At 57.3% G+C, this 43601-nt stretch carries 35 protein-coding genes (1 of these 35 cut by a window edge); 6 read left to right on the plus strand and 29 right to left on the minus strand.

All coding sequences use genetic code 11. The annotated features are described in order from the left end of the window. The 23 genes from HX869_RS09160 to mtnA all read right to left on the minus strand — a co-directional run. Positions 1 to 190, minus strand: partial view of a glycosyltransferase family 4 protein gene (locus tag HX869_RS09160; protein ID WP_177008088.1) — the beginning only. The gene continues 1028 nt to the left of window position 1, outside the view; only the first 190 of its 1218 coding nucleotides appear in the window; its start codon is at positions 188 to 190; its stop codon lies beyond the left edge, outside the window. A gap of 2 nt (positions 191 to 192) precedes the next feature. After that, a complete protein-coding gene (locus HX869_RS09165) occupies positions 193 to 1737 on the minus strand; it encodes a heparinase II/III-family protein (protein ID WP_371136004.1) in 1545 nt (514 codons plus the stop codon). Positions 1738 to 2018: 281 nt separating this feature from the next. Further along, positions 2019 to 4163, minus strand: a complete 2145-nt coding sequence (locus HX869_RS09170; RefSeq protein WP_032899671.1) for a bi-domain-containing oxidoreductase — start codon at positions 4161 to 4163, stop codon at positions 2019 to 2021. 99 nt (positions 4164 to 4262) lie between these two features. Beyond that, positions 4263 to 6191 carry an asparagine synthase (glutamine-hydrolyzing) gene (gene asnB / locus HX869_RS09175; protein WP_177008091.1) on the minus strand — a complete coding sequence of 643 codons (1929 nt, stop codon included), beginning with the start codon at positions 6189 to 6191 and terminating at the stop codon, positions 4263 to 4265. 10 nt (positions 6192 to 6201) lie between these two features. Further along, on the minus strand, positions 6202 to 7533 hold the full coding sequence (locus HX869_RS09180; RefSeq protein ID WP_177028743.1) for an O-antigen polymerase: 1332 nt from the start codon (positions 7531 to 7533) through the stop codon (positions 6202 to 6204). After that, the gene (locus tag HX869_RS09185) at positions 7530 to 8777 is read right to left on the minus strand and encodes a hypothetical protein (RefSeq protein ID WP_177019488.1); all 1248 of its coding nucleotides are present in this window, start codon (positions 8775 to 8777) and stop codon (positions 7530 to 7532) included. Before HX869_RS09185 ends, HX869_RS09180 begins: the two co-directional genes overlap by 4 nt. Before the next feature lie 47 nt (positions 8778 to 8824). Further along, complete coding sequence (locus HX869_RS31525) at positions 8825 to 9805, minus strand: glycosyltransferase (protein ID WP_250884715.1); 981 nt, start codon at positions 9803 to 9805, stop codon at positions 8825 to 8827. Between the two features lie 81 nt (positions 9806 to 9886). Continuing rightward, positions 9887 to 10801, minus strand: a complete 915-nt coding sequence (locus tag HX869_RS09195) for a GDP-mannose 4,6-dehydratase (protein ID WP_008437699.1) — start codon at positions 10799 to 10801, stop codon at positions 9887 to 9889. Then, entirely contained in the window at positions 10785 to 11822 is a 1038-nt protein-coding gene (gene gmd / locus HX869_RS09200; protein ID WP_008437698.1) for a GDP-mannose 4,6-dehydratase, read from the minus strand. Before gmd ends, HX869_RS09195 begins: the two co-directional genes overlap by 17 nt. A 26-nt stretch (positions 11823 to 11848) precedes the next feature. Continuing rightward, the gene (locus HX869_RS09205) at positions 11849 to 13297 is read right to left on the minus strand and encodes a mannose-1-phosphate guanylyltransferase/mannose-6-phosphate isomerase (protein ID WP_178903008.1); all 1449 of its coding nucleotides are present in this window, start codon (positions 13295 to 13297) and stop codon (positions 11849 to 11851) included. Beyond that, positions 13294 to 14559: a UDP-N-acetyl-D-mannosamine dehydrogenase gene (gene wecC, locus HX869_RS09210; RefSeq protein ID WP_008437696.1), complete on the minus strand. Its 1266-nt coding sequence runs from the start codon at positions 14557 to 14559 to the stop codon at positions 13294 to 13296. Before wecC ends, HX869_RS09205 begins: the two co-directional genes overlap by 4 nt. A gap of 9 nt (positions 14560 to 14568) precedes the next feature. Next, positions 14569 to 15699 (minus strand): non-hydrolyzing UDP-N-acetylglucosamine 2-epimerase, encoded by a 1131-nt coding sequence (gene wecB, locus HX869_RS09215; protein ID WP_008437695.1) that lies wholly within the window; start codon positions 15697 to 15699, stop codon positions 14569 to 14571. 786 nt (positions 15700 to 16485) lie between these two features. Continuing rightward, positions 16486 to 17856, minus strand: a complete 1371-nt coding sequence (locus HX869_RS09220) for a Wzz/FepE/Etk N-terminal domain-containing protein (protein ID WP_177008095.1) — start codon at positions 17854 to 17856, stop codon at positions 16486 to 16488. Positions 17857 to 18243: 387 nt separating this feature from the next. Beyond that, positions 18244 to 18489, minus strand: coding sequence for a lipopolysaccharide assembly protein LapA domain-containing protein (locus HX869_RS09225; protein WP_008437692.1), 246 nt, complete (start codon positions 18487 to 18489; stop codon positions 18244 to 18246). Positions 18490 to 18513: 24 nt separating this feature from the next. After that, entirely contained in the window at positions 18514 to 18810 is a 297-nt protein-coding gene (ihfB, locus tag HX869_RS09230) for an integration host factor subunit beta (protein ID WP_008437689.1), read from the minus strand. A gap of 339 nt (positions 18811 to 19149) precedes the next feature. Then, entirely contained in the window at positions 19150 to 20844 is a 1695-nt protein-coding gene (rpsA, locus tag HX869_RS09235) for a 30S ribosomal protein S1 (protein ID WP_003218806.1), read from the minus strand. Positions 20845 to 20963: 119 nt separating this feature from the next. Then, the gene (gene cmk, locus HX869_RS09240) at positions 20964 to 21653 is read right to left on the minus strand and encodes a (d)CMP kinase (RefSeq protein WP_003172653.1); all 690 of its coding nucleotides are present in this window, start codon (positions 21651 to 21653) and stop codon (positions 20964 to 20966) included. Further along, positions 21650 to 23860 (minus strand): bifunctional prephenate dehydrogenase/3-phosphoshikimate 1-carboxyvinyltransferase, encoded by a 2211-nt coding sequence (locus HX869_RS09245; protein ID WP_008437686.1) that lies wholly within the window; start codon positions 23858 to 23860, stop codon positions 21650 to 21652. The genes cmk and HX869_RS09245 overlap by 4 nt, the downstream gene beginning before the upstream one ends. Before the next feature lie 28 nt (positions 23861 to 23888). Further along, entirely contained in the window at positions 23889 to 25001 is a 1113-nt protein-coding gene (hisC, locus tag HX869_RS09250; protein ID WP_003218810.1) for a histidinol-phosphate transaminase, read from the minus strand. A gap of 9 nt (positions 25002 to 25010) precedes the next feature. Continuing rightward, a complete protein-coding gene (pheA, locus tag HX869_RS09255) occupies positions 25011 to 26105 on the minus strand; it encodes a prephenate dehydratase (RefSeq protein WP_003218812.1) in 1095 nt (364 codons plus the stop codon). Next, entirely contained in the window at positions 26105 to 27190 is a 1086-nt protein-coding gene (gene serC / locus HX869_RS09260) for a 3-phosphoserine/phosphohydroxythreonine transaminase (RefSeq protein WP_003218814.1), read from the minus strand. The genes pheA and serC overlap by 1 nt, the downstream gene beginning before the upstream one ends. Positions 27191 to 27408: 218 nt before the next feature. Then, positions 27409 to 30072 (minus strand): DNA gyrase subunit A, encoded by a 2664-nt coding sequence (gene gyrA / locus HX869_RS09265; protein WP_003218817.1) that lies wholly within the window; start codon positions 30070 to 30072, stop codon positions 27409 to 27411. Positions 30073 to 30374: 302 nt separating this feature from the next. Further along, the gene (gene mtnA / locus HX869_RS09270; RefSeq protein WP_177054116.1) at positions 30375 to 31451 is read right to left on the minus strand and encodes an S-methyl-5-thioribose-1-phosphate isomerase; all 1077 of its coding nucleotides are present in this window, start codon (positions 31449 to 31451) and stop codon (positions 30375 to 30377) included. Positions 31452 to 31559: 108 nt separating this feature from the next. Here mtnA and HX869_RS09275 point away from each other — a divergent pair, with 108 nt between their 5' ends. The 4 genes from HX869_RS09275 to HX869_RS09290 all read left to right on the plus strand — a co-directional run bounded on the left by HX869_RS09275 (position 31560) and on the right by HX869_RS09290 (position 35259). Further along, entirely contained in the window at positions 31560 to 32891 is a 1332-nt protein-coding gene (locus HX869_RS09275; protein ID WP_003218823.1) for a TRZ/ATZ family hydrolase, read from the plus strand. Positions 32892 to 32954: 63 nt separating this feature from the next. Next, positions 32955 to 33653: a bifunctional 2-polyprenyl-6-hydroxyphenol methylase/3-demethylubiquinol 3-O-methyltransferase UbiG gene (gene ubiG, locus HX869_RS09280; protein ID WP_003218825.1), complete on the plus strand. Its 699-nt coding sequence runs from the start codon at positions 32955 to 32957 to the stop codon at positions 33651 to 33653. A 4-nt stretch (positions 33654 to 33657) separates the two neighbouring features. Continuing rightward, complete coding sequence (gene mupP / locus HX869_RS09285) at positions 33658 to 34329, plus strand: N-acetylmuramic acid 6-phosphate phosphatase MupP (RefSeq protein WP_003218827.1); 672 nt, start codon at positions 33658 to 33660, stop codon at positions 34327 to 34329. A 189-nt stretch (positions 34330 to 34518) separates the two neighbouring features. After that, the gene (locus tag HX869_RS09290; RefSeq protein ID WP_003218829.1) at positions 34519 to 35259 is read left to right on the plus strand and encodes a YciK family oxidoreductase; all 741 of its coding nucleotides are present in this window, start codon (positions 34519 to 34521) and stop codon (positions 35257 to 35259) included. A gap of 140 nt (positions 35260 to 35399) precedes the next feature. Here the strand turns inward: HX869_RS09290 and HX869_RS09295 are convergent, their stop codons facing one another. Genes HX869_RS09295 through HX869_RS09320 form a run of 6 tightly spaced genes read right to left on the minus strand, consistent with a single transcriptional unit; the run spans position 35400 to position 41579 of the window. After that, the gene (locus HX869_RS09295) at positions 35400 to 36914 is read right to left on the minus strand and encodes an ABC transporter substrate-binding protein (protein ID WP_003218831.1); all 1515 of its coding nucleotides are present in this window, start codon (positions 36912 to 36914) and stop codon (positions 35400 to 35402) included. A 51-nt stretch (positions 36915 to 36965) separates the two neighbouring features. Then, positions 36966 to 37937: an ABC transporter ATP-binding protein gene (locus HX869_RS09300; protein WP_087693677.1), complete on the minus strand. Its 972-nt coding sequence runs from the start codon at positions 37935 to 37937 to the stop codon at positions 36966 to 36968. Further along, the gene (locus HX869_RS09305) at positions 37934 to 38890 is read right to left on the minus strand and encodes an ABC transporter ATP-binding protein (RefSeq protein WP_102368420.1); all 957 of its coding nucleotides are present in this window, start codon (positions 38888 to 38890) and stop codon (positions 37934 to 37936) included. Before HX869_RS09305 ends, HX869_RS09300 begins: the two co-directional genes overlap by 4 nt. Next, complete coding sequence (locus HX869_RS09310; protein WP_178903009.1) at positions 38887 to 39744, minus strand: ABC transporter permease; 858 nt, start codon at positions 39742 to 39744, stop codon at positions 38887 to 38889. Before HX869_RS09310 ends, HX869_RS09305 begins: the two co-directional genes overlap by 4 nt. Continuing rightward, entirely contained in the window at positions 39741 to 40688 is a 948-nt protein-coding gene (locus HX869_RS09315; protein WP_178903010.1) for an ABC transporter permease, read from the minus strand. Before HX869_RS09315 ends, HX869_RS09310 begins: the two co-directional genes overlap by 4 nt. Before the next feature lie 3 nt (positions 40689 to 40691). Beyond that, the gene (locus HX869_RS09320) at positions 40692 to 41579 is read right to left on the minus strand and encodes a proline iminopeptidase-family hydrolase (protein ID WP_008437674.1); all 888 of its coding nucleotides are present in this window, start codon (positions 41577 to 41579) and stop codon (positions 40692 to 40694) included. 182 nt (positions 41580 to 41761) lie between these two features. Here HX869_RS09320 and HX869_RS09325 point away from each other — a divergent pair, with 182 nt between their 5' ends. Together HX869_RS09325 and HX869_RS09330 are read left to right on the plus strand one after the other, a co-directional pair. Then, a complete protein-coding gene (locus HX869_RS09325; protein ID WP_008437673.1) occupies positions 41762 to 42526 on the plus strand; it encodes a LuxR family transcriptional regulator in 765 nt (254 codons plus the stop codon). A 94-nt stretch (positions 42527 to 42620) separates the two neighbouring features. Further along, the gene (locus tag HX869_RS09330) at positions 42621 to 43553 is read left to right on the plus strand and encodes a proline iminopeptidase-family hydrolase (RefSeq protein ID WP_003218843.1); all 933 of its coding nucleotides are present in this window, start codon (positions 42621 to 42623) and stop codon (positions 43551 to 43553) included. Positions 43554 to 43601: the final 48 nt, after the last annotated feature.

Raw genomic sequence — 43601 nt, forward strand, 5'->3', positions numbered from 1 at the left:
CGTCGACGGTACCTTTGCGTTTTCCACCAACGAAAGGGCTTTCCAGCCCCGTTTGGCCACCACCGTAGCTGCCGCAGACCATCGTCACCTGATGCCCCCTCGCAACCAGGCGGCGGGCCATCTCATAGGACCGGATACCGGTCGCTCCTTTCGGAGTAGAAAAATGCTGATGAAAATAAAGGACTTTCATGTCTACCAGTGATACTCCGTAGTCAAAACGCCCGCCGAAGTCACCTCAACCTCAAGCACCGGCACTTCAGTTTTTTGTAAGTAGTAACGAGACTCCCAACCCTGGACGAGCGCTCGTCGCACGATAGGCATGCTGCCTGCAACCGACAATCGATGGGAGCCGTTGGTCAGGACGTCGCCCTCAAGCCGCCAGTCCCCCGGCTGCAAACGCCAGCGTAGAACTGCACGATCCTTGAATCCGCTAAATTCATCCCTGACCAGCATGCCGGTGTCGCTCAGGCTCACATGCCGCTTATGACGGACGCCGTTACCGTCGATATACGTGGCGCCGCAGGCGCTTGTTCCAGCCTGCTCAACCAGGCTTTCGACCTGGCGCGTACGCAACCACTCCCCGAACAGAAACCGGCTGAGCCTCGGCATCTGGTCTCGCCCATCAAATTGAAGGGTGTTGTGGCTGGCGGTACCCGGAAAATAACTCAGCCACTGGGCAGAGGTGTTGTAGCTGAAGGTACCTGCATCCCGGAGCAGGTTAATGCCTGCACGCCATAGATCCACATGCAGGGCATCGGCCTGGCTGGGGCGAAACCGGAAGCGCGGGTAGCGCAATACAGCGAAGGTTTGTTCACGCCGCAACAATGCATAACCACCCTGATCAAACAGCTGGCTACCTGGACGCTCCGCTACCGCCGATGGGCCGGGCAGCAGCAGCCATTGCAGTGGCAAATCCCATTCACCTGCCGCCTCATAGGCTCTCTTTCCGGCAAACAACGCCATGGACAACTGGACCGAAGGCCTGAAGTCGCGATAGTCCGTATCCGTCAGTGGCAGCAGCCGGGCACCATCATTTGCGCCAATGTTCGGAGCATCTCCAGTGTGCTCGTCGACCAACGAAAATAACCAATGCGCGGCTGTGCGAGCCCTGAGTTGGAACGTGGCGGAGAACGCCGGGAGCCCCAGCTTGTTTCTCCAGATTTCAACCATGGAAAATGTGTCGAGCATCACCCGATGATAATTGACGGAGTACTGGCTGAAACTGCCATCTTGCTCGATCAGCCGAGCGGCCCGGTTTTCGAGCCATTTGCGCCCCAATCGCTGCCAGCGTTCGCCCTCGGGGCAACCGCTTGAGGTCAACCAACTGCCGCCGACAAAAAGTGCAGCCGCCTCGGAAGTCCCGTGGTTATTGTCCTGAGCCATCGCATAGCTCAGCGTCGGCTCGATACGCTTGAGGTGCAGTCGGACCAGATCCACAAGCCCCGGCAACGGGTTGGCAAACTGTTCGACAATGACCGAACTCATCGCCAGGTGCAGGACACGAATGGACGCCTCCTGACCGCACTTCCAGTTCGGACCGCAATAGGGAGGATTGTTGACACACCAATCCGTCAACCAACCGTTTAACTGCGCCGTCCCTGAAGACCCGCCAACACAGGACTTCTGGGCAAAGACCAACGTCCAGTCAAATCGCGAAGCTTCCCAGATATTCTTGATATCACCGACAGCGGCATCAAAATCAGGAATCCGCCACCATTCCCGGCCAGGATCAGGCACTCGAACTCCATTCAGCGGATTCAAATGCCAGTCAGGGGGTGCGTCCGATACCGGGCACTCCCAGAACCCGAAATACCGGACCTGGGAATCCCATTGGGACGCACATGGCAACGAGCCGGCCTGCCTCGCACTTTCCGCAAAAAACGGGCCTTGAGGAATTTCAGCCCGAAGGCGTCGGACCGGGTTCAAGCCAGTCTTGACCCCGAGCCGATACGTCAATGCACGCGCCAGATTGCCAAAACCGAGAGCTATCGCAGTTTTGGCTTTAACAAGAAGAAGGCTCATTGCTCGCGCAGAATCCGGGCAACTTCAATGCTCACGCGCGCCACTTCGAAAATCTCATCGGAAGTGATCGGCGTGACCGCCCCGTTTTGCACCGCTGCCAGGAAAGCTGCAGCGCACTCGCTTTGCCCCTTGTTCTGTTTCCAGAGATTCAGCTTGCTGAAGCCCGGCCAGCCGAACCCCTTCAACTTGCGGAAGTTATCCAGTTGCAGGACGCGTCCGGCAGCGAAAACTTCAACTCGCTCTTTTGGAAAGCTTGAAGCGCCATTGGCCAGATAGAGGATGGTGCCGAAAGAGCCATCCTCAAACCCCAGGGTGATCGCCGCTTTATCTTCCGTAATGGCAACAGCAGGCGTATCGCCCATTCTGCGGGCCTGGATCGAAACAATTTTGCTGCCCGCGAGAAAACGCATCAGGTCGATGAAATGACACGCTTCGCCAATAATGCGCCCACCGCCGACTGACGGGTCCTGGGTCCAGTGATTTGCGGGAATCGCTCCGGCATTCATCGTCATGATGAAAGACTTGGGCTCTTTTACAGCCGAGAGCAACGCCTTCATCTTTTGCACCTGCGGCGAAAAGCGTCGATTGAACCCCACCATCAAATGTGGCTTGAGCCCTTGTTCGACAGCCTTTCGATAGGCCTCTTCAACCGTTGCCAGATCCTGGGCTTCAATGGCCAATGGCTTTTCGACGAACACATGTTTACCCGCCTCCAGCGCTTGCGCGACAAAACGGGCATGGCTGTCGTGCCGGGTGACAATTGCAACAGTGTTGATCGTGCTCTCGCCAAGCATCGCACTGATATCAGTCGAGGCTTGTGCAAATCCGGCCTTGCTGCCGTGTATTACACCGTTGATGCCACCGGCAGTCACAATCGTATGGAACTGAGCCCCTGCGGCCTTGAATGCCGGTATCAGCATTCTTGATGCATAGTTTCCTGCACCGATGAAGCCCACCACGGGTTTGACCGGGTCGAAACTGGCTACCGCACCAGGTGCCAGCACCACTTCCTTGATGTTTCGCTCGGTCTCTTCCGAGGTGTACTGAAGAATGATGCCCAGCGCCGAATTATCCGTCGTAAGCGTCTGATAGGCATCCGCGGCGTCTTCGAATGCAACCCGATGGGAGATCAACGAGTTGACCTCCAATTGGCCGCTGGCGAGCATGTCCAGGACGGCTTCGAAGTTGCGCTGCTCAGTCCAGCGAACGAAACCTATCGGGAAGTCGTTGCCTTGATCTTCGTAACTCGGATCGTAGCGCCCGGGCCCGTAAGAACATGAAACCTGGAATGTCAGTTCCTTCTCATAGAAGTCGGCTCGACTCAACTCAAGCCCGGTTACCCCTACCAGAACAATGCGCCCACGCTTACGGCACATGTGTGCCGCCTGGGTGACCGGGTCGGACGACTTGGTCGACGCCGTAATGATGACGCCATCCACCCCTCTTCCGCGGCTGAATGTCATTCCCGCCGAAACAACATCTTCGCCCTTGCCGGGGTTGCAGGTTTCGGCGCCATAACTGCGAGCCAATGCCAGCTTTTGCTCATCGAAGTCAACGGCAAGTACCCGGCAGCCTTGAGCCCGCAGGAGCTGGACCGTCATCAGTCCGATCAGGCCTACGCCGGTGACTACAAAGGTTTCACCCAATGTCGGCTGAGCCAGACGAATGCCCTGCAAGCCGATGCTGGCAAGCACCGTAAACGAAGCGGCTTCGTCGCTGACCGAGTCCGGAATCAAGGCACACAGATTCTTGGGAACAACAACGATATCGGCATGAGGACCATTGGAAACCACACGGTCGCCCGGCTTGAACCCGGACACATCATTGCCCACGGCACCCACAACACCCACGTTGCAGTATCCAAGCGGCAACGGCTGCGCAAGCTTCGAGCGAACGGCTTCCACCGTTGTCGCCAAGCCATCGGTCTGGACCTTTTGCAGAACCATGCGGACCTTGTCAGGTTGCTGGCGAGCTTTTTCCAACCAGTTGGCACGGCCAAACCCTACCAGCATGCGTTCCGTGCCAGCAGAAATCAGCGTATTGGTTGTATGGATCTTTAGCGTGCCACTACGAACGGCGGGAGCGGGTGCATTAACCAATGACGTCTCACCGCTAGCCATGTTCTGAACAACCTGCTTCATGCATTCACACCAATAAAGTTAAAAATTCACTCATCACTGAGAAACTTGTATAGAGCTATGTATCCTACCATCGGATAAGGCCGTGGCGTCGCCGCCCACTCAACCGTCGAGGGCGAAATCGCCGTCCAGATACTGTTTGCACCAGAGTTCCATGCAAACGATGCCGAACAACGTATAAGCAGCGTCTATCCGGCCTGAACGATCTGCTTCGATCAGATGCGCCACCGCCTTGGGATCGAATATCCCCCTTTTCAGCAGGGATGCAGGAGAAAGCACCTCATCGACCAAAGGCTTCAGGCGTCCTTGCAACCAGTTGCGAAGCGGTACGCCGAAGCCCGTCTTGGGCCGGTAGATGACGTCGTGAGGCAGATAGGGTTCCATGGCCTTCTTGAAAATCCATTTCCCTTCCCGGCCTTTTTGCTTGATATCCGATGGCAGTGAGCCAGCCAGGCGGACCAGGTCAAGATCCAGCAGCGGCACACGCACTTCAACGCCCGTCGCCATACCCATCTTGTCGGTGTAGTTGAGATTGTGATCGGTGAGAAAATGCTTGCACTCCAGGGTGAGCATTTTATCAAGGGGCGTGGCATCCGAAGGCAGCCGCGAAAGTGTTTCTCGCATCGGCGCAAACAGATCATCGGCCGCCAGCTGGCGTCGCAAGTCTGGCGCCAACAGGCCATACGCCTGTTCAGGTTCAAGCCAGAGGAAATAACTGATCAAGCGATCATCAGCAGGCAAGTCCGCATAGCGAAAAGCCTTCCCGAGACGACGAGACAGCGGAGAGGATGCAGGAAGCAGGTTTGAACTGCTGGCCAAAACCGAACGCAGCGGTCGAGGCATTCCGCCCCACCAACGCTCTTGCGCCAACGCGAAATGACGACGATAGCCCGTGAAAATGTCATCTCCCCCAGCACCCGACAGCAGAACCTTGATGCCGTTCTGGCTTGCCAGTTCCGAGATGAACAACGCATTCAGCGCCGCCGGATCCGGCGTAGGTTCATCGAGCAGATAAACCATTTCAGGCAGACGATCCATCATCTCATCGCCGACGCCTACGACATGCAGGTCGACATCCAGATGCTTGGCAACGCGCTGTGCGTACGGAAGGTCATCGGCGAACCCCTCGTTCGCAGTGGAGCCGTTGTCTACACGGATACTGAAGCACTGCAACCGCCCCTTATCGCGCATTTCCTGCGCTGCAAACGCGACGATGGCACTGGAGTCCAAGCCGCCTGACAAGAATGAACCCAAGGGTACGTCGGACACCAACTGACGCTGGACGGCAGTCCTGACGGCATCGGCGACATCAACAGCGACATCAGCAACCGTTTTTGTCAGGGGTTTCTCGGAAATCGGCAGTTCGTAGTAAAACCAACTCTTCTCGATATGCCCATTACGGACGCATAACGCTTGGCCAGGTAAAACCTTTTTGATATCCCGCACGATCGTCCGATCACCCGGCGACCAGAGAAAACCAAGGTGCGCGAGTACGGCTTGCGGGTCGATTTCAGTTTTACTGAAGCCGCCTCGGATCAAGCCCTTCATTTCACTTGAAAATGCAAAACAACCATCACTGGAATGGATATAGAGGGGTTTGACGCCCATCTGATCTCGAGCCACCCAAAGCGTTTCGGTGTCGCGTTCCCAGAATACGACCGCGAAAATCCCGTTCAAACGGTTTAAACACTCAATCCCATAACGACAGAACAGTGCGAGCAATACTTCGGAGTCGGACTGGCTGGAAAAATGATCCCCCGCCGCTTCGAGATGAGCCCTTAACTCCCGAAAGTTATAGATTTCACCGTTAAACACCATGACCACTCGCCCATCGGCAGAGACCATGGGTTGGTGACCGGCGGAAGTGGTATCGAGAATGGAAAGGCGCACCTGGCCCAACCATACACCAACGTCGGTATCGGCCCAGACGCCTTGATCATCAGGCCCACGACGTCGAATAAACGAAAGCGCTGAAGAGAAGTCAATAGATTCCCGCGTTCCGTTGTGAATGTAGCCCAAAATTCCGCACATATCAGTTTCTCTAGATTGGGTTATTGACTGGCTCTTCGCGCTTTGAGCTCAAGAATAAAAAAGGAAGCCATATAGACGCTATGAGAAGAGCGACCGACGCCAATTCCCCTCGAAAAAGGTGAAGCAGGGAGGCGATCGCCAATGCATAAAGACCTAACGCTCGGTCGCTTTGAGGGTTATAGACAACTGCGCCATAAAGCCGCCCACCTATAACGCCAAGAAGAAAACCGCCGAATAGTACGCCCAGCGTGCCAAAGTTCATATAAAGCTCACCAAAAATACCTGGCGGCAATGTCGTACCTTCCATGAGCCATTTATCTGGCCAAAAGGCACCTGTAAACACCCCGGCTGCGGTAAGTGGCTTATTCGGGAAAAGACCCGAAGGTATTAAAATCAATACAACCATCAGCAGCGTCGTGCCATTCTGCCATTCCAGCCTCTCGGGCATAGCATCTATGAGCACAGTCATGGTCTGCAACTGCATTAGATTACCCGTAAACTGAGTCGCCAAAAAATGAATGAACGACAGGAAAACACCTTGATCTTCGTTAATGAAAAAGAATCTACCTGTCGCGAGAAACTCCTGCTTAAACAGGTGATAGGTCATCAGCGAAACAAACATCACCACCCCAAGCACCGCTCCTTTTACAAGACTGACACGCTTAACGCGGTAATGCCGAACTATAATCAGCGACAATACGATAATAAAAATTGTCGATTTCTGCCCCTGGAGAGCGCAAATAAACAAACCGCCCAAAAAATATAACCAGAAGCAAAACCGCTCGGAAAGTGACTTCTTCCCGGCACGGGTCAACCGGATATACCAGGCCAGCGAGACAGAGAGCAGCAAGTTCTCCAAGAGGAACAAGCCGTTCAAACCTGCAAACGCCCTTATCCTGTCACTGGCACCTTGAAGCAACCCCGAGACCCCGCCTAGGATTACAAGAATAGTTGTAAACGCCAGCAGCGCCACTAACGAAAAACCTAAGGCCCGTTGCGAAAAAATCCTTGGACTTACTATGTAGCGTATCCCGACGGGAAAATTAAAATGCGTTTTCCGTCCTAACCAACACCCCATCAAAACAAAAATCAAAGCCCCGGCATACAGCAAAATGGCATAGTCAATAGAACTCTGCTTATCGAAAAAGGCAAACTCCCAAAACTGACTAAACCCATCAAACCCCATGATAAAGGGATATAATGGGACAATAACGCCTGCAAACCAGATCACCAAAAAGAAAAAGCCAACGCCAAAACAATCAAACGCTTTTTTTTCAAGCGGGACTCGCAAGTGCTCAGGCCCTAAATATTTTTCTTCCAAGGTATCAACCTCTTGGGTCATAAATCAGCGAGGCGGACTCTCACCGCAATCAGAAGCAGCACGGCGGACAAAACAGCACCAACCACATACCCCAAAACGCCAGCCCAAGCATCCAAAACAGGGATACCGACGTATAGAATTAAAAGAACAAGCAAGCCCTCTACAATATTGGTTTTAAGGCTTAAACTAAAAACACGCAATGCGACCAGTATTGTACCGCAAGCAAGAGCCATAGCCTTCAGGGGCAAAGTCAACGCCAACACAATGATATACATGGCCGTCTGCTTATAAACACCGCCCACACACACCAACCATATACAAGAGCAAAGGATCAACAGCAAAGCAACCGTGGATGAGATCTTTAACATGCTTTTTGAGAATGCATGATACCTTTCGCGCAACTCGCTTTTATCATGGATGACCTCGACCAACTCAGGAAGGGCCCTTTGTGCAATGATTGCCAATGGCAGCAAGCCAAGAATAAGGCTCAATATAGCAATACCAAAAAAACCGATCTCGTCGGTTTTCACATGATAAGCAGTCAACATCAGGACAGGCAGACTATCCACCAACAGACGAACAAACAGGCTGGCATTGACAATGACACCGGACTTGGCCGTTGTCATTAATTCGCGCCCGTTCACCTGGCGAAAATCAAGCGCCAGAAAGATATGCGCTCGCAGTTTCCACCAAACGGCAGCGAGACAAAAGAACTCACCAAGATAACGAGCGGCCATCCAGCCCTGGATACCATACAACTTCGTCAATACAACATGCAGAATAACGCCCGCCCCGGTAACCAGCATCAGAACGAAGTAGATCTCGCGTATCGCCTTCGCCCCCTGAGCAAAGCCAGTCGTTACACGAAGCAAATTAGTCAACAGCACCAAGCCACAGGTTGTAAAAACATAAGAACTAATCGCAGAGGTCAGCACAAACTCATGGGCGACGTATATACCAGCAATCACGACACCTGAAGCGATCCCGACCAACAAAAACACTTGCCGAAGCACTTCACTTTGACGAGAAGTACCATGACTCGCCGCCGTATCGCGAATCGCGATGCTTTGCATGCCCAAACTTCCTGCCAGTACGACAAGAGCAATAATTGTTTCCAGCGAGCGCACCACGCCGACGACCGACGGATCAACCCAAGGCGTGATCAAAAACTGACTTATTATTACCCCACCTTGAATACAGGCAGTAATAACGATCAGCTGTAACAGCTTCGAACTTTCAAACATGCTGATCAGACGATTCAACACACGCTACCACCATGAATCTTTATAAACACTATCAACGAAGCTCTCCTTTATTTCACCAGCGACAAGGAATCCAGGACATTTTTAAGCGCCACACGACGAGCTGCGATGGAATAATTGGAAGAAATCCACTGATGCCTGGCTTTGGCATCTTCAGCGCAAGTCGGCGTGGCGACAACCGTCTCCATGGCTGCAGCAATTTCTTCCTGGCTATCTGGTTGAACCCAGTAAGCGAAGTTACCCGCGACCTCAGGCACCGCGCCCCGAGGCGACGTGATCACTCGCGCGCCACACGCCAGCGCTTCGCCGATCGCATGCCCGAAACCTTCATAGAGCGTTGGTTGAACATAGGCCAGGCAATTGCGGTAGTGGTGCAGCTTTTCTTCATCGGAAATCATCCCGACAAACTCCACCTTGTCTGCCACACCCAGGCGCTGCGCCAGGTCTTTTAGTTCCTGCAGGTAGTCACCATGTTTGCCAGCAACAACCAGGCGAAGATGACTTGCGTTAGCCGAAACCTTTGCAAACGCCTCAATCGTCGGAATCAGCCCTTTACGAATGGCGTTCGTACGACTGGTCCAGGTCACCGTAAAAAAGTAATTCGATCCAACCGCCGGTAGCTCGCCAGGAGAATAGTAATCTGTATCAATCGCCAGCGTTGCGTACACGGGGTTTCTCACCGGCAGGTTGGTTGTGACTTCCTCACACTCCGATCTTGAGATGAACAGGTTTCGATCGGCTAATAACAGCGAGGTACGCAGCACTGCCTTCTGCCATAGCGGACGGTCCAGATAACACAGACCCGGGATCTCTTTCCGGCAGGTGGAGTAGTCAAAGGCCCCAGTTACAATTACCGGCCGACGACGGAGTTTTCCGGCGAGCAACGGAAGCGGCGAATGCCCCCACCACCAACAAAAATAGAGATCCGCTTTCCAATCTAATGTGCCCGGCGTCCCGGATAGAACGACTTCGTGTCCGAGCTCCTTGAGAATTCGAATATCAACCCGATAAAACTCAACTTTATCAAACATCTCGCGCCAATTAGCGTGAGCGGACATATTAGCAAAAAAACATATACGCACAGTGCACCAACCCGTTACTTGCCAACCGTATTAAACACGTGCCTTCTGCTGATACATTGACAGCAATGTATCGTGCAAACTAGGCACATTAATTTCACCTACCACATCAAAGAGCTTGGCCGGACTACCATAAAGCTCTTTAACTTCATCTTCCCTGACAAAGGCAGGATCAACTGTTATCGTTGGCCGATAACCTGCAATCTGTTCCATTTCATCAATCACGCTCAGTAAGGAAATGCTGCGCCCCGAGCAGATATTTATAAACTCACCACGTTGATTGGACGTCAACAGCCTTGAATAGGCCTCCACCACAAAACCGACATCAGACAAGTCGCGGGATACATCCAGATTGCCCAATCTGAGCTCCTTTTCTCCACGGGCAAATGCGCCCACGATCTTGGAGAAAACGAATGACTCCGACTGGCCGGGTCCAGTGTAATTGAATGGCCGTACCACCAATATAGGCATACGAGAAAACCACTTGCGGACAAGGGCCTCCATCGTCAGCTTGCTCAGTGCGTAATGATTAACGGGCTGCGGTTCACTGCTTTCTGAAATGGGCGATGAAATAGCGTTCCCGTAAATGTTTGCACTGCTCGCAATGATGATTTTTTCAACGACCACCTCAGCCTCCTTAATCGCATTAAGAAGGCTTTCTGTACCCAATACATTGACTCGGTAATATGACAAGGCATCGCTGCTGGTGACATGCGCCAGCGCGGCCAAGTGAATAACATGGGTGGGCTGAACCTGCTTTATCCAACCACTGAGTCGCGCCGTGTCATTCAGGTCCGCATCCAAGTGGTCGAACTCACAGGCCAGGCGCTCCCCACCAAGGCCGGCAACCCGCCAGCCGGCCTTGGTGAGGCTTTGCGCCAAATGCTTTCCAGTAAAACCCGAGAGCCCTGTAATCAGTACTGTGCGATCTTTACTTTGAAGTGCCATTGCGAACCCTTCTCAAGTCAGCTTCAACCATCAGCTGGCACAGTTGCTCCAGCGTCGTTTCTGGTTTCCAGCCTAACCGCTCTTTTGCAAACGAAGCGTCGCCAATCAACAACTCGACTTCCGCGGGTCGATAGAAGCGTGGGTTAACTTTTACCCGGGTGATGCCGGTACGACGGTCAACGCCGAATTCGTTCTCGCCACTTCCAGACCAATCGATATCAACCCCTACGGCCTTAAAGCTCATGGCAACAAAATCACGAACGGTTTCAGTACGGTTGGTAGCAAGCACAAATGTTTCCGGTGTGTCGATCTGCAACATCCGGTGCATGCCATCTACATACTCTTTAGCGAAACCCCAGTCTCGCTTGGCATCCATGTTTCCGAGTTCCAGCACTTGCTGCTCGCCCATTTCGATACTGGCGACAGCATCGGTAATTTTACGAGTAACAAACTCTTTTCCTCGCAGCGGAGACTCATGATTGAACAGAATGCCGCTGGTGGCAAAAATATCATATGATTCGCGATAGTTGATGGTTGTCCAATGCGCAAACAACTTCGCAACACCGTAAGGGCTGCGTGGGTAGAAAGGCGTGCTTTCAGATTGAGGAACAGCCTGTACCAGCCCAAACATTTCAGATGTCGAAGCTTGATAGAAACGAATCTTCGGATTTACTATTCGGATCGCTTCGAGCAAATTAAGCGCACCGACTCCGGTAATCTGCGCGGTTGTAATTGGCTGATCGAAGGAAACGCCTACGAAGCTTTGAGCCGCCAGGTTATAAACCTCGTCCGGAGCGCAATTCTGAATTAAACGAATAGTTCCGGAGAGATCAGTCAAATCAAATTCGACAAGATGAAGATCATCATGCCCAAAAACACCAAGTTCCTCTAATCGCCAGAAACTTACAGAACTTGTGCGGCGATAGGCGCCATAGACCTTATAACCCTTGGACAGCAGCAGTTCGACAAGGTAAGCCCCATCCTGACCTGTAACACCAGTAACCAGCGCATGCTTCTGCATCTGTACAACTCCTAAAAATTTAAGCCTTAAACACGTCCATAGGTATCGTCAAATCGAACAATATCATCCTCACCCAAGTACGTTCCCGACTGCACCTCTATGATCTCAAGAGGAATGGTGCCAGGATTGGAAAGGCGATGAACATGGCCAATAGGGATATAAGTACTCTGGTTTTCGTTCAGCTGAAAAACACGATCTTCACAGGTGACTTCAGCGGTACCAGACACGACAATCCAATGCTCCGCCCGATGGTAATGCTTCTGCAAACTCAAGGTTGCTTTCGGCTTCACCAATATCCGCTTCACCTGAAAGCGTGAGCCCGAATCTATGCTGTCGTACCAGCCCCAAGGGCGATGAACACGACGATGAAGCTTTGATTCTGGCCTGGCCTTGATATTCAACGCTTCGACAATAGCCTTCACACCCTGGCTACGATCTTTATCCGCAACCAATACGGCATCAGGCGTTTCGACGATAACAATATTTTCAAGCCCCACGGCCGTTACCAAACGGTGAGAGGCGTAAACCAATGTATTGGAGCTGGAGTCTATTATTACGTCGCCATGGGTAGCGTTTTGTTTTTCGTCCTTTTCACTCGAACGCCAAACAGCATCCCATGCTCCCAGGTCAGACCAACCGGCATCCATCGTGAGCATTTTCAACGTCAGGCCAGCTGAAGGCGTTTTCGCGCAATGCTCGATCACGGCATAGTCAATCGACTCAGGCGGTATCAGGGAAAACGCGTCAAGTTGTGGTCGAATAAACCCATTATCTTCAACTCGGCCCTTCCACGCGGCCTCAGTGGCATCGAAGATGTCACTTCTGAACGCGCCCAGTGCTTTCAACCAGACTGACGCGCGCAGCACAAAAATACCGCTATTCCAGAAATAGCTTCCATCTTCCAGGTATTTTTCTGCGGTTGTCCGCTCAGGCTTTTCAACAAACGCATCCACCCTCTTGACGGTAGAGGGGTCTGCCGAGTGGATATAACCATAACCCGTCTCAGGGCGATCAGGCGTAATCCCCAAGATCACAATGCTGCCGTCTTTCGCAACATCGACCGCTTTACTGACCGTGTCAGTAAAAGCTTTAATATCGAGAATCATCTGGTCGGCCGGGACAACGACCAGAACCGGGTCAATCTCCTCTCCCACCTCATCGCGCGCATAAAGCGCCGCCAACGTAAGCGCAGGGGCCGTATTGCGTCCTACCGGTTCAAGAATGACAACAGCTTTAGAAACGTTCATTTCCCGGATCTGGTCGAGACACAGGAAACGATGCTCATCGTTGGCAACGATGCATGGAGCCAATAAATCCGAGCCTTGACCGTCAATCTTCAACAGTCGGGCAATCGCCTGCTGAAACAACGTCTCCCGCCCCGAAATTGCCAGAAACTGCTTCGGGTAAAGAGTTCTGCTAAGCGGCCAGAGTCTCGTTCCCGAGCCTCCAGACATAATAACCGGAAGAATTTTCATACAAGCCAGATTCCCCGGGTATCAACAATCCGGCGACCCTCGAGAAGTGAAGAAGAAACACTTTTGAATGGCTTGTGATCCACCAGTAACAACAAGACATCCGCGCGCTCAAACGCTTCTTCTATTGTGCACAACTCAGCGTTCGGCAACGTCGCAGGCAGAGAATCAATATTAGGTTCTACGACAATAACCTTCCCGGCGTGCCGGCTTGAGATATTTTTCGTAATTTCCAGAGATGGACTTTCCCGCAGGTCATCAATATCAGGTTTGAATGCCAGGCCGAAGCACGCGATAACAATGTCTTTTTCCGACTTCCCGGGGTGACTCGACAGATGATCGGCCACAGCAGCATCAACTTTCTCCATAACCCACGACGGTTTTGAGTCATTGACTTCGCGTGCAGTTTGGATCAGTTTCGCCTGGCCTTCAGCCTGACTCACGATGAACCAAGGGTCGACGGCGATGCAATGCCCACCCACGCCAGGTCCTGGTTGGAGGATATTGACGCGAGGGTGCCGGTTGGCGAGCTTGATAAGCTCCCACACATCGACATCGAACTTATCGCATATCATCGACAATTCGTTCGCGAAGGCAATATTCACATCGCGAAAGCTGTTCTCGGTCAACTTGCACATTTCTGCTGTTCGGGCGTTGGTGATAATGCACTCGCCCTCCACAAACAATTTGTACAGACGTGTGGCGGCTTCTGAGCACTTGGGTGTCATCCCGCCGATGACGCGATCATTCTGTACCAACTCGCGCAACACGTGACCGGGAAGCACGCGCTCAGGGCAGTGAGCCACGCGAATGTCCGACGCCTCGCCATGGGTCTGCGGGAACGTCAGGTCAGGGCGTGCTTCAGCCAGCCATGCCGACATCTTCTCAGTCGCACCCACGGGAGAAGTGGACTCGAGGATGACCAGATCACCCTTTTTCAATACTGGCGCAATGGATTTGCTTGCGGACTCAATGTAAGAAAGGTCCGGAGCATGACCGTCCTTGAAAGGAGTGGGCACCGCAATCAAGAAGGCGTCCGCCGGCTCAGGTCGTGTACTGGCGCGCAGATACCCCTCGGTCACGGCCGCGTGCACGACTATGTCCAAATCAGGCTCAACGATATGAATCTGTCCGCCGTTGATCGTATCGACGGCCTTTTGATTAACGTCGACACCAATGACCTTTAACTTTCGCGCAGCAAAAACGGCTGCGGTTGGCAAACCGATATAGCCCAAACCAATTACAGAAATAGTGGAAAAATCCATGACCAAACCTTAATTTTTGAAAGTGGCTAGAGCATTAACAATACGCATGCAGGCGTGACCGTCACCATAAGGATTATGAGCAACGCTCATCTCCTCGTAAGCCTTCTGATCAAGTAAAAGCTCACGCAAGTGGTGAACTATCTTGTCCTTCTCTGTACCGACCAATCTGACGGTACCCGCCTCAATCGCCTCAGGCCGCTCGGTAGTGTCCCGCATGACCAGCACGGGCTTGCCCAAAGAAGGTGCCTCTTCCTGCACACCACCGGAGTCCGTCAGAATCAAGTACGACCGATTCATCAAATAGACAAAAGGTAGATAATCCAATGGTTCGATGAGGTGAATATTTTTTATACCAGCCAACAAACGGTTGACCGGTTCACGGACATTTGGATTCAAATGAACGGGGTACACGATCTCCACATCATCAAACTCATGGGCAATCGAAGCCAACGAACTGCAGATCCTTTCGAATCCATCGCCGAAGCTTTCACGCCGATGCCCTGTCACAAGGATGACGCGGCGTTGAGCAGGTAAAAATGCGAACTGCTCGGAGAACTTCTGTTTTAACTGGTCATTGGTCTCGAGCTTCTGTACGACCTCAAGCAGAGCGTCGATTACAGTATTCCCAGTCACATGAATCGCGTCAGGTGACACCCCTTCACGCAGTAAATTCTGTTGCGATCGTTCAGTAGGAGCGAAGTGAAGAAGCGCGAGCGCTCCCGTCAACTTTCGATTGGCCTCTTCCGGCCAGGGAGAATATAAATTTCCGGTGCGAAGCCCAGCTTCGATATGAGCCACAGGAATTTGCTGATAGTACGCCGCCAATGTAGTTGCAAAGGTCGTAGCGGTATCACCATGCACCAAGACAATATCCGGCCGATAAGTCCGGAAGACCTCTTTCATTCCCTGAAGAATACCAGTTGTCACGTCGGTAAGGTCTTGACCCGACTTCATGATATTAAGATCAAAGTCAGGTTCAAGTTTAAATAACTCTAACACTTGATCCAGCATTTCACGGTGTTGACCCGTGACGCAGATTTTGGCCTCAAAACGCTCATCTGCATTCAACGCTAAAGCTAATGGAGCCATTTTTATAGCTTCCGGTCGCGTACCGAAAACACTCAAGATCTTTAAAGTCATTAGATTACCAACGATTCCATATCATTATTTAGTCAGAGAATCAGTCTGGAAACCAGCAACGCTGCCATGCCCCTGCCTGACCTACCGATTACGCGCAAGCGAGTTTTCGCCGCTCCAACTGCAACCGCCTCTGCTTTGCAGCGCAGCATATCATCAACAAGCGTGCCAACATAACGCCTGGCTGGCTCAACCACACGCCCCATGAGACCCCATCATCCCCCCCTCAGTTCAGGACAGGACAAGGTTTTACCGCAACATTTGCAGTGAGCCGCTTCACCGCAATGGTGCGTCGCAACCTCTCATTGAAATTGGGCTTTTGGTTATTGCCCCACAGGAACCCGACCTATCCGAGATCGCAATTGGGCCCACGCTCGACTGTGCCATGCAGCTCGTTGCTAATCGCCGGCGCACCCTGCACGACCGACCTGGCCGAACGGTACGCCCTTATCAAATTCCGAACCAATACTAGCCATAAGCCATTAACCTGGAGACCGCACATAAAAATCCACATCAAACCGTATTAGGCGGTGCACCATCAACTATTAAACCAACAATACAAACCTGTGCAGGACGCTTGACGCCCGCACAAGTAAACAAAGATCAAATGCCGAAACGCCATGAAGACTCGACGCAAAGTCTTAGTAACTTTTGATAGCCGAGAAACCACCCAGGAATGCCCCTCGGCGGTTCACAGTTGCGCAAGCACGTAATGCAGGTTCCGTATGAAAGCAAGAATACGGCCCCGAGGGGAAAACGCGTGAAGCCAAAAGCTTCACGGCCTTGGAGTTATTTTCGGTTTAACTTATTGCCAGGCTCTTGTTGCCGATCCAACTGAGCGACCGAATGGAGAAGTGAGCCTGCCGGCTCGTGCCCATCGCGCTCTGCATTGTCGCGAGCAGCACGTAACGCCTGCCTGACCAACGCAATACCAATCGCGACAATCGCCCCCAGGAGCAGGCCAAGAAAAATGATCAATGGACGATTCGGGCTCGACGGAACCAACGGCTCAAGGGCCTGCTGGTCAATACTCACCAGCCGCAGCTTCGCCAGGTCGATATTCAGGCTACTCAAACGGAAAATCTCTGTTCTCAACGGTTGAACGCCGGCAAGAAAGATATCTTCATTTTTTCGAGCATCGAGGACCTCAATCTCTCGGTTGGATGCGAGCAACTGAAGTTCCCTGGCGATTTGAGCGATGCGCGACTCGGTAAAATCATCCGACTTGCGTGACTGCAATGCAGCAAGCTCAGCCTTAAGCGCATCTACCCCCATAAAATAAAGTGGGATCTGCTGGTTGTTCACCTCAGTACGCATCACGCTACCAGCGTTCGTCACGGCCGATTCACCAAGTGAAGAAGGCGTAGCCGGCTTTTGAATGCCCAGGGAACGGGCAATCCCTATAGCCTCATTCAGCTGAGCAATACGGTCGCTACGCAAGGTTTTCAACTGCGAACGCAGCGCCTTCAACTCATCCTGCAATTGCGCGCGTTTCAACGAGTCAGCTTCTCGCAATGACGCTATTTTGGCTTCTTTTTCAATATCGTAGTTTGAGCGAGCCGAATCGAGCTTGCCTTTAAGCTCCCTCAAACGGTTTTTAACGATCACATTCAAATCAGCCGTGACGCGTTCGCGCTCACTTTCGATAGCGTAGTCGACAAAGCCATTAAGAATAGAGACGCCGTCGACGCCTTTCGGATACATCATCTCGAGCTTGATGTAGGAACTCAGCGAATTTTTCTTATCTGCATCAGGAAGAATCAAACGAATAGAGTCATGATTGAACTCCTGAAAACTCTGCTCCAGAGTCTGCCCAGGACGAACAAATTTCTCGAAAAGCTTCTGGTTTTTCTTGAAATAGCTCAGGCGCGTATCATAAGAGTCGAGCGCTGCGCCCACTTTGAGGAGCGCGTCAGCCGGAGGAAGCTGATATATCTCTGATCGATTTAGCGCATCCAAATCATTAATCGCCGCAGGCCGCAAAACCGTGCTGACCTTATATACAGGGGAAGCTAAAAATGCGTAGGACGCCGCAATCAATCCCGCCCCGAGAGTGACGAAAAGCAGAAGTTTTTTTTGTTGCCAGACAGACGCGAAAAGTCGCACAAAATCAATTTCGTCGGACGATCGAACCGGGGGAGCACGGAAGCTACTACTCACAACAAAAACCTGCCTTCAAAGAGAAACTGCGGGCTCGTTATGCAGACAAGATTGTGTATTTTTATTTTAGTTATATGGCCGAAAAAAACCAGCGTCGCTGCCGGACTTTAGCGCACAAAATGCCTGTTATCGAGAACAGATTCCATTTTGCCATCTCACTGACATATTACAAGTCTTGACATATCTGTAGGAGTCTTCCTACACAGATAGGGGCAACCCTTATATAGGCCGTCCGAGAAGGACAGAAAAGCAAATTTCGTAGCCGCGAGACAATAGTCAGCGGTATCGCCGGACTTACCACATGCCGTTCACTCGACGTAACCGATGCGCACCGCACCAGAAAAATCCGACGAACGGCTCGCGAGTGACACAATAACCATGGAAGCTCTACCCACGCCTTGCGGGCATGGACTTTTGACGTCGACCCCACCCAACGATGACACTAAACAGCGGTCCCAGCAGCATTCCAATTATCAAGGCCACGACCACAAACACCGACACCGGCATCTGCCCGGTCACCCAGCCCAGGAATGAAAGAGACGCGCCCTGCTGGTTTTCCAGCACGAACCCCAACACTGCCAGCACGACAATTAGCATAGCCAGCACCAGAACAACGCGCTTAACCCCACGCATAACCTTCTCCTACCCCAAAAACACTCAGACGCTTTCTTCTTCGTCTTCGTTCACCCGATCGCGCAATTCCTTGCCCGGCTTGAAATGAGGCACGAACTTGCCATCGAGGCTGACGGACTGCCCGGTTTTTGGGTTGCGACCCACACGAGGCGCACGATAGTGCAGCGAGAAGCTACCAAACCCACGAATTTCAATCCGATCGCCGGTAGCCAGACATTGGGACATCTGCTCAAGCATGGTCTTGATGGCCAGCTCCACATCCTTGGATGAGAGCAGCCCTTGATGGGTGACAATTCGTTCGATCAACTCCGACTTCGTCATATTTTTCCCTTCTTTTTCAAGCAGCTAGGAAAAGCGCTTCGAAGGTTTTAGCATGACCGGAGGAATTTGAACAGCCCAAGTATTGACTTATATTCAAAGAGTTGGGGCGTAACTCGATGAGAGTTGGCATTGCGCCGCACGGCCGCTAGCCGCCGCTCAGCTTCACTGAAGCCACTCCACGGCGATCACTGCCAGATAGAGCCTACAGGAGCCGATGCGCTGCCAGCGTGACCACAGCGTTCCACCTGCAGAACACCAAGGCGAAGTTGCGCACAACACTAAATCCCAGGCACAAAAAAGGGCGACCGAAGTCGCCCTTTTTCTATGGTCTGACAGAACTTAGTTCTGCTTTTCCATTTGTGCACGCAGCAGGTCGCCCAGAGTGGTAGGACCAGCAGAAGGCTCAGAGGTAGCTGGCTTGTCGCGCAGGCTCTGGATGGCTTCTTTCTCTTCAGCATCGTCTTTCGACTTGATGGAGAGCTGGATTACGCGGCTCTTGCGGTCAACGCTGATGATCTTGGCTTCTACTTCTTCGCCTTCTTTCAGAACGTTGCGCGCGTCTTCAACGCGGTCACGGCTGATTTCGGAGGCTTTCAGAGTCGCTTCGATATCGTCGGCCAGAGTGATGATGGCGCCTTTAGCGTCAACTTCCTTCACGATGCCTTTAACGATTGCGCCTTTGTCGTTCTCTTGAACGTACTCGGAGAACGGATCGCTTTCCAGTTGCTTGATACCCAGGGAGATGCGCTCGCGCTCTGGGTCAACCGACAGGATAACGGTGTCCAGCTCGTCGCCCTTCTTGAAACGACGAACAGCTTCTTCGCCAACTTCGTTCCAGGAGATGTCGGACAGGTGAACCAGACCGTCGATGCCGCCGTCCAGACCAATGAAGATACCGAAATCGGTGATCGACTTGATGGTGCCGGAGATTTTATCGCCCTTGTTGAACTGGCCAGAGAAATCTTCCCATGGGTTAGATTTGCACTGCTTGATGCCGAGGGAGATACGACGACGCTCTTCGTCGATGTCCAGAACCATAACTTCCACTTCGTCGCCGACTTGTACGACTTTCGAAGGGTGGATGTTCTTGTTGGTCCAGTCCATTTCGGAAACGTGTACCAGGCCTTCCACGCCTTCTTCCAGCTCTGCGAAGCAGCCGTAGTCGGTCAGGTTGGTAACACGCGCGGTGACGCGAGTGCTTTCTGGGTAACGAGCCTTGATAGCGACCCATGGATCTTCGCCCAGCTGCTTCAAGCCCAGGGAAACACGGTTGCGCTCACGATCGTACTTCAGAACCTTGACATCGATCTCGTCGCCAACGTTGACGATTTCCGATGGATGCTTGATACGCTTCCAAGCCATGTCGGTAATGTGCAGCAGGCCATCGACGCCACCCAGATCGACGAATGCGCCGTAATCGGTGAGGTTCTTGACGATACCTTTGACTTGCTGGCCTTCCTGCAGGGATTCCAGCAGAGCTTCACGCTCGGCGGAGTTCTCTGCTTCCAGGACGCTGCGACGGGAAACGACAACGTTGTTGCGCTTCTGGTCGAGCTTGATGACCTTGAATTCGAGTTCCTTGCCTTCCAGGTGCGTGGTGTCGCGCACAGGACGAACGTCGACCAAAGAACCTGGCAGGAACGCACGGATGCCGTTAACGTCGACAGTGAAGCCGCCTTTAACCTTACCGTTGATAACGCCCTTGACCACTTCTTCAGCTGCGAAGGCTGCTTCGAGAACAATCCAGCATTCAGCGCGCTTGGCTTTTTCACGGGACAGCTTGGTTTCACCGAAACCGTCTTCAACCGAGTCCAGAGCAACGTGAACTTCGTCACCGACATTGATAGTCAGGTCACCAGCATCGTTGTAGAACTGTTCCAGCGGGATCAGAGCTTCAGACTTCAGACCAGCGTGAACGGTTACCCAGCGAGCTTGGTAATCGATATCAACGATAACACCGGTGATGATGGAGCCTGCCTGAAGGTTCAGGGTTTTTAGGCTTTCTTCAAAGAGTTCCGCAAAGCTTTCGCTCATTTTAATTCCTGTTGATAAGGGCGAAGAATACGCCCATCTCCACACCCCAGACGGTGTGGGTCAGTTTCAATTAAAAGAAGCACCACAGGACTATGACTGGTCCCCTGCGGCCTTCTTGGTCACCCGGCGATATCGCGAATGGCGATCTCACTCAAGATGCGTTCCAGCACCTGCTCGATGGACAACTCCGTGGAATCCAGCTGTATGGCGTCAGCCGCCGGCTTGAGCGGGGCTACCGCACGCTGGGTATCACGCTCATCGCGTGCACGGATCTCATCTAGCAGACTCGACAGACTAACACCATCGACTTTGCCCTTCAACTGCAAGTAACGGCGACGGGCCCGCTCCTCGGCGCTGGCCGTGAGGAAAATCTTCAGCGGCGCCTCGGGGAAGACCACCGTGCCCATGTCGCGGCCATCGGCCACCAGACCCGGCGGCTCCTGGAAAGCCCGCTGGCGCTGCAGCAAAGCATCGCGCACCGCCGGCAATGCGGCGACCTGGGAAGCCCAGGAGCCGACCTGCTCGTTGCGCAGGTCGTCGGTCACATCGTCCCCTTCCAGGATGATGCGCTGGGGATGACCTTCGGTCGCCCCGACGAACTGCACGTCAAGATGCGCAGCCAGCAGCTTCAGCGATTCTTCGTTGGTCAGGTCGACGCCATGGTTGCGGGCGGCAAAGGCCAGCAATCGGTATAGCGCCCCGGAATCCAGCAGGCACCAGCCCAGGCGCTTGGCCAGGATGCCGGCGATCGTGCCCTTGCCCGAGCCACTTGGCCCGTCGATGGTAATCACCGGTGCTTTGATATTCACAATTGAGCCTCTTGGGCAACACGGATGCCGACTTGGGCACACAGTGTAAGAAAATTCGGAAAAGACGTAGCCACGTTGGCGCAGTCATGGATACGAATCGGCGCAGCCGCTCGCAGGGAAGCCACGCTGAAGGCCATGGCAATCCGGTGATCGCCATGGGCGTGGACTTCACCACCGCCGATCACGCCACCATCGATAATAATCCCATCAGGTGTCGGTTCACACTTCACGCCCAGCGCAAGCAGACCGTCGGCCATGACCTGGATCCGGTCGGACTCCTTGACCCGCAGCTCCTCTGCCCCACGCAATACCGTCCGGCCTTCGGCGCACGCCGCAGCCACGAACAACACCGGGAACTCATCGATAGCCAGCGGGACCAGGGCTTCAGGAATCTCGATCCCCTTCAACGGCGCCGCACGAACACGCAAATCAGCGACCGGCTCACCACCCACTTCCCGTTGGTTTTCCAGGGTGATGTCAGCGCCCATCAGTCGCAGGATATCGATCACGCCGGTACGGGTCGGATTGATACCCACATGTTCAAGCAACAGCTCGGAGCCTTCGGCAATCGACGCCGCCACCAGGAAGAACGCCGAAGAGGAAATATCCCCAGGCACCTCAATATGGGTCGCGGTCAACGCATGGCCCGACTCGACCGCAGCCGTAGCGCCCGCCACGTCCACCGGATACCCAAAACCGCGCAACATCCGCTCGGTATGGTCGCGGGTCGGCGCCGGTTCGGTAATCGAGGTTTTACCCTCGGCATACAACCCGGCTAACAACAGGCAGGACTTGACCTGAGCGCTGGCCATCGGTAATGCGTAGGTCAGCCCCTTAAGTGCCTGGCCACCGCGAATGGTCAGCGGCGGACGCCCTTCCGGCCCGGTCTCGATCACCGCACCCATTGCGCGCAATGGCTTGGCCACGCGATTCATCGGGCGCTTGGACAGCGAGGCGTCCCCCGTCAACACACTGTCGAAGCGCTGGGCCGCCAGCAAACCGGACAACAACCGCATGGAGGTGCCGGAGTTACCCAGATAGATCGGACCTGGCGCCGGCTTCAAGCCATGCAGGCCAACCCCGTGGATGGTGACGCGCCCATGGTGCGGGCCTTCAATCACCACGCCCATGTCGCGGAACGCCTGCAAGGTCGCCAGGGCGTCCTCACCCTCCAGAAAACCTTCGACTTCAGTGACACCGTCCGCCAGAGAACCGAGCATGATCGAGCGATGGGAGATCGACTTATCCCCAGGCACGCGGATCTGCCCGCTCAAGCGGCCACCGGGACTGGCGAGAAACACCAGGTCATCCGCGTTTACTGCAGCATCCATATAGGCCCGACGCGCCAGAATCTTGCTGAAATGCTCCCGTGCCACCCGCGCACGGGTGAACACGCCCAACAACTGGTGCCCGTCGCCAGCATCGACCGCGTCGCGCAAGGCGTCGAGGTCGCTGCGGAACGTGTCCAGGGTGCGCAACACCGCATCGCGGTTGGCAAGGAAGATGTCGTGCCACATCACCGGATCACTACCGGCGATCCGGGTAAAGTCGCGGAAACCACCGGCGGCGTAGCGGAAAATCTCGAGGTTCTCGTTGCGCTTGGCCAGCGAATCCACCAGGCCAAATGCGAGCAAATGCGGCAGATGGCTGGTCGCTGCCAGCACTTCATCGTGGCGCTCGACCTGCATATGCTCGACATCCGCCCCCAGCTCGCGCCAGAGCCGATCCACCACGGCCAGTGCCGCAGGATCGGTTTCATCCAGTGGTGTCAGAATCACTTTATGGCGACGGAACAGCTGCGCATTGGACGCCTCCACCCCGCTCTGCTCGGACCCGGCAATCGGATGCCCGGGCACAAACCGCGCAGGCATGCCACCAAAGGCCAGCCGCGCCGCACGCACCACATTGCCCTTGGCACTGCCGACATCGGTCAGGATTGCCTGGCCCAGATCCATGCCGGCCAACAGCGCCAGCAACTTCTCCATGGCCAGGATCGGCACCGCCAGCTGAATGACATCCGCGCCCTGGCAGGCTACAGCGAGGTCAGCCTCGCAACGGTCCACCACACCCAACTCCACCGCCAACTTGCGCGATTGCGGGTCCAGGTCCACACCGACCACTTCGCCACACAGGCCGCTTTCCCGCAGGCCCTTCGCAAAGGAGCCGCCGATCAATCCCAGACCGACCACCACCAGGCGACCGATCATAGGTACAGCAGGTTGCAATGCAGTGACATCAACCACGAGCCAGAACCTTGGCCAGCGCTTCGAGGAAGCGGCTGTTTTCAGCAGGCAGACCGATGGTGATGCGCAGGTGGTTCGGCATGCCGTAATTGGCCACCGGACGCACGATCACACCCTCGCGCAGCAAGCCCTGGAACACAGGAGCCGCCACTTGGCCGAGGTCGACGCAGATGAAGTTGCCCTTGGACGGAATCCAGCCCAGGCCCAGCTCACGGAAGCCTTCCTGCAATTGCAGCATGCCGCTTTCGTTGAGGCGACGGCCTTCTTCCAGGTACTCGGCGTCCTGCACCGCAGCGCAAGCCGCCGCCAGTGCGAGGCTGTTGACGTTGAATGGCTGGCGCACACGGTTCAACACATCGGCTACCACCGCAGTGGACAAGCCGTAACCGACCCGCAGCGACGCCAGGCCATAAGCCTTGGAGAAGGTGCGCGAGACCAGCAGGTTCGGATAAGCCGCGAGGAAGTCCAGGCCGTCCGGCAAGTCGCTGCCTTCGGCGTACTCGATGTACGCCTCGTCCAGCACCACCAGTACATGCTCCGGCACGTCCTGCAGGAAGTTATCCAGCACCTCGGCGCTGAACCAGGTGCCGGTCGGGTTGTTCGGGTTGGCGATAAACACAACACGAGTATTGCCATCGATGGCCGCCAGCATGGCTGGCAGGTCATGACCCCAGTCTTTCGCAGGAATCACACGCGCCTCGGCGCCAACGGCCTGAGTGACGATCGGATAGACCGCAAACGCGTGCTCGCTGAATACCGCGTTCAGGCCCGGCGCCAGATAGGCGCGGCCGACCAGCTCCAGAATATCGTTGGAGCCGTTACCCAGGGTCACCTGGTTGATATCAACGCGGCAGTTTTTCGCCAGCAGGGACTTGAGTTCAAAGCCGTTACCATCAGGATAACGGGTCAGTTCGGCCAGCGCCTCACGAATCGCGGCCAGTACCTTGGGGCTTGGGCCCATCGGGTTTTCGTTACTGGCCAGCTTTACGATCTTCGACGGATCCAGATTCAACTCACGCGCCAGCTCGTCCACAGGCTTGCCCGGAACGTAAGGCGACAGTTGTTGCACGCCCGGCTGCGCCAGGGCGAGGAAGTTGCCACTCATGTTAAAGCCTCACAAAACCGCTTTCGGGTAAGAGCCCAGCACCTTGAGTGCCACGGCTTCCTGACTGATTTTCTCGAGCACACCCTTGACCAGTGGGTCGCGGTGATGGCCGACGAAGTCGATAAAGAACACATAAGTCCATTTACCGCTGCGCGAAGGACGAGTCTCGATTCGCGTCAGGTCAATCCCGTTGTCGTGGAACGGCACCAGCAGCTCATGCAGCGCGCCGGGCTTGTTGCTCATGGAGACGATGATCGATGTCTTGTCGTCGCCGGTCGGCGGCACTTCCTGGCTGCCGATCATCAGGAAGCGCGTGGAGTTATCCGGGCGATCCTCGATTTTCTCGGCCAGGCGCGTCAGCCCATACAGGCCGGCAGCCATGTCGCCGGCAATCGCCGCCGAGTTCCACTCACCCTTGACCCGCTTCGCCGCTTCGGCGTTGCTGGACACCGCCACGCGCTCCACATTCGGGTAGTGCGCGTCCAGCCACTTGCGGCACTGGGCCAGGGACTGGGCGTGGGAGTAGATGCGGCTGATGCTGTCGGTCTTGGTGTTTTCGCCCACCAGCAAGTGGTGGTGAATACGCAACTCGACTTCGCCGCAGATCACCATGTCGTGCTCAAGGAAGCTGTCGAGGGTGTGGTTGACGGCACCTTCGGTGGAGTTTTCCACCGGCACCACGCCAAAATTCACCGCCCCGGCGGCCACTTCACGGAACACTTCGTCGATCGCAGCCATCGGCTTGCTGATCACCGCGTGACCGAAGTGCTTCATGGCCGCGGCTTGAGTGAAGGTGCCTTCCGGGCCCAGGTAAGCCACTTTCAGCGGCTGCTCCAGTGCCAGGCACGAAGACATGATTTCACGGAACAACCGCGCCATCTCTTCGTTGCCCAACGGGCCCTTGTTGCGTTCCATCACGCGCTTGAGCACCTGGGCTTCACGCTCCGGACGGTAGAATACCGGCACTTCGCCTTCAGCCAGGGAAGCCATCTTCACCCGTGCAACTTCCTGGGCGCACCGCGCGCGCTCACTGATCAGTTCCAGGACTTTCTCGTCCAGGCTGTCAATGCGTACGCGCAGGGCCTTGAGTTCTTGCTCAGACATTAGCCGTGTTCCTTTTCGAACTCTGCCATGTAAGCCACCAACGCCTTGACGGCGTGGATATCGACAGCGTTATAGATGGAGGCGCGCATGCCACCTACCGAACGGTGGCCCTTGAGGTTCAACAGGCCGCGCTCGTCGGCGCCGGCAAGGAAAGGCTTGTCCAGGCGGTCATCCGCCAGGCGGAACGGCACGTTCATCCACGAACGGTCGGTCAGGTTGATCGGGTTGCTGTACAGGCCGCTGGCGTCGATGAAGTCGTACAGGGTACGTTTCTTCTCTTCGTTGAGCTTGCCCATGGCAGCCACGCCGCCCTGCTCTTTCAGCCATTCGAACACCAGGCCCGACAGGTACCAGGCAAAGGCCGGCGGGGTGTTGTACATCGAGCCGTTATCGGCCGCGACCTTGTAGTTGAGCATGGTCGGGCACAGCGAACGCGCACGACCCAACAGGTCTTCACGGACAATGTTGACCAGGATGCCGCTCGGGCCGATGTTCTTCTGTGCACCGGCGTAGATCATGCCGTACTTGGACACATCGATCGGGCGCGAGAGGATGTCCGAGGACATGTCACAGACCAGCGGGACATCACCCACTTCCGGCACCCAGTCGAACTCCAGGCCGCCGATGGTTTCGTTCGCCACGTAGTGAACATAGGCCGCGTCTTTCGACAGCTTCCACTCGTTCTGACCGGGGATGGCGAAGTAGTCGTAGGGCTTGGCCGTGCCTGCCACATTGACGTGACCGTAACGGGAGGCCTCTTCAATGGCCTTCTGCCCCCAGATACCGGTGTCGATATAGTCCGCAGTGCCGTCTTCCGGCAGCAGGTTCAGCGGGATCTGGGCGAACTGCTGGCTCGCACCACCCTGCAGGAACAGCACTTTGTAATCGGACGGGATGTCCAGCAAGTCGCGCATATCCTGCTCGGCCTTGGTGGCAATGGACACGAACTCATCGCTGCGATGGCTCATTTCCATCACGGAGAGGCCTTTTCCATGCCAGTCGAGGAGTTCACCCTGCGCGCGCTGCAGGACTGCTTCAGGAAGCGCCGCGGGACCGGCACAGAAGTTATAGGCTCTCTTGCTCACATCCAATCTCTCTGATCTGGTGGGACTGCAATCAACATCCCGCAACGCGGAACCCTGTAGGAGCTGGCTTGCCAGCGATGCAAACGACTCGGCGCTTCACTTGAATCGAGTTGATGCCATCGCCGGCAAGCCGGCTCCTACAAGAGCGGCGCGGCGTCGTATTTCAAACGGGACAAACAACAAGGGGGCGAATCTTCATCCGCCCCCTGTGTGTCCGCTTATTCCTGCGGTTCTTCTTCGTCTGCGGCAGCGTCGAGTGTTGGCTCGTCGACGCCGTCATCGGCATCGCCGATCACTTGCCCCTCGAGTGCAATCCCCTCTTCACCTTCCAGCTCCTCGCCTTCGACTTCCGATGGCTCCTGGACACGCTCCAGGCCTACCAACGTTTCGTCGCTGGCCAGCTTGATCAAGGTCACGCCCTGGGTGTTACGCCCCAGGCTCGACACTTCATCAACCCGGGTACGTACCAGAGTGCCCTGGTCGGAAATCAGCATGATTTCCTCACCATCCAGCACCTGGACCGCGCCGACCAGGCGGCCGTTGCGATCGTTGCTGACCATGGCGATAACGCCCTGGCCGCCACGCTTGTACTCGGGGAACTCGCTGATGGCCGTACGCTTGCCGTAGCCGCGGGCCGATGCAGTGAGGATCTCGCTGCCTTCTTCCGGGATCAGCATCGAAATCAGCTTCTGCCCTTCCGGCAGGCGCATGCCGCGCACACCGCGGGCGGTACGGCCCATGGCACGAACGTCGGATTCCTTGAAGCGCGTGACCTTGCCGCCGTCGGAGAACAGCATGACTTCACGCTCGCCGTCGGTGATGGCCGCGCTGATCAATACGTCGCCTTCGTCCAGTTCGAGGGCGATCAGGCCCACGCTGCGTTGACGGCTGAAGGATTCCAGCGGGGTCTTCTTCACGGTGCCTTTCGCAGTGGCCATGAAGATGAAGTGACCTTCGGTGTACTCGTCTACCGGCAGCATGGTGGTGATGTATTCATCACTGTCCAGCGGCAGCAGGTTGACCAGCGGACGACCACGGGCAGCGCGGGACGCTTCCGGGATTTCGTAGGTTTTCAGCCAGTACACCTTGCCCTTGCTGGAGAACAGCAGCAGCGTGGTGTGGCTGTTGGCAACCAGCAGGTGAGCGATGTAGTCCTCATCCTTGACGCCGGTAGCCGATTTGCCTTTACCGCCACGACGCTGGGCCTGGTACGCAGCCAACGGCTGGGTCTTGGCATAGCCACCGTGGGAAATGGTCACGACGCGATCCTCTTCCGGGATCATGTCACCCAGGGTCAGGTCGAGACGGGCGTCGAGAATCTCGGTGCGGCGCACATCGCCGTATTCGGCGCGAATCACTTCCAGTTCTTCGCGGATCACTTCCATCAGGCGCACGGCGCTGTTGAGGATGCGGATCAGCTCGCCGATCTGGTTGAGGATCTCCTGGTACTCGGCCAGCAGTTTCTCGTGTTCCAGGCCGGTCAGACGGTGCAGACGCAGTTCCAGAATGGCCTGGGCCTGTTCCGGGGACAGGAAATACTTGCCGTCGCGCAGGCCGTATTGTGGGTCCAGGGTCTCCGGACGGCACGAATCGGCACCGGCACGTTCCACCATCGCTACTACGGCACTGGATTCCCACGGCATCTTGATCAGCGCTTCCTTGGCTTCCGACGGCGTCGGCGAAGCCTTGATCAGGGCGATGACCGGGTCGATGTTCGACAGCGCAACAGCCTGGCCTTCCAGGATGTGGCCGCGTTCACGGGCCTTGCGCAGTTCGAATACGGTACGGCGGGTTACCACTTCGCGGCGGTGACGCACGAAGGCTTCCAGCAGATCCTTGAGGTTCAGGATGCGCGGGCGGCCGTCGATCAGCGCTACCACGTTGATACCGAATACGCTTTGCAGCTGGGTCTGGGCGTAGAGGTTGTTGAGGATCACCTCAGGCACTTCGCCACGACGCAGCTCGATCACCACGCGCATACCGTCCTTGTCAGACTCGTCGCGCAGCTCGGTGATGCCTTCCAGCTTCTTCTCTTTAACCAGCTCGGCGATCTTCTCGATCAGACGCGCCTTGTTCAACTGGTAAGGGAGTTCGGTGATGACGATCTGCTGACGGCCACCGACCTTGTCGATGTCTTCGATGATCGAGCGGGCACGCATGTAAATGCGGCCGCGACCGGTACGGTACGCTTCGATGATGCCGGCGCGACCGTTGATGATCGCGGCGGTCGGGAAGTCCGGACCCGGGATGTACTGCATCAGCTCATCGACGGTCAACTCGGGGTTGTCGATGAGGGCCAGGCAACCGTCGATGACTTCACCGAGGTTGTGTGGCGGGATGTTGGTGGCCATGCCCACGGCGATACCGCTGGAGCCGTTGACCAACAGGTTGGGAATACGGGTCGGCATGACCGCCGGGATCATTTCGGTGCCGTCGTAGTTCGGCACCCAGTCCACGGTTTCCTTGTGCAGGTCAGCCAGCAGCTCGTGCGCCAGCTTGGTCATGCGCACTTCGGTGTATCGCATGGCCGCAGCGTTGTCGCCGTCGACCGAACCGAAGTTGCCCTGGCCGTCTACCAGCAGGTAGCGCAGGGAAAACGGCTGGGCCATCCGAACGATGGTGTCGTACACCGCAGTGTCGCCGTGAGGGTGATACTTACCGATCACGTCACCGACAACACGGGCAGATTTCTTGTACGGCTTGTTCCAGTCGTTACCCAGCTCGCTCATCGCGAACAACACACGCCTGTGCACGGGCTTCAAGCCATCGCGCGCATCAGGCAGTGCCCGACCGACAATTACGCTCATCGCGTAGTCGAGGTAGGACTGTTTCAGCTCGTCTTCGATATTGACCGGGAGGATTTCTTTGGCCAGTTCGCCCATGAGAAGCCTGATTCCTTTTTCGGGTGAAACCTCGTCACATCCTATGGGACGAACGAAGCTCGCCGCTGCCGGCATGATGCCTGGCAACGACTTACGACAAATCAACGAGTTATGACACGGATCTGCGCATTAAAGGTTACCCCTTGGGGTGACCCTGGAAACCGCCGGATGTTATCACAATCGCCGCCACGCACCTATCCCCCTGATGCGCATGGAGCATAGTAAGTTGACGGATGACAGGCTTGACGGCGACGAGAGGGCCTTAGAGCTGGATCCAAGGGGATTTTTGCGGGCAAATTGCCTCAATGCAGGCGTTTACGACACATCAGTTGCGCCAACTTCGCCGTGTCGGGGCGTTCGACGATGCCTTTTTCAGTGACGATCACATCAATCAGGTCCGCCGGCGTCACGTCGAACACCGGGTTGAAGGCGTCTACATCAGCGGCTACGCGGGTGCCGCCGACTTCCAGCAGTTCACGGGCGTCGCGCTCTTCAAGCGGCACGTCATCACCGCTGGTCGCCATCAGGTCGATGGTGGAGCTGGGCGCTACCACCATGAAACGCACGCCGTGATGCATGGCGCACACCGCCAACTGATAGGTACCGATCTTGCTGACCACGTCACCGTTGGCCGCAATGCAGTCGGCACCGACGATCACCCAGGTCACGCCCTTGGTCTTGAGAATATGCGCGCCAGCCGAATCGGCATTCACGGTGACCGGAATGCCTTCATTGGCCAATTCCCAGGCCGTCAGCCGCGAACCTTGCAGCCAGGGCCGGGTTTCGTTGGCGTAGACCCGCTCCACCATGCCTTCCAGAAACGCCCCGCGAATCACGCCGAGTGCCGTACCCACGCCGCCCGTGGCCAGCGCACCCGCATTGCCATGGGTCAGGATCGCCTGGACATTGCCCTGGTGCTTGCGGATCAGCTCTACACCCAGCTGCGCCATGGTCAGGTTGGCTTCACGATCACTTTGGTGAATCGCCACCGCCTCGGCCTCCAGCACCTTCAACGGATCGGCGTGTTTCTTGAGGCGATCGAGGCAATCGCGCATGCGCTTCATGGCCCAGAAAAGATTCGACGCGGTCGGGCGGGTATCCGCCAGCAGCGCGTAGTCCTCCTCCCAGGCGGCCTGCCAGTCATCGCCCTCGGCGATGTGGGCACGAGCGGCCAGCACCAGGCCATACGCCGCACTGATGCCAATGGCCGGCGCACCGCGCACCACCATTGTGCGAATGGCCTCGGCCACCTCGGCAGCACTGGTGCAGGCGACCCAGGTTTCTGCAGACGGCAAAATACGCTGATCGAGCAGGTACAGTGCGCCATCACGCCAGTCGATGGCCTTCACTTTCTCCGCAGCCAACAGTCGATCGCGCATCCCTCACCCCGCACTCATGAACAAAAGCCGCCGATTATAGCGATCCGCCAGCCAGGACGCTCGGGTATACTTCGCCGTTCTTTATAGATGCCTGGGAAACTGCCCTCGATGACACCGACTGCCGCCCCGCTCGACTTATTGCTGCTGCCCACCTGGCTGGTACCTGTCGAGCCTGCCGGCGTAGTGCTCAAGGAGCACGCCCTGGGCATTCGTGACGGGTGCATTGCGTTTATCGGCCCACGCGCCGCGGCCTTGAAGCTCGCAGCGAGCGAAGTGCGTGAACTGCCGGGCATGCTGCTCAGCCCCGGCCTGATCAACGCCCACGGCCACGCGGCCATGACGCTGTTTCGCGGCCTGGCCGACGACCTGCCGCTGATGACCTGGCTGGAAAACCACATCTGGCCCGCCGAGGCCAAGTGGGTCGACGAAGCCTTCGTCCGCGACGGCACTGACCTGGCCATCGCCGAGCAGATCAAGGGCGGCATCACGTGTTTCTCGGACATGTACTTCTTCCCGAAAGTCGCCAGCGAACGCGTGCACAACAGCGGCATGCGTGCGCAAATCGCCATCCCGATCCTGGATTTCCCGATTCCCGGCGCTGCTGACGCCGACGAGGCGATTCGCCAGGGCGTCGAGCTGTTCGGCGACCTCAAGCATCACCCACGGATCAAAATCACCTTCGGCCCGCACGCGCCGTACACCGTCTGCGATGAAAACCTGGAAAAAATCCGGGTGATCGCCGAGGAACTGGACGCCTCGATCCACATGCACGTGCATGAAACCGCCTTCGAAGTGCAGCAGTCCGTTGAACAGCGTGGTGAACGCCCGCTGGCACGGCTTGGCCGCCTGGGTTTGCTGGGGCCGCGCTTCCAGGCCGTTCACATGACCCAAATCAGCGATGACGACCTGACTTTGCTGGTAGAAAGCAACACCAGCGTGATCCATTGCCCGGAATCCAACCTGAAACTGGCCAGCGGCTTCTGCCCGGTGGAACGCCTGTGGCAAGCCGGCGTCAATGTGGCAGTAGGCACCGACGGCGCGGCCAGTAACAATGACCTCGACCTGCTGGGCGAGACCCGCACCGCCGCGCTGCTGGCCAAGGCCGTCGCCGGCTCGGCCACCGCCCTGGATGCCCACCGCGCCCTGCGCATGGCCACCCTCAACGGCGCCCGGGCCATGGGCCTGGAAAGTCAAATCGGCTCGCTGGAAGTCGGCAAGGCCGCTGACATCGTGGCCTTCGACCTGTCGGGCCTGGCGCAACAACCGATCTACGATCCGGTCTCACAGCTTATATATGCCACCGGACGCGATTGTGTGAAACACCTTTGGGTCGGCGGCAAGCAATTGCTCGACGACCGGCAACTGACCCGCCTGGATGAACAACAGTTGTGCGCCACGGCCATCGCCTGGGGCCAGCGCATCAGCGGACACAGCGAATAACACCCGCCCTGGCAACGCATGCCAGGGCCGGCAAAACGTTTTATCAGATTTAGAGGATTCCCCATGAGCAACGTCGACCACGCTGAAATCGCCAAATTCGAAGCCCTCGCCCATCGCTGGTGGGACCGCGAAAGCGAGTTCAAACCCCTGCACGACATCAACCCGCTGCGGGTCAACTGGATTGACGAGCGCGTCAACCTGGCCGGCAAGAAGGTACTGGATGTGGGTTGCGGCGGCGGGATCCTCAGTGAATCCATGGCTCAGCGCGGCGCCACCGTGATGGGTATCGACATGGGCGAAGCGCCATTGGCCGTGGCCCAGTTGCACCAACTGGAGTCCGGCGTGAACGTCGAATACCGGCAGATCACCGCCGAAGAGCTGGCCGAAGAGATGCCCGGGCAGTTCGACGTGGTCACTTGCCTGGAAATGCTCGAGCACGTGCCGGACCCGTCCTCGGTGATCCGCGCCTGCTTCCGCATGGTCAAGCCCGGCGGCCAGGTGTTCTTCTCCACCATCAACCGCAATCCGAAGGCGTACCTGTTCGCGATCATCGGTGCCGAATACATCATGAAGCTGCTGCCCCGCGGCACCCATGACTTCAAGAAATTCATCCGCCCTTCCGAGCTGGGCGCCTGGAGCCGTCAGGCCGGGCTGACCGTCAAGGACATCATCGGCTTGACCTACAACCCGCTGACCAAGCACTACAAGCTGGCCAGCGACGTTGACGTCAACTACATGATCCAGACCCTGCGCGAGGAGTAAGCCTGTGAAGTTGCGAGCGGTTCTTTTCGACATGGACGGTACCCTGCTGGACACCGCGCCAGACTTTATCGCCATCTGCCAGGCCATGCGCGCTGACCGCGGCCTGGCACCGATCAACGACCAGCACATCCGCGATGAAATCTCCGGCGGCGCCCGGGCGATGGTCGCCGTGACCTTTTCCATGGACCCCGAGTCCCCGGGCTTTGAAGAGCTGCGCCAGGAATTCCTCGAGCGTTACCTCAAGGGCTGCGCGATCCACAGCAAGCTGTTCGAGGGCATGGAAGAGCTGCTGGTGGATATCGAGAAATCCAGGCTGATCTGGGGCGTGGTCACCAACAAGCCACTGCGCTTTGCCGAACCGATCATGCAGCAGCTGGGCCTGGCCGAGCGCTCCGCGCTGCTGATCTGCCCGGACCACGTGAAGAACAGCAAGCCGGACCCGGAACCGTTGATCCTGGCGTGCAAGATGCTCGACCTGGACCCGGCCAGCGTGCTGTTCGTGGGGGATGACCTGCGGGACATCGAGTCGGGCCGCGACGCCGGCACTCGCACCGCGGCGGTCACCTACGGCTATATCCACCCGGACGACAACCCGCGCAACTGGGGTGCCGATGTGGTGGTGGATCACCCGCTGGAATTGCGCAAAGTGCTGGACAGCGCGCTGTGCAGCTGCTGATCGGGACTGCCTGAGGTTGCTGCAACTTTGTGGCGAGGGAGCTTGCTCCCGTTCGACTGCGCAGCAGTCGCGAAAAGCTGGGGCTGCTTCGCAACCCAACGGGAGCAAGCTCCCTCGCCACAGAAGCCTTGGCCAGCCTTGGCCGCAATCAATCACATGGATTTTCTGTGAACTTTGTCGAGGTTGTTTATGTTTGATTACTCCGCACGTCCAGAACTGCTCAAAGGCCGGGTCATCCTGGTCACCGGCGCCGGTCGCGGGATTGGCGCAGCGGCGGCCAAAACCTATGCTGCCCACGGCGCCACCGTGCTGCTGCTGGGCAAGACCGAAGCCAACCTGGCCCAGGTCTACGACGAAATCGAAGCCGCCGGCCAACCGCAGCCGGTGGTGATCCCGTTCAACCTGGAGACCGCCCTGCCCCATCAATACGATGAGCTGGCAGCGATGATCGAAAAGGAGTTCGGCCACCTCGACGGTTTGCTGCACAACGCCTCGATCATCGGCCCGCGCACACCGATCGAGCAGTTGTCCGGCGAGAACTTCATGCGGGTGATGCATGTGAACGTCAACGCGATGTTCATGCTGACCAGCACGCTGTTGCCGCTGCTCAAGCTGTCCCAGGATGCGTCGGTGGTGTTCACCTCAAGCAGCGTGGGCCGCAAGGGCCGGGCTTATTGGGGGGCTTACGGGGTGTCGAAGTTTGCCACCGAAGGGCTGATGCAAACCCTGGCGGACGAGCTGGACAACGTCGCACCGGTGCGCGCCAACAGCATCAACCCAGGCGCCACCCGCACCAGCATGCGGGCCCAGGCGTATCCAGGGGAGAACCCGACCGATAACCCGACACCGGAGGAAATCATGCCGGTGTACCTGTACCTGATGGGGCCGGACAGTACCGGCATCAATGGGCAGGCGTTTGACGCGCAATAACTATCTGGAACACAGTGCAACCTAATGTGGGAGCGGGCTTGCTCGCGAAGGCGGAGTGTCAGTCAACAGAGATATCGACTGATCCACCGCCTTCGCGAGCAAGCCCGCTCCCACATTTGTATTGCGGTGATCTCTAGAACTTAGTTCTTCACCACTTCCTCAAGCGTGAAGCGCCCCAACGGGTTTTGCAGGAAGTTGCTCACGTTCTTGCGTGAGATGTTGATGTACGGGCTGTAGTACAGGTCGATCCAGTTCACATCCTGTTTCGCCATTTTCTGCAGGTCGACGTACATCTGCTCACGCTTGACCGGGTCCGCCTCGATCCGCGCCGCGGCCACCAGGTCCTTGACCTTGTCGTTCTTGTAGCGGGTCATGTAGTTCTGATTGGTGTCGTGGCCCAGCACGAAGGTGGTCTTCTGGTCCGGGTCGAGGATGTCGTTGGTCCAGTACATCACCGAAATATCGTAATCACCGTCCACCAGCATCTGCCAGCTTTGGGTCGGGTCAACCTTTTGCAGGTTGGCCGTCACACCGACCTTGGCCAGTTGATCCTTGATCATCACCGCAATCTGCTCGTCGGCTTCGTTGCCGGCGTTGACCACGTAGTTGAGCTTCAAATCCTGGGCGCCGGCAGCCGCCAGCAGCTTCTTGGCTTCGGTCGGGTCATACGGGCGTTGCAGGTTGTTGGCGTAGTGGTACAGCGAGCCTTTTGGGATGTAGGAATAGGCCACGGTGCCCTGGCCGAAGGTGGCGGTTTTCACCAGCGATTGTTTATCGATGGCCATGTCCAGCGCCTGGCGCACTTCCGGCTTGGCCAGCAGGCCGTGGGCGTGGTTGATCAACAAGTGATCTTCACGGGTAGACGGGTCGGAGTGCACCACCACGTTCTTGTCTTTTTTCAGCTCTTCAACCCGGGAAAACGGGACGAAGATCGCCGTGTCCAGCTCATTGTTCTGCACCATGCGCATGCGGGTGTTGTCGTCGGTGACGGAGACCCATTCCACACCATCCAGGCTGACGTTGCTGGCCTGCCAGAAGTTCGGGTTCTTCTTCAGGATCACCCGATCGCCCTTGCGCCACTCGTCCACGGTAAACGCGCCGGAGGTCACCGGGTTTTCCGAGTAGGCGTCTTCGCCCATCTTGGTCATGGCTTTTTCCGACAGGATCGACACCGTCGGCGAAGCCAGTTGCGAGAGGAAGGCCACTGCCGGGGTTTTCAAGGTCACTACCAGGGTTTGCGGGTCGCTGGCCTTGGCGGTGTTGATCAGGCTGAACGGGTCGCTCCACAGCGAGGCCTTGTTGTCGCGGATGCGCAACAGGCTGAAGGCAGCGTCGTCGGCGGTGATCGGCGAGCCATCCGAGAACTTCGCGGCACGCAGCTTGAAGGTGTACGTCAGGCCGTCCTTGGAAATGTCCCAGCTTTCTGCCAGCCCCGGTTCCATCCTGGTGCCCAGGTTGTCCACGCGCACCAGGGTGTCGTAGACGTTGGCGAACACCCAGGTATCGCGGTTCTGCGCGCTTTTGATCGGGTCAAACGTGGTGCTGTCTTCGCGGCAGCCGATGGTCAGCACACCTGCGGCGTGGGCAATACCGGCGGTCAGCGACCAGGCGGTGAGTGTGGCGGCGGCGAGCAACTTCAAGTGACGGGATTGCATGTCATAACTCCTTGTCTATAACGGCGGTTGTTCATGATCGGCAGGAAGGGTTCAAAGCAAAGGTTCTTCAAGCACGCAACTGTACCGATGCGTTTGCACAACGTGAGTCGGCGGCAATACCTCGGCACACACGGCGCGTGCATGTCGGCAACGCGGGTGAAAGGCGCAACCGCTGGGCAGTCTCAACGGGCTGGGTGGCTCGCCCGGCAAGGGCTCGCTGGGCAGCGGGCGGTACGGATCAATCTCCGGGATCGCCTGGATCAACGCCGCCGTGTAGGGGTGACGGGGCGTGGTGAACACTGCCTCCACCGGGCCTTCCTCGACGATTTTCCCCAGGTACATCACCGCCACCCGATCACACAGGCGGCGGACGATGGCCAGGTCGTGGGCGATAAACAGGATCGCCAGGTTCATGCGCTGTTGCAGTTCCAGCAGCAGGTTGATGATCTGGCCCTGGATCGACACATCCAGGGCAGCCACGCATTCGTCGGCGATGATCAGCCGCGGCTCCACCGCCAGCGCCCGGGCAATGCCGACGCGCTGGCACTGGCCGCCGCTCAGGGAGCCAGGCTTGCGGCTGGCAAGCTCGGGGCGCAGGCCTACCAGATCGAGTAATTCGTCGACCCGGCGTGGGATGTTTTCTGGCGCCACCTTGCGCTGCACCCGCAGGACTTCGGCAATGGTTTCGCCGATGGTCAGCCGCGGGTTCAGGGCCGCGTAGGGATCCTGGAAGATCATCGCCGTCTCGTGCCGCAGACGGGCGATATCGACCGGCCCGGCGTGGGCCATGTCGATGCCGTCAAACACCACCTGCCCGGCGCTGATGGGGTTGAGGTGCAGGATCGCCCTCCCCAATGTGCTTTTGCCGCTGCCGGACTCGCCCACCAAACCCAGTGTTTCACCGGCGGCCAGGGTCAACGACACCCCGTTGACCGCCCTCACCCACTGTTTATTCAGGCCGAACAGGCCGCTGCCGGCGGCGGCAAAACGCACCTCAAGGTCATTCACCTGCAACAGCGTCATGGGCGAACTCCCAGGGGATAGTGACAGGCCACCCGCGCGCCTTCCGGCAGCAGCTCGGTGCACAAGCTGCCGACTTGCGGGCAGCGCGGGTTGAACCGGCAGCCCTTGGGCAATGCGTCGAGCAATGGCGGTTGGCCGGCGATGGTGCGCAACAGGGCGTGGCCGCTGCTGGTGGCGGGCTGGCACTCGATCAGGCCGGCGGTGTAAGGGTGTTGCGGGTGTGCCAGCAGCTCGTATTTGCTGCCGTGTTCGCACAGGCGCCCGGCGTACATCACGGCGATGGAGTCGCAGGTTTGCGCCACCACGCCCAGGTCGTGAGTGATCATGATGATCGACAGGCCACGCTGGTCCCGCAGGTCCAGCAACAGCCGCAGAATCTGGGCTTGCACGGTCACGTCGAGGGCGGTGGTCGGTTCGTCGGCAATCAGCACCTTGGGATTGCAGCCAAGGGCCACCGCGATCATTGCCCGCTGGCGCATGCCGCCGGAAAACTCGTGGGGGTAATTGTCGATCCGCGCCTGGGGATCGGGAATGCCGACCTGGCGCAGCACTTCGATAGCCTGCAAGCGCGCCTCCTTTTTCGACGCGCCCTGGTGCAGTCGGATGCCTTCGGCGATCTGCTCGCCGATGCGCATCAACGGGTCGAGGTGGCTACTGGGGTTCTGGAAAATCATCCCAAGTTGCCCACCGCGTACCGCGCGCATGCCGGCGTCATCCAGCTGCAGAAGGTCCTGGCCCGCCAGGCGCACCGAACCGCCCTGCACCCGCAGGCTCGGGGACGGCAGCAAGCGCATCAGCCCGCGACAGGCCATGGTCTTGCCCGAACCGCTTTCGCCCACCAGGCCGAGGATTTCACCTTCGGCCAGGTCGAACGACACCCGGTCCACCAACGTTACGTCGCGCCCGGTGTTATTGGCGATGACGCTCAGGTCCTGCACCTGCAACAGGCTCATGAGCGATCCCCCAGCACTTGCGCCACACCATCGGCCAGCAGGCTGAAGCCCATGGCCAGGGTCACGATGGCCAGGCCCGGGAAGGTGCAAATCCACCAGGCGGTGGTGATGAACGCCTGGCCTTCGGCAACCATGGTGCCCCACTCGGCGGTCGGCGGTTGTACGCCCAGGCCGAGGTAGCTGACCGCTGCGCCGTTGAGCAGCACCAGCACTGCGTCAGACATCGAGAACACAATCGAACCGAACATCGCGTTGGGCAACAAATGCCGGAACAGAATGCGCCCATGGCCAAAGCCCAGGCTTTTGGCGGCCAGGGCGAAGTCGCTTTCCTTGAGCACCAGGATCTGCGAGCGGATCAGCCGCGCGTAGGACACCCAGCCCACCAGCGCCATGGCGATGTAAAAGCTTTTCAAACCCGGACCGAGAATGGCCATGATCGCCAGCATCAGCACCAGGAAAGGGAACGCGAGGATCACGTCGATCACCCGCATGCAGAAGCTGTCGAAACGCCCGCCGATGTAGCCGGACACCGCACCGACGAAGGTGCCGATCAGAAACGGAAAGATCACCCCCACCACCGCCAGTTGCAGGTCGATGCGTGCACCCCAGATTACCCTCGAAAGGATGTCTCGCCCGTAGTTGTCCGTGCCAAATGGATGGGCCTGGCTGGGACCCAGCAAACTGATGTCGGTGTTTTGCGCAATCGGGTCAAAGGGTGCGATCCAGGGGGCGAACACGGCCAGCGCCAGCCATGTCAGCAGAATCAACAGGCCCCAGGCCGCCGTCAGCCGGCCATTGCGAAAAACAAAGCGCAGGCGCAGGCGCCACGGGGCGATCAATGGGCGGCTGCTCATTGCATCTTCACTCGCGAGTCCAGCGTGACCGTCACCACATCGGCAACAAAGTTGACCAGCACGGTGGCACAGGCCAGCACCATCGCCACGCCCTGCACCACCATGTAGTCGCGGGTGAAGATGCCGCGCACCAGCAATTGGCCGATGCCGGGAATCGCAAACAGGCTTTCGATCACCACCGTGCCGCTGATCAGCCAGCCAATGTTCACCGCCAGCAGGTTCACCGCCGGCACCAGGGAATTGGGCAGCACATGACGACGAAACACCGCCGCCTCCGACAACCCGCGCGCCCGGGCGGCGGTAACGTGGTCAGCCTGCAATTCCATCAACATGCTCGCCCGCAGGTTGCGCACCAGCACCGCCGACAGCGCCAGGGCGATGGTCAGGCACGGCAGAACCATGTGGTGCGCCTTGTCCAGCCAGGTGCGCCCATACCCGGAGACCGGGAACAGGCCCCATTGCACGCTGAGCAACAGGATCAGCATCAAGCCCAGCCAGAACGCCGGCATGCCCAGGCCCACCGTAGTGAACAGCCGGATCAGGTTATCCGCCCAGCCACCTTTATTACGCGCGGCCACGGTGGCCAGCGGCACGGCGATCAACAGCGCCAGCAGCACACTGCCGAGCACCAGGAACAGGGTCGGCTCGATGCGGGTGACGATCAGTTTCAGCGCGTCGACCTTGTACAGCAGTGACTGGCCGAGGTCGCCCTTGAGCAGGTTTTTCAGGAAGTAGAAATATTGCAGCCACAGCGGCTGGTCGAGGCCGTACTGGGCGCGGATCTTCAGCAAGGCGTCCGGGGTGCTGCGCGAACCCAGCAGGGCCCGCGCCGGGTCGCCGGGAATCGAGCGCACCAGCACAAAGGTGATCAGGCTGATGCCAAACAGCACCGGCAGCAATTGCAGCGGCCGGGACAGCACAAAACGGTAACGCGCCAGGTTCATCCGTCAGCCTCGATGACGAGCGAGGAAGTCCAGCAGCACCGGGAAGTATGCCTGGGGCTCTTCGTAAAACGGCATATGGCTGCTGTTGGGGAACACGTGCAGCTCGGCGTGCCGGGCGGCGCTTTTCATGCGCATGGCGCAGGCCGGGGTCAGTTCGTCGTGCTGCCCGGTGGTGATCAGTATCGGCATCTTGAACTCGGCCATCTCGGGGATGCGGTTCCAGTCCTTGAGGTTGCCGATGTAGAGAAACTCGTTGGGGCCCTGCATGGTTTCGTAGGGCCCCATGTTCCAGTCGCCGAGGGAACGCTGGACCGGCGCCGGCCATTCGTCCAGGCGGCAGACGTGGCGGTAGTTGAGCAAGGTGATGGCGGCCTGGTACTGCGGGTGATCGAGGGTACCCATGGCTTCATGGCGTTGCATCATCGCCACGGTTTCGCTGCCCAGGGCGCCGCGCAGGCGTTCCAGCTCGAGGGACAGGTGCGGAATGTCGCCGACGGTGTTTTCCAGGATCAGGCTTTTCAGCGCATCGGGGTAGTGAATGGCGTACTCGATGCCCAACCATCCGCCCCAGGAATGCCCCAGCAAGTGCACGCGGCCAAGGCCAAGGGCCTGGCGCACGGTTTCGACTTCTTCGACATAACGGCTGATTTCCCACAGCGAAACATCGGTCGGTCTGGCTGAAGCGCCCGTGCCAAGCTGGTCGAATGCAACCACTCGCAGGCCGTTGTCCTTGAGCCAGCCATGGGCGTCGCGCAAGTAGTCGCAAGGCAGCCCGGGGCCGCCATTGAGGCACAGCAACACTTCATCGCCTTCGCCAAAGCTATAGGCCACGAGGTTGTGGCCATCGACCTGCACGTTGTACCGCTGGTCGGGGGCAATTTCACGCCACATGCATACATTCCTTGTTGTGTGTCGGCCCTGTGGAGAGTGGCCGTTTAGAGGCCAACACTACCGAGGATGCCGCGTGTCCATAACCTGGTAATTCTTATAGGTTTGGTCTGGCAGTCCTTCGCCGGGGCGTGGCATTCTACTTGCAGCAAGACGAGATTCAAATGAAATCGGGAGCAGAACGGATGCTGGCCAGGCTAACTGCGTTTAATGACCGTCTCATCCCCGGCAGGAGCCTGGATGAACAGATGGACAACACCCTCGTATTGGCCCAGGACCTGGGTTTTGATGCGTTGGTCTACGACTACACCCCCGTGCCCATTGACCATAATGGTGCACTGATCACCCCTTCTGTGCTGCAACTGCGCAATACCCCGCCCGACTGGTACAACCTGTGGTGCAGTTCCGGCTTTTATCAGATCGATCCGGTGCAACACCTCGCACTGTCGACGGTTTCACCGTTTGTGTGGTCCTACGAGGCCAAGGCCGATACCGCGCTGCAAAAGATCATCGACCCCTGCCACGCCCCGGTTTCCAGCTACCTGCACGACCGCCAGATGACCTGCGGCGTCAGCGTGCCGATCCATTTGCCCCGTGGCGGCTTCGCCTCGCTGACCGGCCTGCGCACCGGCAAGGCCAGCGCCGTGTTGCAGGACGCCCGCCAGACGCTGTCGGAATTCAGCCTGATTACCCACGCCTTGCAGGAAGCGGCCTACCCGCTTTTCAGCAAAGAACTGCGCTCCTACCCGCATATCCGCCTGACCAAGCGTGAGCGCGAATGCCTGAAATGGGCCGCCGACGGCCTGACCGCCGCCGAAATCGCCACGCAATTGAGCCGCTCCCTGGCAGTGGTTACCCTGCACCTGGCGTCGGCCATGCACAAACTGGGGGCCAAGAACCGGGTGCAAGCGGTGGTACGGGCCACTCATTACCGGCTGCTGGAAGACTGATCCGAAGGAAAAACCTAGCTGTTTTGCTAGTTACTTAAACTTTCTGTGCCGACTATCGTGTACCTGATCACTTTTTCTCAGGGCAGGGCACGAAATGGAATTCATCGAAACAATCCGCGAAGGCTATGCGGCCTTTCGCGACTACCAGACCTGGTATCGGGTAACCGGCGACCTGGACAGCGGCCTCACGCCGCTGGTCATCCTCCATGGTGGCCCGGGTTGTACCCATGATTATGTCGATGCCTACAAGGACGTAGCCGCCAGTGGCCACGCGGTCATTCACTACGACCAACTGGGCAACGGCCGCTCCACCCACCTGCCTGACAAAGACCCTTCATTCTGGACCGTCGGCTTGTTCCTCGAAGAACTGGACAACCTGCTGGACCACCTGCAGATCAGCAACAACTACGCGATCCTGGGTCAATCCTGGGGCGGCATGCTCGGCAGCGAACACGCCATCCTGCAACCCAAGGGCCTGCGTGCATTTATTCCGGCCAACTCGCCGACCTGCATGCGTACCTGGGTTGCCGAGGCCAACCGCCTGCGCAAGCTACTGCCTGAAGGCGTGCACGAGACCTTGCTCAAGCATGAACAGGCCGGCACCTACCAGGACCCTGAATACCTGGCCGCCTCGCGGATTTTCTATGACCAGCACGTGTGCCGGGTCAATCCGTGGCCGGAAGAAGTCGCCCGCACATTCGCCCAGGTGGATTCGGACCCGACGGTGTATCACGCCATGAGCGGCCCGACGGAATTCCATGTGATTGGCAGCTTGAAAGACTGGAACGTGATCGGCCGGCTGTCGAAGGTCAATGTGCCGACCCTGGTGATTTCCGGTCGCCATGACGAGGCCACGCCGCTGGTGGTCAAGCCGTTCCTGGATGAGATCGCCGATGTGCGCTGGGCGCTGTTCGAAGACTCCAGCCATATGCCGCATGTTGAAGAGCGACAGGCGTGCATGGGGACAGTGGTGCAGTTTTTGGATGAGGCTTGTTCGGTGCCCCACAGAACGCTCAAGACTGGCTGAGATCAAAATGTGGGAGCGGGCTTGCTCGCGAAGGCGGTGGATCAGTCA

This window comes from Pseudomonas sp. P7779, assembly GCF_013386315.1.
GTDB lineage: Bacteria > Pseudomonadota > Gammaproteobacteria > Pseudomonadales > Pseudomonadaceae > Aquipseudomonas.

Excerpts from the sequence above, each read along its gene's own strand:
- HX869_RS09170 (WP_032899671.1), bottom strand. The coding sequence starts at position 4,163 with ATGAAGCAGGTTGTTCAGAACATGGCTAGCGGTGAGACGTCATTGGTT.
- asnB (WP_177008091.1), bottom strand. The coding sequence starts at position 6,191 with ATGTGCGGAATTTTGGGCTACATTCACAACGGAACGCGGGAATCTATT.
- HX869_RS09180 (WP_177028743.1), bottom strand. The coding sequence starts at position 7,533 with ATGACCCAAGAGGTTGATACCTTGGAAGAAAAATATTTAGGGCCTGAG.
- HX869_RS31525 (WP_250884715.1), bottom strand. The coding sequence starts at position 9,805 with ATGTTTGATAAAGTTGAGTTTTATCGGGTTGATATTCGAATTCTCAAG.
- HX869_RS09195 (WP_008437699.1), bottom strand. The coding sequence starts at position 10,801 with ATGGCACTTCAAAGTAAAGATCGCACAGTACTGATTACAGGGCTCTCG.
- gmd (WP_008437698.1), bottom strand. The coding sequence starts at position 11,822 with ATGCAGAAGCATGCGCTGGTTACTGGTGTTACAGGTCAGGATGGGGCT.
- HX869_RS09205 (WP_178903008.1), bottom strand. The coding sequence starts at position 13,297 with ATGAAAATTCTTCCGGTTATTATGTCTGGAGGCTCGGGAACGAGACTC.
- wecC (WP_008437696.1), bottom strand. The coding sequence starts at position 14,559 with ATGGATTTTTCCACTATTTCTGTAATTGGTTTGGGCTATATCGGTTTG.
- wecB (WP_008437695.1), bottom strand. The coding sequence starts at position 15,699 with ATGACTTTAAAGATCTTGAGTGTTTTCGGTACGCGACCGGAAGCTATA.
- HX869_RS09225 (WP_008437692.1), bottom strand. The coding sequence starts at position 18,489 with ATGCGTGGGGTTAAGCGCGTTGTTCTGGTGCTGGCTATGCTAATTGTC.
- ihfB (WP_008437689.1), bottom strand. The coding sequence starts at position 18,810 with ATGACGAAGTCGGAGTTGATCGAACGAATTGTCACCCATCAAGGGCTG.
- rpsA (WP_003218806.1), bottom strand. The coding sequence starts at position 20,844 with ATGAGCGAAAGCTTTGCGGAACTCTTTGAAGAAAGCCTAAAAACCCTG.
- HX869_RS09245 (WP_008437686.1), bottom strand. The coding sequence starts at position 23,860 with ATGATCGGTCGCCTGGTGGTGGTCGGTCTGGGATTGATCGGCGGCTCC.
- hisC (WP_003218810.1), bottom strand. The coding sequence starts at position 25,001 with ATGAGTGGCAACTTCCTCGCCCTGGCGCAGCCGGGCGTGCAACAACTG.
- pheA (WP_003218812.1), bottom strand. The coding sequence starts at position 26,105 with ATGTCTGAGCAAGAACTCAAGGCCCTGCGCGTACGCATTGACAGCCTG.
- gyrA (WP_003218817.1), bottom strand. The coding sequence starts at position 30,072 with ATGGGCGAACTGGCCAAAGAAATCCTCCCGGTCAATATCGAAGACGAG.
- mtnA (WP_177054116.1), bottom strand. The coding sequence starts at position 31,451 with ATGCGCGATCGACTGTTGGCTGCGGAGAAAGTGAAGGCCATCGACTGG.
- HX869_RS09275 (WP_003218823.1), top strand. The coding sequence starts at position 31,560 with ATGACACCGACTGCCGCCCCGCTCGACTTATTGCTGCTGCCCACCTGG.
- ubiG (WP_003218825.1), top strand. The coding sequence starts at position 32,955 with ATGAGCAACGTCGACCACGCTGAAATCGCCAAATTCGAAGCCCTCGCC.
- HX869_RS09290 (WP_003218829.1), top strand. The coding sequence starts at position 34,519 with ATGTTTGATTACTCCGCACGTCCAGAACTGCTCAAAGGCCGGGTCATC.
- HX869_RS09295 (WP_003218831.1), bottom strand. The coding sequence starts at position 36,914 with ATGCAATCCCGTCACTTGAAGTTGCTCGCCGCCGCCACACTCACCGCC.
- HX869_RS09300 (WP_087693677.1), bottom strand. The coding sequence starts at position 37,937 with ATGACGCTGTTGCAGGTGAATGACCTTGAGGTGCGTTTTGCCGCCGCC.
- HX869_RS09305 (WP_102368420.1), bottom strand. The coding sequence starts at position 38,890 with ATGAGCCTGTTGCAGGTGCAGGACCTGAGCGTCATCGCCAATAACACC.
- HX869_RS09310 (WP_178903009.1), bottom strand. The coding sequence starts at position 39,744 with ATGAGCAGCCGCCCATTGATCGCCCCGTGGCGCCTGCGCCTGCGCTTT.
- HX869_RS09315 (WP_178903010.1), bottom strand. The coding sequence starts at position 40,688 with ATGAACCTGGCGCGTTACCGTTTTGTGCTGTCCCGGCCGCTGCAATTG.
- HX869_RS09320 (WP_008437674.1), bottom strand. The coding sequence starts at position 41,579 with ATGTGGCGTGAAATTGCCCCCGACCAGCGGTACAACGTGCAGGTCGAT.
- HX869_RS09325 (WP_008437673.1), top strand. The coding sequence starts at position 41,762 with ATGCTGGCCAGGCTAACTGCGTTTAATGACCGTCTCATCCCCGGCAGG.
- HX869_RS09330 (WP_003218843.1), top strand. The coding sequence starts at position 42,621 with ATGGAATTCATCGAAACAATCCGCGAAGGCTATGCGGCCTTTCGCGAC.